59 protein-coding genes, 1 pseudogene and 1 riboswitch (2 of these 61 cut by a window edge) are annotated in these 54,755 nt (G+C 72.3%); of the genes and pseudogenes, 34 read left to right on the top strand and 26 right to left on the bottom strand.

What is annotated here, in order from left to right:
- Positions 1-994, top strand: partial view of a bifunctional phosphoribosylaminoimidazolecarboxamide formyltransferase/IMP cyclohydrolase gene (gene purH / locus RI578_RS15495; RefSeq protein WP_310871655.1) — the 3' portion only. 578 nt of this gene lie to the left of the window's left edge; 994 of the gene's 1,572 nt are visible here — the last part of the coding sequence; its start codon lies off the left edge, out of view; it ends in the stop codon at positions 992-994.
- A gap of 68 nt (positions 995-1,062) precedes the next feature.
- On the opposite strand, the gene RI578_RS15490 is transcribed toward purH, so the two are convergent.
- The 10 genes from RI578_RS15490 to RI578_RS15445 all read right to left on the bottom strand — a co-directional run bounded on the left by RI578_RS15490 (position 1,063) and on the right by RI578_RS15445 (position 10,071).
- A complete protein-coding gene (locus RI578_RS15490) occupies positions 1,063-1,983 on the bottom strand; it encodes a hypothetical protein (RefSeq protein WP_310871654.1) in 921 nt (306 codons plus the stop codon).
- A gap of 1 nt (position 1,984) precedes the next feature.
- Entirely contained in the window at positions 1,985-2,359 is a 375-nt protein-coding gene (locus tag RI578_RS15485) for a peptidase inhibitor family I36 protein (protein WP_310871653.1), read from the bottom strand.
- A gap of 118 nt (positions 2,360-2,477) precedes the next feature.
- Positions 2,478-2,933 carry a hypothetical protein gene (locus tag RI578_RS15480; protein WP_310871652.1) on the bottom strand — a complete coding sequence of 152 codons (456 nt, stop codon included), beginning with the start codon at positions 2,931-2,933 and terminating at the stop codon, positions 2,478-2,480.
- Between the two features lie 37 nt (positions 2,934-2,970).
- Positions 2,971-3,888 carry a hypothetical protein gene (locus tag RI578_RS15475; protein WP_310871651.1) on the bottom strand — a complete coding sequence of 306 codons (918 nt, stop codon included), beginning with the start codon at positions 3,886-3,888 and terminating at the stop codon, positions 2,971-2,973.
- Between the two features lie 171 nt (positions 3,889-4,059).
- Positions 4,060-5,448 carry a protein kinase domain-containing protein gene (locus RI578_RS15470; protein WP_310871650.1) on the bottom strand — a complete coding sequence of 463 codons (1,389 nt, stop codon included), beginning with the start codon at positions 5,446-5,448 and terminating at the stop codon, positions 4,060-4,062.
- On the bottom strand, positions 5,445-6,188 hold the full coding sequence (locus RI578_RS15465) for an FHA domain-containing protein (protein ID WP_310871649.1): 744 nt from the start codon (positions 6,186-6,188) through the stop codon (positions 5,445-5,447). Before RI578_RS15465 ends, RI578_RS15470 begins: the two co-directional genes overlap by 4 nt.
- A 252-nt stretch (positions 6,189-6,440) precedes the next feature.
- Entirely contained in the window at positions 6,441-6,911 is a 471-nt protein-coding gene (locus RI578_RS15460) for a hypothetical protein (RefSeq protein WP_310871648.1), read from the bottom strand.
- Positions 6,912-7,008: 97 nt separating this feature from the next.
- The gene (locus RI578_RS15455; RefSeq protein WP_310871647.1) at positions 7,009-8,574 is read right to left on the bottom strand and encodes a protein kinase domain-containing protein; all 1,566 of its coding nucleotides are present in this window, start codon (positions 8,572-8,574) and stop codon (positions 7,009-7,011) included.
- On the bottom strand, positions 8,571-9,317 hold the full coding sequence (locus tag RI578_RS15450) for an FHA domain-containing protein (protein WP_310871646.1): 747 nt from the start codon (positions 9,315-9,317) through the stop codon (positions 8,571-8,573). The genes RI578_RS15455 and RI578_RS15450 overlap by 4 nt, the downstream gene beginning before the upstream one ends.
- 133 nt (positions 9,318-9,450) lie before the next feature.
- A complete protein-coding gene (locus tag RI578_RS15445; protein WP_310871645.1) occupies positions 9,451-10,071 on the bottom strand; it encodes a hypothetical protein in 621 nt (206 codons plus the stop codon).
- Between the two features lie 331 nt (positions 10,072-10,402).
- On the opposite strand from RI578_RS15445, the gene RI578_RS15440 reads away from it, so the two are divergent.
- From RI578_RS15440 to RI578_RS15425, 4 genes are all read left to right on the top strand, one after another.
- Entirely contained in the window at positions 10,403-11,257 is an 855-nt protein-coding gene (locus RI578_RS15440; protein WP_310871644.1) for a bifunctional methylenetetrahydrofolate dehydrogenase/methenyltetrahydrofolate cyclohydrolase, read from the top strand.
- Positions 11,258-11,384: 127 nt separating this feature from the next.
- Positions 11,385-11,822 carry a DUF3017 domain-containing protein gene (locus RI578_RS15435; RefSeq protein ID WP_310875776.1) on the top strand — a complete coding sequence of 146 codons (438 nt, stop codon included), beginning with the start codon at positions 11,385-11,387 and terminating at the stop codon, positions 11,820-11,822.
- A gap of 382 nt (positions 11,823-12,204) precedes the next feature.
- The gene (locus tag RI578_RS15430; protein WP_310871643.1) at positions 12,205-13,509 is read left to right on the top strand and encodes a DUF2690 domain-containing protein; all 1,305 of its coding nucleotides are present in this window, start codon (positions 12,205-12,207) and stop codon (positions 13,507-13,509) included.
- 341 nt (positions 13,510-13,850) lie between these two features.
- Positions 13,851-14,840, top strand: coding sequence for a malate dehydrogenase (locus tag RI578_RS15425; RefSeq protein WP_310871642.1), 990 nt, complete (start codon positions 13,851-13,853; stop codon positions 14,838-14,840).
- A gap of 57 nt (positions 14,841-14,897) precedes the next feature.
- Here the strand turns inward: RI578_RS15425 and RI578_RS15420 are convergent, their stop codons facing one another.
- Positions 14,898-15,836 (bottom strand): bifunctional helix-turn-helix transcriptional regulator/GNAT family N-acetyltransferase, encoded by a 939-nt coding sequence (locus RI578_RS15420; protein ID WP_310871641.1) that lies wholly within the window; start codon positions 15,834-15,836, stop codon positions 14,898-14,900.
- Between the two features lie 200 nt (positions 15,837-16,036).
- Between RI578_RS15420 and RI578_RS15415 the strand changes: the two genes are divergently transcribed.
- The 5 genes from RI578_RS15415 to RI578_RS15395 all read left to right on the top strand — a co-directional run bounded on the left by RI578_RS15415 (position 16,037) and on the right by RI578_RS15395 (position 23,382).
- A complete protein-coding gene (locus RI578_RS15415; protein ID WP_310871640.1) occupies positions 16,037-17,566 on the top strand; it encodes an aldehyde dehydrogenase family protein in 1,530 nt (509 codons plus the stop codon).
- A 93-nt stretch (positions 17,567-17,659) separates the two neighbouring features.
- Entirely contained in the window at positions 17,660-19,192 is a 1,533-nt protein-coding gene (locus RI578_RS15410) for a GMC oxidoreductase (protein WP_310871639.1), read from the top strand.
- On the top strand, positions 19,189-20,481 hold the full coding sequence (locus tag RI578_RS15405) for a glycine betaine/L-proline ABC transporter ATP-binding protein (RefSeq protein WP_310871638.1): 1,293 nt from the start codon (positions 19,189-19,191) through the stop codon (positions 20,479-20,481). Before RI578_RS15410 ends, RI578_RS15405 begins: the two co-directional genes overlap by 4 nt.
- Positions 20,481-22,424 (top strand): ABC transporter permease subunit, encoded by a 1,944-nt coding sequence (locus RI578_RS15400; protein WP_310871637.1) that lies wholly within the window; start codon positions 20,481-20,483, stop codon positions 22,422-22,424. The genes RI578_RS15405 and RI578_RS15400 overlap by 1 nt, the downstream gene beginning before the upstream one ends.
- Before the next feature lies 1 nt (position 22,425).
- The gene (locus RI578_RS15395; protein ID WP_310871636.1) at positions 22,426-23,382 is read left to right on the top strand and encodes an ABC transporter substrate-binding protein; all 957 of its coding nucleotides are present in this window, start codon (positions 22,426-22,428) and stop codon (positions 23,380-23,382) included.
- Between the two features lie 3 nt (positions 23,383-23,385).
- On the opposite strand, the pseudogene RI578_RS15390 reads toward RI578_RS15395, so the two are convergent.
- The 3 genes and pseudogenes from RI578_RS15390 to RI578_RS15380 all read right to left on the bottom strand — a co-directional run bounded on the left by RI578_RS15390 (position 23,386) and on the right by RI578_RS15380 (position 25,053).
- Positions 23,386-24,104 (bottom strand): annotated as a pseudogene (locus RI578_RS15390) (isocitrate lyase/phosphoenolpyruvate mutase family protein).
- The gene (locus RI578_RS15385; protein ID WP_310871635.1) at positions 24,101-24,547 is read right to left on the bottom strand and encodes a carboxymuconolactone decarboxylase family protein; all 447 of its coding nucleotides are present in this window, start codon (positions 24,545-24,547) and stop codon (positions 24,101-24,103) included. The pseudogene RI578_RS15390 and the gene RI578_RS15385 overlap by 4 nt, the downstream one beginning before the upstream one ends.
- Entirely contained in the window at positions 24,544-25,053 is a 510-nt protein-coding gene (locus tag RI578_RS15380; RefSeq protein ID WP_310871634.1) for a carboxymuconolactone decarboxylase family protein, read from the bottom strand. Before RI578_RS15380 ends, RI578_RS15385 begins: the two co-directional genes overlap by 4 nt.
- A gap of 47 nt (positions 25,054-25,100) precedes the next feature.
- Between RI578_RS15380 and RI578_RS15375 the strand changes: the two genes are divergently transcribed.
- From RI578_RS15375 to RI578_RS15350, 6 genes are all read left to right on the top strand, one after another.
- Positions 25,101-26,489 (top strand): PLP-dependent aminotransferase family protein, encoded by a 1,389-nt coding sequence (locus RI578_RS15375; RefSeq protein WP_310871633.1) that lies wholly within the window; start codon positions 25,101-25,103, stop codon positions 26,487-26,489.
- Positions 26,490-26,569: 80 nt separating this feature from the next.
- Positions 26,570-26,932 carry a hypothetical protein gene (locus RI578_RS15370; protein ID WP_310871632.1) on the top strand — a complete coding sequence of 121 codons (363 nt, stop codon included), beginning with the start codon at positions 26,570-26,572 and terminating at the stop codon, positions 26,930-26,932.
- Between the two features lie 8 nt (positions 26,933-26,940).
- Entirely contained in the window at positions 26,941-28,128 is a 1,188-nt protein-coding gene (locus tag RI578_RS15365) for a glutathionylspermidine synthase family protein (RefSeq protein ID WP_310871631.1), read from the top strand.
- 59 nt (positions 28,129-28,187) lie between these two features.
- Positions 28,188-28,274, top strand: a riboswitch (ZMP/ZTP riboswitch).
- A gap of 29 nt (positions 28,275-28,303) precedes the next feature.
- Positions 28,304-29,749 (top strand): glycine hydroxymethyltransferase, encoded by a 1,446-nt coding sequence (locus tag RI578_RS15360; RefSeq protein ID WP_310871630.1) that lies wholly within the window; start codon positions 28,304-28,306, stop codon positions 29,747-29,749.
- A gap of 53 nt (positions 29,750-29,802) precedes the next feature.
- Entirely contained in the window at positions 29,803-30,816 is a 1,014-nt protein-coding gene (gene trpS, locus RI578_RS15355; RefSeq protein WP_383559046.1) for a tryptophan--tRNA ligase, read from the top strand.
- Positions 30,817-30,990: 174 nt separating this feature from the next.
- Positions 30,991-31,569 carry a 2'-5' RNA ligase family protein gene (locus tag RI578_RS15350; RefSeq protein ID WP_310871629.1) on the top strand — a complete coding sequence of 193 codons (579 nt, stop codon included), beginning with the start codon at positions 30,991-30,993 and terminating at the stop codon, positions 31,567-31,569.
- A 15-nt stretch (positions 31,570-31,584) separates the two neighbouring features.
- On the opposite strand, the gene RI578_RS15345 is transcribed toward RI578_RS15350, so the two are convergent.
- Together RI578_RS15345 and RI578_RS15340 are read right to left on the bottom strand one after the other, a co-directional pair.
- On the bottom strand, positions 31,585-32,340 hold the full coding sequence (locus RI578_RS15345) for a decaprenylphospho-beta-D-erythro-pentofuranosid-2-ulose 2-reductase (protein ID WP_310871628.1): 756 nt from the start codon (positions 32,338-32,340) through the stop codon (positions 31,585-31,587).
- 8 nt (positions 32,341-32,348) lie between these two features.
- The gene (locus RI578_RS15340; protein ID WP_310871627.1) at positions 32,349-33,698 is read right to left on the bottom strand and encodes an FAD-binding oxidoreductase; all 1,350 of its coding nucleotides are present in this window, start codon (positions 33,696-33,698) and stop codon (positions 32,349-32,351) included.
- 133 nt (positions 33,699-33,831) lie between these two features.
- On the opposite strand from RI578_RS15340, the gene RI578_RS15335 reads away from it, so the two are divergent.
- Genes RI578_RS15335 through RI578_RS15320 form a run of 4 tightly spaced genes read left to right on the top strand, consistent with a single transcriptional unit; the run spans position 33,832 to position 36,677 of the window.
- The gene (locus RI578_RS15335; protein ID WP_310871626.1) at positions 33,832-34,341 is read left to right on the top strand and encodes a phosphatase PAP2 family protein; all 510 of its coding nucleotides are present in this window, start codon (positions 33,832-33,834) and stop codon (positions 34,339-34,341) included.
- The gene (locus RI578_RS15330; protein WP_310871625.1) at positions 34,334-35,284 is read left to right on the top strand and encodes a decaprenyl-phosphate phosphoribosyltransferase; all 951 of its coding nucleotides are present in this window, start codon (positions 34,334-34,336) and stop codon (positions 35,282-35,284) included. The genes RI578_RS15335 and RI578_RS15330 overlap by 8 nt, the downstream gene beginning before the upstream one ends.
- The gene (locus RI578_RS15325) at positions 35,278-35,748 is read left to right on the top strand and encodes a GtrA family protein (protein WP_310871624.1); all 471 of its coding nucleotides are present in this window, start codon (positions 35,278-35,280) and stop codon (positions 35,746-35,748) included. The genes RI578_RS15330 and RI578_RS15325 overlap by 7 nt, the downstream gene beginning before the upstream one ends.
- Complete coding sequence (locus RI578_RS15320; RefSeq protein ID WP_310871623.1) at positions 35,736-36,677, top strand: YihY/virulence factor BrkB family protein; 942 nt, start codon at positions 35,736-35,738, stop codon at positions 36,675-36,677. Before RI578_RS15325 ends, RI578_RS15320 begins: the two co-directional genes overlap by 13 nt.
- Here RI578_RS15320 and RI578_RS15315 read toward each other — a convergent pair.
- Entirely contained in the window at positions 36,625-37,917 is a 1,293-nt protein-coding gene (locus RI578_RS15315) for a D-alanyl-D-alanine carboxypeptidase family protein (RefSeq protein ID WP_399060241.1), read from the bottom strand. The genes RI578_RS15320 and RI578_RS15315 overlap by 53 nt on opposite strands.
- Before the next feature lie 91 nt (positions 37,918-38,008).
- On the opposite strand from RI578_RS15315, the gene RI578_RS15310 reads away from it, so the two are divergent.
- Both RI578_RS15310 and RI578_RS15305 read left to right on the top strand, forming a co-directional pair.
- On the top strand, positions 38,009-38,248 hold the full coding sequence (locus tag RI578_RS15310) for an SCO4848 family membrane protein (RefSeq protein WP_053135976.1): 240 nt from the start codon (positions 38,009-38,011) through the stop codon (positions 38,246-38,248).
- A gap of 18 nt (positions 38,249-38,266) precedes the next feature.
- A complete protein-coding gene (locus RI578_RS15305; RefSeq protein ID WP_310871621.1) occupies positions 38,267-39,637 on the top strand; it encodes a metallophosphoesterase in 1,371 nt (456 codons plus the stop codon).
- Between the two features lie 3 nt (positions 39,638-39,640).
- Here the strand turns inward: RI578_RS15305 and RI578_RS15300 are convergent, their stop codons facing one another.
- From RI578_RS15300 to RI578_RS15285, 4 genes are all read right to left on the bottom strand, one after another.
- Positions 39,641-40,432, bottom strand: a complete 792-nt coding sequence (locus RI578_RS15300; RefSeq protein ID WP_310871620.1) for a TetR family transcriptional regulator — start codon at positions 40,430-40,432, stop codon at positions 39,641-39,643.
- Between the two features lie 11 nt (positions 40,433-40,443).
- Positions 40,444-40,929, bottom strand: coding sequence for a DCC1-like thiol-disulfide oxidoreductase family protein (locus tag RI578_RS15295; protein WP_310871619.1), 486 nt, complete (start codon positions 40,927-40,929; stop codon positions 40,444-40,446).
- Between the two features lie 4 nt (positions 40,930-40,933).
- Complete coding sequence (locus RI578_RS15290; RefSeq protein WP_310871618.1) at positions 40,934-41,341, bottom strand: hypothetical protein; 408 nt, start codon at positions 41,339-41,341, stop codon at positions 40,934-40,936.
- A 101-nt stretch (positions 41,342-41,442) separates the two neighbouring features.
- A complete protein-coding gene (locus RI578_RS15285) occupies positions 41,443-41,853 on the bottom strand; it encodes a VOC family protein (protein ID WP_310871617.1) in 411 nt (136 codons plus the stop codon).
- 169 nt (positions 41,854-42,022) lie between these two features.
- On the opposite strand from RI578_RS15285, the gene RI578_RS15280 reads away from it, so the two are divergent.
- The 3 genes from RI578_RS15280 (at position 42,023) to RI578_RS15270 (ending at position 43,372) form a co-directional block, all read left to right on the top strand.
- A complete protein-coding gene (locus tag RI578_RS15280; protein ID WP_310871616.1) occupies positions 42,023-42,463 on the top strand; it encodes a TM2 domain-containing protein in 441 nt (146 codons plus the stop codon).
- Positions 42,456-42,875 carry a DUF2752 domain-containing protein gene (locus tag RI578_RS15275; RefSeq protein ID WP_310871615.1) on the top strand — a complete coding sequence of 140 codons (420 nt, stop codon included), beginning with the start codon at positions 42,456-42,458 and terminating at the stop codon, positions 42,873-42,875. The genes RI578_RS15280 and RI578_RS15275 overlap by 8 nt, the downstream gene beginning before the upstream one ends.
- 230 nt (positions 42,876-43,105) lie before the next feature.
- Positions 43,106-43,372: a TM2 domain-containing protein gene (locus RI578_RS15270; protein WP_121748808.1), complete on the top strand. Its 267-nt coding sequence runs from the start codon at positions 43,106-43,108 to the stop codon at positions 43,370-43,372.
- 88 nt (positions 43,373-43,460) lie between these two features.
- Here RI578_RS15270 and RI578_RS15265 read toward each other — a convergent pair whose 3' ends face one another.
- The 5 genes from RI578_RS15265 to RI578_RS15245 all read right to left on the bottom strand — a co-directional run bounded on the left by RI578_RS15265 (position 43,461) and on the right by RI578_RS15245 (position 47,629).
- Positions 43,461-44,234 (bottom strand): succinate dehydrogenase iron-sulfur subunit, encoded by a 774-nt coding sequence (locus RI578_RS15265; protein WP_121748809.1) that lies wholly within the window; start codon positions 44,232-44,234, stop codon positions 43,461-43,463.
- Positions 44,234-45,988 carry a succinate dehydrogenase flavoprotein subunit gene (sdhA, locus tag RI578_RS15260; protein ID WP_310871614.1) on the bottom strand — a complete coding sequence of 585 codons (1,755 nt, stop codon included), beginning with the start codon at positions 45,986-45,988 and terminating at the stop codon, positions 44,234-44,236. The genes RI578_RS15265 and sdhA overlap by 1 nt, the downstream gene beginning before the upstream one ends.
- Before the next feature lie 19 nt (positions 45,989-46,007).
- Positions 46,008-46,496, bottom strand: a complete 489-nt coding sequence (locus tag RI578_RS15255; RefSeq protein ID WP_121748811.1) for a succinate dehydrogenase hydrophobic membrane anchor subunit — start codon at positions 46,494-46,496, stop codon at positions 46,008-46,010.
- A gap of 5 nt (positions 46,497-46,501) precedes the next feature.
- The gene (sdhC, locus tag RI578_RS15250) at positions 46,502-46,882 is read right to left on the bottom strand and encodes a succinate dehydrogenase, cytochrome b556 subunit (RefSeq protein ID WP_121748812.1); all 381 of its coding nucleotides are present in this window, start codon (positions 46,880-46,882) and stop codon (positions 46,502-46,504) included.
- A 222-nt stretch (positions 46,883-47,104) separates the two neighbouring features.
- Positions 47,105-47,629, bottom strand: a complete 525-nt coding sequence (locus RI578_RS15245) for a 2-oxo-4-hydroxy-4-carboxy-5-ureidoimidazoline decarboxylase (protein ID WP_310875774.1) — start codon at positions 47,627-47,629, stop codon at positions 47,105-47,107.
- A 218-nt stretch (positions 47,630-47,847) separates the two neighbouring features.
- Between RI578_RS15245 and RI578_RS15240 the strand changes: the two genes are divergently transcribed.
- The 9 genes from RI578_RS15240 to RI578_RS15200 all read left to right on the top strand — a co-directional run.
- On the top strand, positions 47,848-49,464 hold the full coding sequence (locus tag RI578_RS15240; RefSeq protein ID WP_310871613.1) for a glycoside hydrolase family 20 protein: 1,617 nt from the start codon (positions 47,848-47,850) through the stop codon (positions 49,462-49,464).
- A gap of 112 nt (positions 49,465-49,576) precedes the next feature.
- Positions 49,577-50,164: a hypothetical protein gene (locus tag RI578_RS15235; RefSeq protein WP_310871612.1), complete on the top strand. Its 588-nt coding sequence runs from the start codon at positions 49,577-49,579 to the stop codon at positions 50,162-50,164.
- Positions 50,165-50,251: 87 nt separating this feature from the next.
- Entirely contained in the window at positions 50,252-50,830 is a 579-nt protein-coding gene (locus RI578_RS15230) for a hypothetical protein (protein WP_310871611.1), read from the top strand.
- A gap of 178 nt (positions 50,831-51,008) precedes the next feature.
- Positions 51,009-51,395, top strand: coding sequence for a hypothetical protein (locus RI578_RS15225; RefSeq protein ID WP_310875773.1), 387 nt, complete (start codon positions 51,009-51,011; stop codon positions 51,393-51,395).
- A gap of 189 nt (positions 51,396-51,584) precedes the next feature.
- Positions 51,585-51,986, top strand: a complete 402-nt coding sequence (locus RI578_RS15220) for a hypothetical protein (RefSeq protein ID WP_310875772.1) — start codon at positions 51,585-51,587, stop codon at positions 51,984-51,986.
- 135 nt (positions 51,987-52,121) lie between these two features.
- Entirely contained in the window at positions 52,122-52,739 is a 618-nt protein-coding gene (locus RI578_RS15215) for an RNA polymerase sigma factor (RefSeq protein WP_310871610.1), read from the top strand.
- Complete coding sequence (locus tag RI578_RS15210; RefSeq protein WP_310871609.1) at positions 52,736-53,602, top strand: hypothetical protein; 867 nt, start codon at positions 52,736-52,738, stop codon at positions 53,600-53,602. Before RI578_RS15215 ends, RI578_RS15210 begins: the two co-directional genes overlap by 4 nt.
- A 362-nt stretch (positions 53,603-53,964) precedes the next feature.
- The gene (locus tag RI578_RS15205) at positions 53,965-54,627 is read left to right on the top strand and encodes an RNA polymerase sigma factor (RefSeq protein WP_310875771.1); all 663 of its coding nucleotides are present in this window, start codon (positions 53,965-53,967) and stop codon (positions 54,625-54,627) included.
- Positions 54,627-54,755, top strand: partial view of a hypothetical protein gene (locus RI578_RS15200; protein WP_310871608.1) — the 5' portion only. Its footprint extends 1,071 nt past the window's final position; 129 of the gene's 1,200 nt are visible here — the first part of the coding sequence; it begins with the start codon at positions 54,627-54,629; the stop codon falls past the right edge of the window. Before RI578_RS15205 ends, RI578_RS15200 begins: the two co-directional genes overlap by 1 nt.

Here is a 54,755-nt window from a genome sequence, read left to right as displayed (position 1 = left end):
CGTCGCCTCCTGGTTCGCCTCGGAGTACGCCCCGGTCGACGACTCGCGGTTCCCCGACTTCCTGGGCGCCACGTACGACCGCGCGCACACCCTGCGCTACGGCGAGAACCCGCACCAGCCCGCCGCCCTCTACACCTCCCCCGAGGGTGGCGGCCTCGCCGAGGCCGAGCAACTGCACGGCAAGGAGATGTCGTACAACAACTACACGGACACGGACGCCGCCCGCCGTGCCGCGTACGACCACGCCGAGCCCTGCGTCGCGATCATCAAGCACGCCAACCCGTGCGGCATCGCGGTCGGCGCGGACGTCGCCGAGGCGCACCGCAAGGCGCACGCCTGCGACCCGCTGTCCGCGTTCGGCGGCGTGATCGCGGTCAACCGCCCGGTCTCCAAGGAGATGGCCGAGCAGGTCGCCGAGATCTTCACCGAGGTCATCGTCGCGCCCGACTACGAGGACGGCGCCCTCGAGGCCCTCGCCAAGAAGAAGAACATCCGCGTGCTGCGCGCCCCCGAGGCCCCGGCGGCCCCCGTCGAGGTCAAGCCCATCGACGGCGGCGCCCTCCTCCAGGTCACCGACCGCCTCCAGGCCGACGGCGACGACCCCGCCACCTGGACCCTGGCCACCGGCGAGGCCCTCTCCCCGTCCGACCTGGCCGACCTCGCCTTCGCCTGGAAGGCGTGCCGGGCCGTCAAGTCCAACGCGATCCTCCTCGCCAAGGACGGCGCCTCCGTCGGCGTGGGCATGGGCCAGGTCAACCGCGTCGACTCCGCGAAGCTGGCGGTGGAGCGGGCCGGCGCCGAGCGCGCGCAGGGCGCGTACGCCGCCTCCGACGCCTTCTTCCCCTTCCCGGACGGCCTGGAGATCCTCACCGCGGCCGGCGTGAAGGCCGTGGTCCAGCCCGGCGGTTCGGTCCGCGACGAGCTGGTCGTCGAGGCGGCGAAGAAGGCCGGCGTGACGATGTACTTCACGGGGACGCGGCACTTCTTCCACTGACGCGGCACGCGAGGGCGTCCCAGTGTGCCGGCACCGGCACCGGGACGCCCTCCGTCATGCTTCCCCCGTCACGCGGTCGAAGCCGTCCCCGCTCCCGCCCGCCGCAACGCGCCGTCCCGTGCCGCACGGAACTCCTCCAGCAGGGAGGTGCGTGCGGGCGGCAGCGCCTTCTCCACCTGCTTCTGGGCCCGGGAGATCTTTTCGGCGAGACCGGCCTCCACCTGGCACGCGGCGTCCCGCACGGCGATCCTCAGCTCCTCCCGGCCCGTGGCTCGCAGGGCAGCCGGGTCGGAGCCGGCGGAGTCGAGCCGCTTCTTCAACGCCTTGAGCGGGTCCTCGCGGCTCTCGTACCGGAAGCCCTCGTCCCGCATGCAGGCGGCCCACTTCCGTTCCGCCGACCGCACAAGGGGGTGGTCGTGCGTGTCCGTCACGACCGAGTTGTGAAGGCTCTGCAACGAGTACTGGGTCCGGTCCCACGAAACGCCGTACAGTGCCCGGCGCGCCACGGAGACGCAGGAATCGGTGGCCACCGACACGGTCGGTCCGTCAGGCAGTTCGATCTCCTCGCGTGGCCCGTTCGCCGCACCCTTGAGCGCACCCTCCCACGCGCGGCGGTCATGCTCGGCCAGCGCCGACACCCGTTGGGCGTTCGGGTCGGCCGGGGGCTTCTTCAGCCGCTCCACGGTCAGGCCGTAGCCGTCCTGGGCCGCGCGACCCCGCGTCAGGAGGCCGTAAGGGCTTTGGGCGGCCCTCCGCTGGACATCACCGACGGGTATCGCGTCGTAGCCGAAGCCGCGGCTCGCCATGCACTTCCGCACTTCCTGCTCCTCGGCGCGGTGCAGTGCGGCGGATTCGGCCGCAGTGAAGTGGAGCGCGCCGCCCAGCGGGCGGGGATCGGGCCGCTTCTCCGCCTCGGCCTCGCCGCCGGGGGACGCGGAGCACCCGGCGGCGAGGAGGGCTGCGGCGGTCAGCCACAGCAACCGGCGCATGTCAGCACCAGTTGTTGGACGCGAGGTCGTCGGCGAAGATGCCGCTGCGGTACGCGTCGAGGTTGCCGATGACGTACCCGCGCAGCAGGACGAAAGAGCTGCCCGAGTAGTTCGTACCGTTGTAGATGCGCACGTTGCACGAGTTGCCGTTGTTGTAGACCGACTCCGCGTTGTTGAACTTGTTGTACTGGAGCAGGTTCGTGTTGTCCCCGAACACCTCACCCGGGTCGCCCGAGCCGTTGTCCCCGAGGTAGGCGCACAGGGCTCCGGAGCTGCAGTCGGTCCAGGCCGCGCTCGCGGGTGTGGCGGTGGCGGCGATGCCCAGCCCCGCGAGTGCCGCCGCACCGAGCACGGCCGCGATCTTCTTCCTGATCATGCGATGTCCTCCCCTTGTTTCTGACTGGTTGCGCAGGCATCACTCTGGTCGTGGAGGCCGGTCCGCGGAACCTCGAACCTTGCAGGGTCGGCCTCTGCGGCGGTCGCCGAGCCGAGGCTCAGGTCAGGATGTGGCCGCAGCTGTCCACCCACCGGTGGGACGAGATCCGGTTGTCCACGGGGTCGCGGTCTTTGTTGTTGAACGTGTTGTCGCTGAGATCATCCGCGTACAGCTCGCCGGGCTTCAGACAGGCCTGACCGCCGCCGTAGTTGGTCAGCCGGTAGAACGCCACGATGTCGTAGCTGCCGACGTAGCCGCTGTTCATGACCGACGAGGCCCGGTTCTCGTCGGAGCCCTGGAAGGGGCCGCTGCTGTTGCCCCAGTCCGAGTCGTGGGACTGAGTGCCGCCGAGGTAGATGCCGGAGCAGTCGTTCAGCTGCCAGGCCCGGACCATTCCGTCCCGGCCGGGCCACTTGGCGTCGCAGTTCGGTCCCGCGTGGGCCGTGGTCGCGGTGGCGGAGACGCCGAGCACCGCCAGTCCCAGAGCGGCGAATGCCGCTGCCGTCCTACGCATGTGCGTCCTCCTTGTTGGTTCTCGCACGCACCGGCCGTCAGGGTTGACGGCCGGCGATCTTCTCGGCCCGGGCGAGCGCGTCCCGCTGGATCCGCCGTACGGTGTCCAGCGCGTCGCCGTAGTCGCCGCGCAGCCGGTCCATGTGATGGGCTTCGCGTTCCTCGGCGACCGTGCGCAGTGAGGTCTCGCGGGCGCAGGTGGCATCCGCTGCGGCGACCTCCCGCTCGGCCCCGAACGCTTCGGCCTCCGACAGCCGTTGGGACTGCCGCCGTACCGCCTCCCGGGCCTCGCCGGGGTCCGGATGGCCGTGCCCGGCACGTCGCATGCACTGGGACCACCGCTCCACCGCCGCGGTGAACCGCGAGTCCTTCAGCACGGCCTCCACGGCGTGGGCCTGGAGACCGGAGGCGGTCTTGTCGGCGGCGAACCAGGTCGCCAGGTCGCCGTACAGACGCTTCTCCGACTCGGCGACGCAGCCGCCCACCCGCTTGCGGTACGTCCCGCCCTCCGGCACCTCCGCCGAGAGTTCCCGCGCCGCGGAGCCGCCGCTGAGGGCGGTGTCGTAGCTCGCGCGGCGTTCCTCGGAGAGTGATTCGCGGTAGACGATGTTCGGGTTGCCCAGGCGCGCCCTGTCGGCCTTCGCCCGGATGCGGCTGCCGTATCCGTGCTCACGGGCCCAGGCGACATCGTCCTGCACGTACCCCACCGGGTGGTGTTCCTCGACGGTCAGCGGCCGGTACGCGTGGTAGGTGAAACCCTGTTCCGTCATGCAGCGCGCGATCAACCGCTGTTGGGCGTCCGACAGCCGCAGTTCCTCGGTGTAGGTCAGCTCCCGGGGCTCGGCCCGTTGTGCCGCCGTCGTGGCCGCTCTCGTGTCGGTGTCCCGCGTGCACCCGGTCACGAAGGCCGCGGCAACGGCGGTGACCGCGCAGACGACGCTGTAGACACGCCTCATCCCGTGCTGCCTCCCCCTGGTCCCGTGCGGCGCCGTCCGTCTCGGGCCGGCGCTTCACACGATGGCGGCCGCAGCCCGCCGGAGGTACCTGGAAGGTTCGAGGGAGGACCTGCAACAGTTCAGGTTGCCGCGGCGGCGGACCGCGGCTACGGCGAGTACGACCTCCGCGGGTCAGCAGCGTGCGATCCATTTGTGGGACAGCGGGGCGTACGTACCCGCCAGGTTCCCCTGGTTGCGCTGGGAGGTGCAGCCCGTGCGGTTCCGGGAGTTCTTCCGGGTGACGTCCTCGCCGACCGGGGTGAAGTCGCGGCCCCGGAAGTACGCCACGGCGCCGAGTCCTGTCGAGTCGTCACTGCTGTTGTTGAAGATGGACCGCACCGGCCGGTCCCGGGTCCACAGGCAGGTGTCCGCCCCCGACAGCCAGTCCCCGTCGTCCCTGTCCCAACTGCACATCTCGCCGGCGCCGTTGGGTTCGCTGAAGAAGCAGACGGAGGCGACCGGGCAGCGGTGGTACCCGTACGTCGGCTCGTCGTCCTCCCGGGCCGCGTACATCGTCGAAGCCGTGACCGCCGCCAGCGCCACCGCGACCAGGGTGCTCACCCGGGCGGTGCGCCGCAGACGGTACGGCCGCAGCCTCGGCAGGCGGGCGGCGGGGGACGTTCCCGCGACCCGCTCCACTCGGCGCAGGAGCGAGGCCGTGCCGGCGGTGCGGCCGGTGCGCTCCTCGTGCGTACGGGCGAGGCAGTCGGAGATGATCTCGCGCCAGGCGTCCGGGAGGCCGGGGGACAGGCGCAGTTCCTCGCGGCCGCGGGCGTAGCGCGTCGCCGCGTCGGAGCGGGCCTCCGAGGTGCCGCCGGGCAGCGGGAACTCGCCGGTCAGGACCACGTGGGCGAGGACGCCGAAGGCCCAGACGTCGGCGGAGGGGCGGATCCGCGTTCCGCGCTCGTCGACCTCGGGCCACAGGAGTTCGGGCGGGGTGTAGTCCGGGGTGGCGAAGGCGGGGGCGTAGGCGTGGGTGCCTTCCATCTCCGCGGCCAGGTTGAAGTCGGCGAGCCGGGCCGAACCGTCCGCCATCAGCAGAACATTGGCCGGTTTCAGGTCCCCGTGCACCCAGCCCGCGTGGTGCAGCTGGTGCAGGCCCTCGCAGATCTGGGCCAGCAGGGCGGGTCCGGCCTCCGGGGACGGCGTCCGGGCCAGTACGGCGTCCAGGGAGCCCTCGGCCCGCTCCAGCACCAGGACGGTGGCGCCGTCCAGCTCGGGATGGTCCGGGTCGTCGACCGCCAGGGTGTCGTACATCCGGATCAGCCGGGGGGAGCGGAGCCGCCGCAGTAACTGCACCTCTCGTTCGGCGAGGTCGCGCAGGTGGTGCAGCTGGCGCGGGGTACGGGTGCCGGTGGCCAGGAACTTGAGCGCCGCCCGGCGCGGCAGCTCGCCATCGTCGGCGGCGCGGGTCGCGTCGTAGACCGTGGCGAACGCGCCGGACGCGAGCGGCTCGCGCACCTCCCACGGCCCGATCCGGTATCCCTTCGGCACCGGGACCGCGTACGGCCGCCCGGTCACCGTGCCGCTCCGCTCGGAGCCGGGGCGAGTACGACCAGGTCGTCCTCGCGGACCAGGTCGAAGCGGAGGGCGAGCGACGCCAGGGACTCCTTCTTGCCGTGCGTGCGTCTGCCCGGCTCGGCCGTGTCCGGGCCGGGTCTCAGCCGCAGCTTGACGGCGAGGTAGTCGATGTTCCAGTAGACGGCGGAGCGGCTGACCTTGGGCCAGCTCGGGCGCAGCCGTTCCACTATCTCCTCGACAGCGGGCAGCGGGGCGCGGGGCTCCCCGCGCAGGCGCCGCTCGCACAGGGCGGCCAGGACCGCGAAGTACCGTTTGGTGCGGTCCAGGGCGAACGCCGGGACGGTGCCGGCCCCCTCGAGACCCCGGCGCTCGACGCTGCGGAAGGCGTGCCGCGGCGCCCAGACGTCGAAGGTGAGCAGGTCACCCGCGGCGGGCAGGGTCACACGCGCCAGCTCGAACGGTACGGGCGCCTCCACGCGGCCCGGAGCGACCTTGATGTGCTCGCCGGCGCCCTCCGGGTTCTCCACCACATAGGTCTGGTCCTCGCTGAGGTTGCTCAGCAGCCAGAACGTCCGGTGCGCCGCGATCTCCCCGGCGACCCGGGGCACTCCCGCGTGTGCGATGGCGAGTCCCCCGCCGCTCGGCTCGGTCCTGCCGAACTCGATGCTCTCGCCCGCGCTGATCCTCAGTTGGTCGGCCACACTGCCGCACGACGGCGGCACGACGATGACGCTGTACATGGAGTCGTCCCCCTCCCCCGATTGCTCGGGGTCAACATTCCCCAGTCCAACAACTGGCAGCGTACGGGAGGCGAGTGAGGGCAACCTAAGCATTCGGACGCGTCGGTGGGTCGGTGGATCGGCGGGCTCCGGACGCAGAAGACGCGGAAGAGGCGGAAGACGCGGAAGCGGCCCCCGGGCCCCCTCCGTGGAGGGGACCCGGGGGCCTTTCGGTCCGGCACGCTCCCGCGCGCGGATCAGCGGATCAGCGGATCAGCAGGGGCGCAGCGACCAGATCGGGTCCCAGGTGGCCGTGCCCGCCTGGTAGGCCGTCGAGGTCCAGCGGACGCTGCCGTCCTTGTTGAAGAACTTGGCGACCGTGCCGCGCGTCTGGTTGTTGGTGAACGGGCCGTCACCGGTCCAGTTGGTGACGTTCCACGTCTGGCACTTGTAGAAGTCGAACTTGGTGCCCTTGACGACCATGCACAGGTGGCCGTAGTCGCAGGCCAGGTCCTGGGCGCCCTTGGTCCTGGGCGCCTCGGTGACGGTCAGCCCCTCGTACTGGACCGCGTCGGCGGACACACGCAGCGGCGTCGGCTTGTCGGCCAGCACCTCGTCGGCGGCCTGCTGGAGCGCGGTCACCCGGGTGCCGGCCGGGTCGGCGGCGGCCGTGGCCGCGACCGTGGAGCCGGCGACCAGGGCCGATGCCGCGACGAGCAGCGCGGCGGGCTTGATGATGTTCACTGTTGTTCCCCCATGAACGTCGGTGTCGTACCGCCGGAGCGGTGTGCTCACACCGTGCCCGGGGCGGTCGCCGCGCGGTACCTCGTAACTCTCAGGGTCACTTCCTCCCCGGCGGCGTGTACTCCTTGAGGTGGTGAGCGACGCGGGCGGCGTAGTCGCGGTACTTCGGGGGAACCCCGCCCGCGTCGTTCACCTTGTCGTACGACGTCCGGTAGGCCACGGCGATCAGCACCCGGCGGTCGCCCGGGAGGCCGGCGTCGAGGCGCGGGGTGATCCAGCACAGGTAGCGGCCCATCGCCGGGATGGACTCGGCCGGCGGGAAGGGGGGTTCGGGGACCTCCTCGCCGGGGGTTCCGTCCTCGTTCATCCACCAGCGCAGGACGCTCGGGGTCCAGCGGGCGATTCCGTACTCGTTCTTCGCGGGGTCCGCGAGGGCCGGGTCGAAGTCGCTCTCCACCTTCAGCATGGCGGCGATCAGGGGCGGGCTGACCTCCTCGCGGTCGCAGTCGTGCGCCGTCTCGACGATCAGCAGGCGGTAGGCGGCCGGCACGTCCCGGTCGGTGCGCAGTTCACCGGCACCGTAGGAGGCGGCGGAGACGGTCGCGGTGCCGCCGGGACCCCGGCCGCCGGGTGCGGAGCCGGGGCCGTCGTCGCCGGCGCGGGTGCTGATGCCGTAGCCGAGCGCGGCGACGGCCACGGTGGCGGCCGCCGCGGCGAGGGCCGTGCGCCGGGGGCCCGCGCGGCGCGGCAGGACGGACCGGCCGCCCGTACCTCCCGCGGCCGCCGCCACCCGCCGCAACAGGGCGTCCGTGCCGATGCGTTCGGCGTGCGTACGGGTCAGGCACGCGCGCACGATCTCCCGCCACGCCTCGGGCAGCGCGGGCGACAGACGCAGCTCCTCGGTGCCGCGCGCGTAGGCGGCCCCGGCGTCGCGGCGGGCCGCCGGGGTGCCGCCGGGCAGCGGGAAGGAGCCGGTGAGGACGAGGTGGGCGAGGACGCCGAAGGCCCAGACGTCGGCGGAGGGGCGGATCCGCCGGCCGCGTTCGCCGATCTCGGACCAGAGCAGTTCGGGCGGGGTGTAGTCGGGGGTGGAGAAGGCGGGGGTGTAGGCGTGGGTGCCTTCCAGTTCGGCGGCCATGTTGAAGTCGGCGAGCCGGGCCGAACCGTCCCTCATCAGCAGCACGTTGGCCGGTTTCAGGTCTCCGTGCACCCACCCGGCGTGATGCAGCTGGGCCAGGCCCTCGCACACCTGGGCGACCAGCGCGGGCCCGGCGGCCGGGCGCGGCGACGCGGACAGCAGGGCGGACAGGGACCCCTCCGCCTTCTCCAGTACGAGCACGGTGGCGCCGTCGAGCGCGGGGCGGGCCGGGTCGTCGACGACGAGGGTCTCGTACATCCGCACCAGCCGGGGCCGCCGCAGCCGGCGGTGCAACTCGACCTCGCGCTCGACGAGTTCGCGCAGGTGGGACAGCTGGCGCGGGGTGCCCGTACCGGTCGGCAGGAACTTCAGGGCGGCCGTGCGCGGAAGGCCGCCGGCGTCGCCCCCACCGGCCCTGCGGGCCTCGTACACGCTGCCGAAGGCGCCCGTCGCGATCGGCGCCCGCACCTCCCAGACGCCGACCCGGTAACCCTTCGGCACCGGGACGGCGTACGGCTCGGTCACCGGGGCACCCGGCGCGGCGGTGCCGCGAGGACCACGAGGTCGTCCTCCCGTACGAGGTCGAAGCGGAGCGCCATGGACACCAGGGACTCCTTCTTGCCGTTGAGCCGCGCGCCCGCCTCCGCCGTCTCCGGGCCCGGCTTCAGCCGCAGCTTCACCGCCAGGTAGTCGATGTTCCACTGGACGGACGTGCGCGACGCGGCCGGCCAGCCCGGCCGCAGCCGCTCGACGACCTGCTCGACGGTCGGCAGCGGCGCGTGCGGCGCCCCGCGCAGCCGCGGTTCGCACAGGGCGGCCAGGACCGCGAAGTACCGTTTGGTGCGGTCGACGGAGAAGGCCGGGGCGGTCGGCTCGCCGTCGGTGCCGTCCTCGGCGCGCAGATAGTCGTGGCGCGGTGCCCACACCTCGACCGGCAGCAGGTCGCCCGCGGCGGGCAGCACGATCCGCGAGAACTCGAACGGCACCGGGGCGTCCAGCCGGCCCGGCGCCACCTTGATGTGCTCGCCGGCGCCCTCCGGGTTCTCCACCACGTAGGTCTGGTGGGCGGACAGGTTGCTCAGGGCCCAGAAGGTGCCGTGGGCGGTGATCTCACCGGCTCTGCGGGACACTCCGTCGTGCCCGATGAGCAGTCCGCCCTCGGGCACGGACCGCCCGAAGACGAGCCGTTCGCCGGGTGCGAGCCGGAACTGGGTGCGGGTGTGTTCGTCCTCCGTGGTCGGCGGAGGTACCACGATGATGCTGTACAAGGTGCGTCTCCCCGTGCCTGACGGCTACCCACGTCAGACTATTGCGACGCACCGGGGCCGTGTCTCCCCTCGTACGGGTGAGACACGGCCCCATGGCTTGATTGGCGCGAAGTGTGCCGTGGCGGGCGCCGGTTCAGTACTGCGGGCGGTTGAACCAGTAACTGCCGTTCTTGTTGGCGCAGAAGACGATGATCAGGATGCCGAGGACCAGGCTGATCAGGGCGAAGATGTTGGCGCCCAGCAGGTTGATCACGCTGACCAGCGTCACGATCGAGCCGTAGACGATCGCGGAGACCCGCGGACCGCCCCGGCCGGTGGCGAACTTGACACCTGTGAATATCGCCCAGAACGCGAACGCCAGGAAGATCACGCCGACGCCGATCATGAGGCCCGCGCCGATGCTCGTGACGGTGTCCGCGTCCTGCGCCGAGATGGTGGGGTCGGAGTTGACCTCGTCCTCGATGTAGTCGGCGAACCAGGAGCTGGCCGCGATCATCAGCACGCCGCCGATGACCTGGCAGGCGCCCAGCACGAACAGCATCACGCGCGCGGCCTTCACCGTGCCGGGCATGACCGCGGGGGCGGGGGCGTAGCCGCCGCCGTAGGGCTGGACCGGCGGGGCGGCGGGGTAGCCGTAGCCGGGCTGGCCCTGGGGCTGCTGCTGGGGGTAGCCGTAGTTCGGCTGCTGGCCGTGCTGCTGGCCCTGCTGGCCCTGCGGCGGACCGTAGGGGTTGTTCGGGTCGCCGAAACTCATGCGGGACTTCCTCCGTAGCTGTCACGTGCGGGGACGACGCGTGGCTCGATGCGGAGGAGGTACTTCGTGGCGGTTCGTCCCCCCGGTACGGCCCCGCGGCACTGTGCTTGTGCCCAATCGTTCTTGACCTATCTCTTACTTGTCCAGCCCGGCCGCAAGGTGTTGTGCAAGTGCAACAGCGTCGATCGCGATCAGCCGGGGTGGGACGCGCCCCGGGGCGCCCGGCCGGCGCTCCGGTCGAGGCCCCGGTCGGCGCCCGGTGAGCGCTTCGCCGGTGCCCGGATGTCGGCCGGATTGGAACCGGGGGCCGGTCATCCGCGAGGATGGGGGCATGACCGCCCAGATTCTCGATGGCAAGGCCACCGCAGCCGCGATCAAGTCCGAACTGACCGCCCGCGTGGCGGCGCTGAAGGAGAGGGGCGTCACACCCGGCCTCGGCACCGTCCTGGTCGGCGACGACCCCGGCAGCCAGAAGTACGTCGCCGGCAAGCACCGCGACTGCGCCCAGGTCGGCATCGCCTCCATCCAGCGCGAACTGCCCGCCACGGCGACGCAGGAGGAGATCGAGGCGGTCGTCCGCGAGCTGAACGAGGACCCCACCTGCACCGGCTACATCGTCCAGCTGCCCCTGCCGAAGGGCATCGACGAGAACCGCATCCTGGAGCTGATGGACCCGGACAAGGACGCGGACGGCCTGCACCCGATGAACCTCGGGCGTCTCGTCCTGAACGAGCCGGCCCCCCTGCCCTGCACCCCGAACGGCATCCTCACCCTCCTGCGCCGCCACGGCGTGGAGATCAAGGGCGCCGAGGTCGTGGTCGTCGGCCGCGGCGTCACGATCGGCCGCCCGATGCCGCTGCTGCTCACCCGGCGCAGCGAGAACGCCACCGTGACCCAGTGCCACACCGGCACCCGGGACCTGTCCGCCCACCTCAAGCGCGCGGACATCGTCGTCGCCGCGGCCGGCTCCCCGCACCTGGTCCGCCCCGAGGACGTCAAGCCGGGCGCGGCCGTCCTCGACGTGGGCGTCTCGCGCAACGCCGAGGGCAAGATCATGGGCGACGTCCACCCCGGCGTGGCCGAGGTCGCCGCCTGGATCTCCCCGAACCCCGGCGGCGTCGGCCCCATGACCCGGGCCCAGCTGCTCGTCAACGTGGTGGAGGCGGCGGAGCGCAGTGCCGGCTGACGACACCGACGCCGAGCGCCCGGAGCACGCGGACGACTCGGAGCACCGGAAGCACGTCGAGCACCGGGAGCACGCGGGGCACCGGGAGCACGCGGGGCACCGGAAGCACGCGGAGCACCCGGAGGACATCACCGTCCGGGACCCCGTCAGCGCGCCCGACGCCGAGGGCAGGCCGCGGCGGATCACCCGCCGGTTCCCGCTCTTCACCCGCGACACCGCGCGCCCCGAGGGCGGCGGCCGCGCCGCGGCCGGCGACGCCCCGGCGCCCGCCCGGCAGTGGCCGATCCTCCTCGTGGTCGGACTGGTGGGCCTCGGCCTGCTGCTGACCGCGCTGGACGTGTTCCGCTACGGGACCCTGCTGATCGGCACCGCCCTACTGGTCGGCGCGGCGCTGCGCTGGGTGCTGCCCGACGTCGGCATGCTCGCCGTGCGCTCCCGCTTCACGGACATCACCACCTACGGCATCCTCGGCCTCTCCATCGTCCTGCTGGCGATGATGGCCCAGCCGAAACCGTGGCTGGAGATCCCGTTCCTGAAGGACACCCTGCACTTCACGGTGAGTTAGCGAACGGCCCGTCCTCACCCCCGTGGAAGGACGGGCCGCCCGCCGGGACCAACCCTCCTGCACGGCGAACGCCCTGTTCAACGCCTGTCGGGGCGCTGTGGCACGGAAGTGACCGTTCCGCTACTCCGCTACGCGAGCCGCGAAAAACGGGGTTCGGTTCCGGGCAGGGGAACGCCGGTGGGACACTGGACCACGGGTCGGTGAGCGTGCGACGGTGCATGTTCGCGACCCCTGTGCTCCTGTGCGCCCCCACCCCGGGAACTGAGATCCTGACCGGGCGCATCCCTGTGGGTAGCCAGAACGGGGACTCCACGCGGGACGCCGCGCGCGAGGACCAAACGGGGAACGAACAGCACGTCACCGGGGGGAAGAGGGGGAAGCAATGCCTCGTTGGAAGGCCTTGCCGGATGAACTCGATCCGCAGATCAGAGAGTTCACGAGTCAGTTGCGCCGACTCGTGGACCGCAGTGAGCTGAGCATCGCGTCGGTGGCCGACGCCACGGGCTACAGCAAGACGTCCTGGGAGCGCTATCTGAACGGCCGGCTGCTGGCGCCGAAGGGCGCCATCGTGGCCCTCGCCGAGGTGACGCGGACCAATCCCGTCCACCTGACCACCATGTGGGAGCTGGCCGAGCGGGCCTGGAGCCGCTCGGAGATGCGCCATGACATGACCATGGAGGCCATCCGGATCTCCCAGGCGCGCGCCGCGCTCGGCGAGCTGGGCACGCCCGCGGCCAAGTCGGGCAACGGCGGCCGGAACGGCAAGGGGAGCCGGACCGGCCGACACGGCGGCGGCGCCACGGCCACGCCCGGGATCGCCGGACCGGCCGGTGTGGCACCCACGCTGCCGCCGACGGTTCCCGCGCAGCCGACGGCCGCCGACAGCCCCGACTCGGCCGTCGGTACGGTCCGGGGCGGCGGTGCGCCGGGCGCGCCCTCCGTCCCGTCGTCCGGCGGCGCGACCGACGGCAACTCGTGGGGCATCGCCGGGTACCGGGGACCGGCGCCGACCGGTGACCGTACGGCGTGGTCCGGGACCCGGGCCGACTCGGGGGAAGCCGCGCGGGGTCCGGCGGCGCCGGCCGCCGCCGCACCGAACGGCCACGGCCCCTCGGCCTCCCCGACGCCCTCCGGCTCGTACGGCGAGCCCCCGCACGGCGGCTCCCGTTCGCGGACCCGGCCCTCCGGGGGCGGCAGCAAGCGGATGACGACGTTCGTCGCGGGCGTCGTCGGCGTGCTCGTCGTGATCGCGGGCGCCTTCTTCCTTCTGAACGACGGTGGTGAGAAGAAGAACGAGGGCGCGAAACCGTCCCCGTCGCCCACCGTCAGCTCCGACCCCGAGCTGCCGCCCGGCGTGAAGTGCAGCGGCGACGCCTGCACCGGCAAGGACCCGGAGATCATGGGCTGCGGCGGCGACCTGGTGACCACCGCCGCGACCGCCACCGTCGGCACGGCCGCCGTCGAGGTCCGCTACAGCAAGATCTGCGGCGCGGCGTGGGCCCGGGTCACCCAGGCCGCCCAGGGCGACGAGGTGCAGGTGAGCGCGGACGGCGCGAGCCCGCAGACGGGCTCGATCACCGGGGCCGCCGACACCGTCGCGTACACCCCGATGGTGGCGGTCAAGTCCGCGGCCGACGCCAAGGCGTGCGTGACGCTGGCGGCGGGCCAGAAGGGCTGCACGGAGTAGCCGCGGGGAGAAAAATCCTCCGCGGCAGGCATGGCCCGCGGAGTCAGGGGCACGCGAGAAGTACCCCCACGGGAGTCCGGCAACGGTATCCCCGAACGGCGGTCGCCTTCGTCCCCCCTCTCCCGGACAGGCGGCCGCCTTTTCATGCCCTCGGTTCCGCACGCCGTTCGCGCGCGCGGGTGATCCGGCGGTGATCCTGTGGGACGGGCCACACCGACCCGGACGTCCCGGGCACGGGAGGCGCGATAGCCTGACGGCTGGATCGATCTCTTGATACCAAGAGATCGATCAAACGCCCGGGGCAGGGACGCCCCACCGCCAGCTGTCATACGGAGAACGCCATGACCCGCACTCCCGTGAACGTCACCGTCACCGGCGCGGCCGGCCAGATCGGTTACGCCCTGCTCTTCCGCATCGCCTCCGGCCAGCTGCTCGGCGCGGACGTGCCGGTCAAGCTGCGCCTCCTGGAGATCACCCCGGCGCTCAACGCCGCCGCGGGCACCGCGATGGAGCTGGACGACTGCGCGTTCCCGCTCCTCCAGGGCATCGAGATCACCGACGACCCGAACGTCGCCTTCGACGGCGCCAACGTCGCCCTCCTCGTCGGCGCCCGCCCTCGCACCAAGGGCATGGAGCGCGGTGACCTCCTGGAGGCCAACGGCGGCATCTTCAAGCCGCAGGGCAAGGCCATCAACGACCACGCCGCGGACGACATCAAGGTCCTCGTTGTCGGCAACCCGGCCAACACCAACGCCCTGATCGCCCAGGCCGCCGCCCCGGACGTACCGGCCGAGCGCTTCACCGCCATGACCCGCCTGGACCACAACCGCGCGCTGACCCAGCTCGCGAAGAAGACGGGCTCGTCGGTCACCGACATCAAGCGCCTGACCATCTGGGGCAACCACTCCGCCACGCAGTACCCGGACATCTTCAACGCCACCATCGCCGGCAAGAACGCCGCCGAGGTCGTGGGCGACGAGAAGTGGCTGGCCGAGGACTTCATCCCGACCGTCGCCAAGCGCGGCGCCGCCATCATCGAGGCCCGCGGCGCCTCGTCGGCCGCGTCCGCCGCCAACGCCGCCATCGACCACGTCCACACCTGGGTCAACGGCACCGCCGAGGGCGACTGGGCCTCCATGGGCATCCCGTCGGACGGCTCCTACGGCGTCCCGGAGGGCATCATCTCCTCCTTCCCGGTCACCACCAAGGACGGCAAGTACGAGATCGTCCAGGGCCTGGACATCAACGAGTTCTCCCGCGCCCGCATCGACGCCTCCGTCAAGGAGCTGTCGGAGGAGCGCGAGGCGGTCCGCGCTCTCGGCCTCATCTGAGCCCACCCCGCCCGCACGGGCCCCGTTCCGGTTCCGGGACGGGGCCCGCGCCCGTTGTCAGGCTCGCGGCAGCCGCTTCTCGAACCAGTGCCCGGCGTAGACATGGTCGGAGTACGCCGGGATCTCGGTGTAGCCGGACGCCTCGTACATCGCCCGCGCCTCGGTGAGCACGGCGTGCGTGTCGAGCCGTACGACGGTCAGGCCGCGCGCGGCGGCCTCGCCCTCCAGCCCGTCGAGCAGGCGCCGGGCCAGCCCGAGCCGCCGGGCGCCGGGGTGCACCCACACGTGCTTGATCTCGCCGACCCCGGGTGCCGTCCGCCGCAGCGCCCCGCAGCCGACCGGCCGCCCCTCCTCGTACGCGACGAGGAACGCCCCGGCGTCCCCCGACACCTCCTCGGGCCCCACGAGGTCGGAGGGGTCGAAGCCCTCGGGGAAGCGCGCGTCCAGGTCGGCGGCGTAGGCGGCCAGGCAGGCGCGGGCGTCCGGGACGCGGGCGTCGACCGGTGTCACGGTGACGGCGGCCAGCCGCAGCAGGCGCTGGGCGGTGGCCATGGCGTCGGTCAGCCGTCGGCGCTGGTCCGGGGCGAGCCCCTGGAGCAGCCCGGAGACGAGCACGTCGGCCCGGCGGTTCTGCTCCGCGACCTCGGCCCGTCCGGCGGGGGTCGGCTCGACCGTACGCAGCCGGCTGTCGCCGGGGTGCACGCCCAGCCGGACCATGCCCTGCGCCTCCAGGGCCCTCACCATCCGGCTCAGGTACCCGGCGTCCAGGCCGAGGCGGACGCGCAGGTCCCGCAGGGACACCCCGGAGCCGCTCTCGGCGATCTCGAAGAGCAGCCGGGCCTCGCCGAGCGGGCGGTCCTGGCCGAGATAGCGGTCGTCGAGGACGCCGATGCGACGCGTGAAATAACGGTTGAAGTGCCGCAACGCCGTGACGTCCTCCGTCACCGCGCCCCCGGTCACCGCGCTCTCTGCCGCGCCCTCTGTCACTGGCTCCATACCTTTGACCCTAGTCAAAGGAAACCGACGCGTCCATGTGCGCGCTTCATGCCCATCCGTCCCTTTCCTTAGTGATGCGCCGCACTTTCGGTCACCGGTTCGGCATGCATGCGGGGCCGGTGGGCAGGGGCTCACGGTCCCCGGGAGTGACACGAGTGTGACACAGGGGGGTTGAACAGGAACGGAAGGCAATACCGATCATGGCGAACAGCACGGAAACTCCGGCGGAGCGGGCGCACCGGACCATTCACGCGGGAGGCGAGTGGCTGGCGGCGTCCTCCGGCGCCACCCGCGAGATCCTCGACCCCGCGGACGCCCGGCCGTTCGCCGTCATCGCGGAGGGCGACGAGAAGGACACCGACCTCGCGGTGGCCGCCGCCCGGCACGCCTTCGACACGGGCGAGTGGCCGCACACCCCGGTCGCCGAACGCGCCGCCCTGCTGCGCCGCGTCGCCGACCTCCTCGTACGCGACCGCGAGCCGCTCGGCCTGCTGGAGAGCCGCGACGCGGGCAAGACCGTCGAGGAGGGCCGGGTCGACATCGACTGCGTCGCCGACGCCTTCCGCTACTTCGCCGACCTGGTCGCCGGTGAGGCCCCCGGCCGGGTCGTCGACGCGGGCTCGCCCGACATCCACAGCGTCGTCGTGCACGAGCCGGTCGGCGTCTGCGCGATGATCACGCCCTGGAACTACCCGCTCCTCCAGGCCAGCTGGAAGATCGCCCCCGCGCTCGCCGCGGGCAACACCTTCGTGATCAAGCCCAGCGAGATCACCCCGATGACCACCGTCGCCCTGATCGACCTGCTGACCGAGGCCGGCCTCCCCACCGGCGTCGCCAACATCGTCACCGGTCCCGGCCACAGCGTCGGCGCCCGCCTCGCCGAGCACCCCGACGTCGACCTGGTCTCCTTCACCGGCGGCCTGATCAGCGGCACCAAGGTCGCCCAGGCCGCCGCCGTCACCGTCAAGAAGGTCGCCCTCGAACTCGGCGGCAAGAACCCCAACGTCGTCTTCGCCGACGCCTGCGAGACCGAGGAGGGCTTCGACACCGCCGTCGACCAGGCCCTCAACGCCGCCTTCATCCACAGCGGCCAGGTCTGCTCCGCCGGCGGCCGGCTCATCATCGAGGAGTCGGTCCGCGAACGCTTCGTCGCCGAACTCGCCCGCCGCGCCGCGAAGATCCGCCTCGGCCGCGGCACCGAGGACGGCGTCGAGTGCGGCCCGCTCGTCTCCGAGCAGCAGCGCGCCAAGACCGAGGACTACGTCGCCTCCGCGCTGGCCGAGGGTGCCGAGCTGCGCTGCGGCGGCAAGCGCCCCGAGCCGTCCCCCCAGCGGCCGGATACCGGCTACTTCTACGAGCCGACCGTCCTCGACCACTGCCACCGGGAGATGAAGGTCGTACGGGAGGAGGTCTTCGGACCGGTGCTCACCGTCGAGACCTTCCGCACCGAGGACGAGGCCGTAGCCCTCGCCAACGACACCGAGTACGGTCTGGCCGGTGCCGTCTGGACCGCCGACGCGGGACGGGCCCGCCGGGTCGCGGGCCGGCTCCGGCACGGCACCGTCTGGATCAACGACTTCCACCCCTACCTCCCGCAGGCCGAGTGGGGCGGCTTCGGCAAGAGCGGCGTCGGCCGCGAACTGGGCCCCGCGGGCCTCGCCGAGTACCGCGAGAGCAAGCACGTCTACCAGAACCTCGCCCCGAAGCCCGTCCGCTGGTTCGCCGGCTGACGCCGCTTCGCTCCGCCCACGCCCCACTCCACCCCGCCCGCACCTCACCCGGGCCGCCCGGCTCCCCGTCCGCTCACCCTCTGGAGTACCCCCATGCCCGAGACCTCCCACGTCTACGACTACGTCGTCATAGGCGGCGGCACCGCGGGATCGGTGATCGCCTCCCGCCTCACCGAGAACCCGGACGTCACCGTCGCCGTCATCGAGGGCGGCCCCAGCGACGTCGGCCGCGACGACGTGCTGACCCTGCGCCGCTGGATGGGCCTGCTCGGCGGCGAGCTGGACTACGACTACCCGACCACCGAGCAGCCACGCGGCAATTCGCACATCCGGCACAGTCGCGCCCGGGTGCTCGGCGGCTGCTCCTCGCACAACACGCTCATCGCCTTCAAGCCGCTGCCCTCCGACTGGGACGAGTGGGAGGCGGCCGGCGCCAAGGGCTGGGGCGCGGTGCCGATGGAGGCGTACTACGCGCGGCTGAAGAACAACATCGTCCCGGTCGACGAGAAGGACCGGAACGCCATCGCCCGCGACTTCGTCGACTCCGCGCAGAAGGCCCTGGAGGTCCCCCGCGTCGAGGGCTTCAACAAGAAGCCGTTCACCGAGGGAGTCGGCTTCTTCGACCTCGCCTACCACCCCGAGAACAACAAGCGTTCCTCGGCTTCGGTGGCGTACCTGCACCCGGTGATGGACGAACGCCCCAACCTCACCGTCATGCTGGAGACCTGGGCGTACAAGCTCCAGCTCGACGGCGCCCGCGCCGAGGGCGTCCACGTCCGCACCAAGGACGGCGAGGAGATCCTCGTCCAGGCACGCAACGAGGTGGTGCTCTGCGCCGGCGCCGTCGACTCGCCGCGCCTGCTGCTGCACTCGGGCATCGGCCCGAAGGACCAGCTGGAGGCCCTCGGCATACCCGTGGCGCTCGACCTGCCCGGCGTCGGCGAGAACCTGCTCGACCACCCCGAGTCGGTGATCGTGTGGGAGACCAACGGCCCCATCCCGGACAACTCCGCGATGGACTCCGACGCCGGTCTGTTCGTGCGCCGCGACCCCGAACACGCGGGCCCCGACCTGATGTTCCACTTCTACCAGATCCCGTTCACGGACAACCCGGAGCGCCTCGGCTACGAGCGCCCGGAGTTCGGCGTCTCCATGACCCCGAACATCCCCAAGCCGAAGTCCCGCGGCCGTCTCTACCTGACCAGCGCCGACCCGTCCGTGAAGCCCGCCCTGGACTTCCGCTACTTCACCGACGAGGACGACTACGACGGCCGCACCCTCGTCGACGGCATCAGGATCGCCCGTGAGGTCGCCAAGGCCGAGCCGCTGGCCGGCTGGCTCAAGCGCGAGGTCTGCCCCGGCCCGGACGTCACCGGCGACGAGGAGCTGAGCGAGTACGCCCGCAAGGTCGCCCACACCGTCTACCACCCGGCGGGCACCTGCCGCATGGGCGCCGCCACCGACGAGCAGGCCGTCGTCGACCCCGAGCTGCGCGTCCGCGGCCTGGAGGGCATCCGCATCGCCGACGCCTCCGTCTTCCCGACCATGCCCGCCGTGAACCCGATGATCGGCGTCCTCATGGTCGGCGAGCGCGCCGTCGAGCTGATCGGTGGTGACGCCCGATGAGTACCACCACCAGCGCCAGTACGCCGCCGGGTACGCCCGAGGCCACCGATTCCGCCGCCCCGGTCTTCTCCGTGGACGGCCTGTGGAAGGTCTTCGGCCCCAAGGCCGACCGGATCCCCGCCGACCCCGAACTGAGTGCCCTGAGCCCGGCCGAGCTGCGCTCGCGCACCGGCTGCACGGCCGCCGTGGCGGACGTCTCCTTCGACGTGCGCAAGGGCGAGGTCTTCGTCGTCATGGGCCTGTCCGGCTCCGGCAAGTCCACCCTCGTACGCTGCCTGACCCGGCTGATCGAGCCGACGGCCGGCTCCATCGCCATCGACGGCGAGGACGTCCGCGCGATGGACAAGTCCCGGCTGCGCGAGCTGCGCCGCCACCGCGCCGCGATGGTCTTCCAGCACTTCGGCCTGCTCCCGCACCGCACGGTCCTCGACAACGTGGCCTACGGCCTGGAGGTCCAGGGCATGGGCCGCGCCGAGCGCCGCGAGCGCGCCGCCGCCATCGTCGCCAAGGTCGGCCTGGAGGGCCTGGAGCACCGCCGCCCCGGCCAGCTCTCCGGCGGCCAGCGCCAGCGCGTCGGCCTGGCCCGCGCCCTCGCCGTCGACCCCGAGGTGCTGCTCTTCGACGAGCCGTTCAGCGCGCTCGACCCGCTGATCCGGCGGGACATGCAGGAGGAGGTCGTCCGGCTGCACCGCGAGGAGGGCCGCACGATGGTCTTCATCACCCACGACCTCCAGGAAGCCCTCAAGCTGGGCGACCGCATCGCCCTGATGCGCGACGGCCGCGTCGTGCAGCTCGGCACCCCCGAGGAGATCGTCGGCTCGCCCGCCGACGACTACGTCCGCGAGTTCGTCCGCGACGTCCCGCGCGAGCAGGTCCTCACCGTCCGTACGGCCATGCGCCCCGCCTCCTCGGCCGACGAGGCCGGCACCGGCCCCGCGCTCCGCCCCGACGCCACGGTGTCGGAGGCCATCGAGGCCGTCGCCCGCGCCGGCTCCCCGGCCCGCGTCATGGACGACGGCCGCTGCCTGGGGGTGGTCGACGCGGACGCACTGCTGTCGGTGGTAGCGGGCACAACGGCCACGACTGACGCAGCCGCAGCCGACGCAACCCCCGCCGCAGCCGCGGGCACCGCCGCCGCAGCCGCGGGCACCGCCGCCGCAGCCGCGGACAATCCCGCCGCAGCTGCGGGCAGTCGTGCCGCTGGGGCGGCACGGGTGGGCGCAGCGGCACCGGCCACGCGCCGCAAGACGACCACCCCGCCCCCCGCCACCAGCGAGGAGCAGGTCTGATGGCAACGCTCACGGCAACAGCCCGAAAGCCCGCCCCGCCAGGCATCCTCACCCACCCCGCCACCCGCAAGCTCCTCACCCTCGCGACAGCCGCCGCGATCCTCGTCCCCCTCGCCATAACCCAGTGGGGCGGCGCCACCTGGCCCACCGCCCTCACCGTCGACGTCTCCGAACCCCTCGGCAAGGCCAGCGACTGGATCATCGACAACCGCGACAGCCACCCGCTGTTCCTCTACTTCTTCGGCCACGTCAGCAACGTCGTCGTCATCGCCGTACGCGCCGTGTACCTCGCCCTCCTCGCCGTCGGCTGGGCCGGGGTCACCGCGATCGGCGCCCTGATCGCCTGGCGCGTGGCCGGCGTGAAGCTGGCGATCGGCACGGCCGCCGCGTTCCTGGCCTGCGGCCTGCTCGGCATGTGGGTGCCGACCATGCAGACCCTCGCGCTCATGGTCGTCGCCGTGCTCGCGTCGGTCGTCGTAGGCGCCCTGCTGGGCCTGGCCGCCGGCCTGTCCGACCGGATGGACCGCGTCCTGCGTCCGGTGCTCGACACCATGCAGGTGCTGCCCGCCTTCGCCTACCTCCTCCCCGTCGTCCTGGTCTTCGGCATCGGCGTCCCCGCCGCCGTCCTGGCCACCGTCGTCTACGCCGCCCCGCCCATGGCCCGGCTCACCGCCCTCGGCCTGCGCGGCGCCGACAAGGAGGTCCTGGAGGCCGTCGAGTCCCTCGGCACCACCGCCCGCCAGCGGCTGCTGACCGCCCGCATCCCGCTGGCCCGCAAGGAACTCCTCCTCGGCGTCAACCAGACGATCATGATGGCGCTGTCCATGGCCGTCATCGCCTCCGTCATCGGCGCCGGCGGCCTCGGCGACCGCGTCTACCAGGCGCTCGCCTCGGTCGACGTGGGCGCGGCCCTCGCGGCCGGCATCCCGATCGTGCTGCTCGCCGTCGTCCTGGACCGGGTGACCGGCGCGGCGGGGGAGCGGCTCGGCGAATCCGGAAAGTCTCCGCTGACCTGGCTGTACGCCCTGGCCGCCGCCGCGGCCGTCGCGGTCGCCGGACGGCTCGCCGGGTTCCTCGACTGGCCCGAGGCGTGGGAGGTGGACATCGCCGAGCCCGTCAACCGGGCCGTCGACTGGATGACCGCCCACCTCTACTCCGGCGTCCCCGTCATCGGCGGCACCGCCGACTGGGCCGCCCACTTCACCAGCTGGGTCCTCAACCCGCTCCGGGACGGCCTCCAGTGGCTGCCCTGGTGGTCCGTACTGCTGATCGTCGCCGCCCTCGCCTGGCTGATCGGCACCTGGCGCACCGCGCTCACCGCCGTCCTCGCCATGGCCGCGATCGGCGTGCTCGGCGTGTGGAACCCGTCCCTGGACACGCTCTCGCAGGTCCTCGCCGCCGTCGCCGTGACCCTGGTCATCGGCTTCGCCACGGGCATCGCCGCCGCCCGCAGCGACCGCTTCGAGCGCGCGCTCCGGCCCGTCCTGGACGTCTTCCAGACGATGCCGCAGTTCGTGTACCTGATCCCGGTCGTCGCCCTCTTCGGCGTGGGCCGCGCGCCCGCCGTGGCCGCCGCGGTCGTCTACGCCCTCCCGGCCGTCGTCCGCATCACCGCCCAGGGGCTGCGCCAGGTCGACCCGGCCGCGCTGGAGTCGGCCCGCTCGCTCGGTGCCACCAGCGGGCAGCAACTGCGCCAGGTCCAGCTCCCGCTGGCCCGCCGGTCCCTGCTGCTCGCCGTCAACCAGGGCGTCGTCCTCGTCCTCGCCGTCGTCATCATCGGCGGCCTGGTCGGCGGTGGCGCGCTCGGCTACCAGGTCGTCTTCGGCCTGGCCCAGGGCGACCTGGCGACCGGCCTGGTGGCCGGCGCGGCGATCGTCTGCCTCGGTCTGATGCTCGACCGGGTCACCCAGCCGACCGAGCGCCGTACGAAGAAGGGAGCCTGACATGCGGATGCGTACCACCACCGCCATCGCCTCGGTCGCCGCGCTGACGCTGCTGACCGGCTGCGGCGCCGCCGACATGACCAAGCAGGCGTCCCCGTACGCCAACGCCCAGGGCGCCAAGACGGTGACCCTCTCCGTGCAGTCCTGGGTCGGCGCCCAGGCCAACGTGGCCGTCGCCCAGTACCTGCTGGAGCACGAGCTGGGCTACCGCGTCGACACCGTCCAGGTCGACGAGGTCCCCGCCTGGGACGCGCTCAGCCAGGGCCGGGTCGACGCCATCCTGGAGGACTGGGGCCACCCCGAGCAGGAGCAGCGCTACGTCGAGGACAAGAAGACCATCGCCCCCGGCGGCGACCTCGGCGTCACCGGGCACATCGGCTGGTTCGTCCCGACGTACTTCGCGAAGAAGCACCCGGACGTGACCAACTGGAAGAACCTCGACAAGTACGCCGAGCTGATGCGCACCGCGGAGAGCGGCGACAAGGGCCAGCTGATGGACGGTTCCCCGTCCTACGTCACCAACGACAAGGCCCTGGTCGAGAATCTCGACCTGGACTACAAGGTCGTCTTCGCCGGCTCCGAGGCCGCCCAGATCACCCAGATCAAGCAGTTCGCCAAGGAGAAGAAGCCCTTCCTGACCTACTGGTACACCCCCCAGTGGCTCTTCGAGAAGGTCCCGATGACCGAGGTGAAGCTGCCGCCCTACAAGGAGGGCTGCGACGCCGACCCGGCGAAGGTCGACTGCGCCTACCCGGTCACCCCGCTGCAGAAGTACCTCAACGCCGACTTCGCGGAGGACGGCGGCAAGGCGGCGGAGTTCCTGAAGAACTTCAAGTGGACGACCGAGGACCAGAACCAGGTCTCCCTGATGATCGCCGAGCAGAAGATGCGGCCCGAGGAGGCGGCGAAGAAGTGGGTGGACAGCCACGAGTCCGTCTGGAAGAAGTGGCTGCCCTGACCCTCACCTCAGCAGTTCCGCCGCGATCTCCCGCACCGCGCCCTCCGCGCGCCGCTGGAGTCCCGGCCCGAACGTGATCCGGGTGGCCCCGAGTCCGCCGAGTTCGGCGGGCGAGGGGCCTCCCCGGGCACCGCGCCGACGTTGACCGGCCCCTGGATCCCGGCCCGCAGCAGCGGCAGTACGCCGGTCGGGGCGAAGATCGGGTACACGCAGTCGGCGCCCGCGCCGACGTACAGCGCGGCCCGCTCGATCGCCGCGCCCGGATCGTCGACACCGCGGACGAACGTGTCGATGCGGGCGTTGACGAACAGCCGGTCCCCGGCCGCCGCCCGCACCTCGGCGAGCCACTCCGCGTGCTCCCGCGGGTCCTTGAGCACCCCGTTCGCGGAGTCCTCCAGGTTGCAGCCCACGGCGCCCGCCTCCAGCAGCCGCTCCACCAGCTCCTTCGGCGCCAGCCCGTACCCGCCCTCGACGTCCGCGGAGACGGGCACGTCCACGGCCCGCGCGATCCGCGCCACCGCCGCGAACATCTCGTCGGCCGGGGTCGCCCCGTCCTCGTACCCGAGGGAGGCCGCGACCCCCGCGCTGGGCGTGGCGAGCGCCGGGAACCCGGCCTCCGCGAACACCCGGGCGCTCGCCGCGTCCCAGGGTCCGGGCAGGACGAGGGGGTCGCCGGGGACCCGGCCGTGGTGCAGGGCGCGGAAGCGGTCGGTCTTGGTCACCACTGTGTGCTCCCCGGGGGAATCCGCCGGCCGACCATCAGCCGGTTCCAGCTGTTGATGGCGGTGATCAGCGCGAGCAGGTGGGCCAGCCCGTCGGCGTCGAGGTGCCGGGCGGCCTCCTCGTACACCTCGTCCGGCACGAACCCCTCCGTCAGGACCGTGACCGCCTCGGTGAGCCCCAGCGCGGCCCGCTCCCGAGCGTCGAAGACCCCCTCGGCCTCCTCCCACGCGGCGAGCAGATCGAGCTGCCGTTCACCGACACCCTCCTTGCGCGCGATGCCCAGATGCATGTCCAGGCAGAACGCGCAGTGGTTGAGCTGCGAGGCGCGGATCTGCACCAGCTCCGCGAGGGCCGGATCGCCCAGGCCCCGCTTGGCGGCGGCGCTCAGGGCCTGGAGCGCGGACCGGACGCCGTCGTCCAGGTGGGTCGTACGGGCCGTCATCCGTGCTGCCCCGGCGTGTAGTGACCCGGCGTCATCCGGCACGTCACGCCGAAGCGGTTCCAGGCGTTGATCACCGTGATCGCGGCGATCAGCTGCGCCAGCTCCGGCTCCTCGAAGTGCGCGGCGGCCTTCTCGTAGACCGCGTCGGGCACGAAGCCGTCGGTCAGGACCGTCACCGCCTCGGTCAGCTCGATCGCCGCCAGCTCCTTCTCCGTGTAGAAGTGCCGCGACTCCTCCCACGCGCTGAGCTGGATGATCCGTTCCACGCTCTCGCCGGCCGCGAGTGCGTCCTTGGTGTGCATGTCGATGCAGAGGGCGCAGTGGTTGATCTGGGAGGCGCGGATCTTCACCAGCTCGTACAGCGTCGGGTCCAGCCCCCGCTTGGCGGCCGTGTCGAGCCGGATCATCGCCTTGTAGACCTCGGGAGCGTGCTTGGCCCACTCCAGGCGGGGCGCCTCCTCGGGGGCGAAGCCGGGGGCGGCGGTGGTGTTCGCGTTCGTCGTCATGGTCTTGAGCCTAGAAGCGAGGCAGCCCAGGAGTATGGTCCATTTCCATGGGGAAACCGTGGGCCACTTTCGGCGTCGACCTGCACCTGGACCGCTCCGGCCCCGGCCTGCGCCGCGGTCTCACCGACGCCCTGCGCGAAGCCGTCCGCGGCGGCCGGCTGGCGCCCGGCACCCGGCTGCCCTCCTCGCGCTCGCTCGCCGCCGACCTGGGCGTGGCCCGCAACACGGTGGCCGAGGTCTACGCCGACCTGGTCGCCGAGGGCTGGCTCGCCGCCCGCCAGGGCTCCGGAACCCGGGTCGCCGACCGGACGCCCGCCACCCCCGACCAGCGACGGGCACCGCACCGGCGGGCACCGGGCCGGCCCGCCTACGACCTCGTCCCCGGCACGCCCGAACTCGCGTCGTTCCCCCGCGCCCAGTGGCTGAAGGCGGCCCGCCGCGCCCTGACCGCCGCCCCCGACCAAGCGCTCGGCTACGGCGACCCGCGCGGCCGGATCGAACTGCGCACCGCCCTCGCCGACTACCTCTCCCGCGCCCGCGGCGTGCGCGCCGACCCCGACCGGATCGTCGTCTGCGCCGGCTTCCTCGGCGGCCTCGGTGTCCTCGCCGACCTGCTGCGCCGCAGGGGAGCGCGCTCCGTGGCGGTCGAGTCCTACGGCCTGCCCCACCACCGACGGCTGCTCCGGCGCGCGGGCTGCGACACGCCCCCGCTGCCCTTCGACGACCGCGGCACCCGCCCCCTCGACGACCCGGCCGCCGCCCGGGCCGTCCTGCTGACCCCCTCCCACCAGTTCCCGCTGGGCCTGCCGCTGCACCCCGAGCGCCGCACGGCACTGATCGACTGGGCCCGCCGCACCGGCGGGCTGGTCCTGGAGGACGACTACGACGGCGAGTTCCGCTACGACCGACAGCCCGTCGGCGCCCTCCAGGGACTGGATCCCGACCGCGTCGTCTATCTGGGCACCGCCAGCAAGTCCCTCGCCCCCGGCCTGCGGCTGGGCTGGCTGGTGCTGCCGCCGTCGCTGGTCGAGGAGGCCGTGGACGGCATGGCGGGCCGCACCCCGGGCGTCCTGGACCAGCTGACCCTCGCGGAGTTCCTCGGCTCCGGCGACTACGACCGGCATGTCCGGGCCGCCCGCCTGCGCTACCGGCGCCGCCGTGACGCGCTGGTCGCCGCCCTCGCCGAGCGCGCCCCCGACGTGCGCGTCACCGGCATCGCCGCCGGACTGCACGCCGTACTCCAACTGCCGCCCGGCACCGAGCAGCAGACCGTCAGGGCCGCCGCCTGGAACGGCCTCGCCGTCCACGGCCTGTCCATGTTCCGCCACCCGGAAGCGGCCGTCGCCCCGCTGGACGCCCTCGTCGTCGGCTACGGCACCCCGCCCGACCACGCCTGGGCGGGGGCCCTGGACGCGCTGTGCCGGGCGCTGCCGTAAAGTCCACCCGCGGCGAGGGCCGTACACTCGACCGGCCCAACTGTCGTACATGCGCACGGACAACGGGGAGACAGGAAGAAATGGCAGAGACCCGGCGACGGCTGCGGTCGAGCACCGTGGTGCTCGGCGGCATGGGAGTGCTCGCGGCGGCCCTGAGCGCCTGCGGATCGGACCCCGACCGCCGCTGCGTGGACCGCGACAGCTACGACTACATCAACGGCTACAAGGTCGTCGCCGACAAGAACTGCAAGTCGGGCTCGTCCGGCGGTTCGTACGGCAAGGGCGGCAAGAAGAAGCCCGGCTCGTCGAAGGTGTCCGACGCCGACTGGTACTACGACGCCGACGTCAGCAACGGCTGGGCCGACTACGGCACCTTCAGCCGCGACGAGGCCGTCGACCGCGGCGGCTTCGGCTGCTCCGGCTCCGGCAGCGGCGGCGGCTGAGGCCGACCGTGGAACGCCGCACCACCGAGCCCCGCCCCGGCTGGCAGCAGACAGTGGAGGAGCAGGGGTGCATCTACCCCCTCACCCGCTACCCCGACGGCTCCCTGCGCCCCTACTGGGACGAGAGCGGCTACTACGTCTTCTCCCTCCCGGAGGTCGAGGCGCTGGAGGAGGTCGTCGAGGAACTCCACCGCATGTGCCTGGCGGCGGCCGAGCACATCGTCACCGCCGGCCGCTTCGCCGACCTCGGCATCAACGACCCGCGGGTGGTCGGGGCGGTCACCGAGGCCTGGCACCGCCGTGCCGAACTCCCCTCCGTCTACGCCCGCTTCGACCTGCGCTACGACGGCACCGGGCCCGCCAAACTCCTGGAGTACAACGCGGACACCCCGACCTCCCTCGTCGAGGCCGCGTCCCCGCAGTGGTTCTGGATGGAGGAGAGCTTCCCCGGCGCCGACCAGTGGAACAGCCTCCACGAGCGCCTCATCGAGGCCTGGAAGAAGCAGGCCGCCCTCCTCCCGCCCGGCAGCCCGCTGTACTTCGCGAACTCCGAGGCCGACGAGCTGGGCGAGGACCTGATGACGGTCGCCTACCTCAAGGAGACCGCCGAGCAGGCCGGCCTGGAGACCGAGTGGATCTCCATGGAGGAGATCGGCTGGGACCGCCTGTCCGGCCGCTTCGTCGACAGCAGGCTCCGCTTCATCCGCAGCATCTTCAAGCTCTACCCCTGGGAGTGGCTCACCACCGACCGCTTCGCCGACCACGTCCTGGACACCCTCGACAACGGCGGCGGCACCGGCACCACCCTGTGGATCGAGCCCGCCTGGAAGATGCTGCTCAGCAACAAGGCGCTGCTGGCGATCCTCTGGGAGCTGTACCCCGGCCACCCCAACCTCCTTCCCGCCTACCTCGACGGCCCTCGCGAGCTGGCCGACACCACCGGCTACGTCGCCAAGCCCCTCCTGGGCCGCGAGGGCGCCGGCGTCACGATCCACCGCCCCGGCACGGAAGCGCCGCCCCCGCGCACCGACCTCTGCTGCTACCAGGAGCTGGCCCCCCTGCCGGACTTCGACGGCAACCGGGTCGTCCTCGGCGCGTGGGTGGTGGAGAACGAGTCGGCGGGCCTGGGCATCAGGGAGTCGTCGGGCCTGGTGACGGACGAGTACGCCCGCTTCCTGCCCCACGTCATCCTCTGAGGACCGTCGCTCGCATGGTGGACGCCGGGACCCGGCCCTCCGTGCCGCCCGGTAGTCTGCGTGTGGGCCGTGACTGGCGCGCTGGGATGGACAACCATCGGGGAGCGGTCCGAAAAGGACGAGTGCCGTGCGCCTGGGCCGACCCGAACGCCGACCGCACCGTCCGGAGGTCCCCATGCCCGCAGATCTCACCCCCGAGTCCACCGCCTACCGCGCCGCGCTCGACGTGATCCGCTCCGTCGAGCCCCGTGTCGCCGACGCGATCGGCCAGGAGGTCGCCGACCAGCGCGAGATGCTCAAGCTGATCGCCTCGGAGAACTACGCCTCCCCGGCCACGCTCCTGACCATGGGCAACTGGTTCAGCGACAAGTACGCCGAGGGCACCATCGGCCGCCGCTTCTACGCCGGCTGCCGCAACGTCGACACCGTCGAGTCCCTCGCCGCCGAGCACGCGCGCGAGCTGTTCGGCGCCCGCCACGCCTACGTCCAGCCGCACTCCGGCATCGACGCCAACCTGGTCGCCTTCTGGGCCGTCCTCGGTGCCCGCGTCGAGGTGCCCTTCCTGGAGAAGACCGGCGTCCGCCAGGTCAACGACCTGACCGACGCCGACTGGGCCGAGCTGCGCCGCGCCTTCGGCAACCAGCGGATGCTCGGCATGTCCCTGGACGCCGGCGGCCACCTCACCCACGGCTTCCGCCCGAACATCTCCGGCAAGATGTTCGACCAGCGCTCCTACGGCACCGACCCGGCGACCGGCCTGATCGACTACGAGGCCCTGCGCGCCTCCGCCCGCGAGTTCAAGCCGCTGATCATCGTCGCGGGCTACTCGGCCTACCCCCGCCTGGTGAACTTCCGGATCATGCGCGAGATCGCCGACGAGGTCGGCGCGACCCTCATGGTCGACATGGCGCACTTCGCGGGCCTCGTCGCGGGCAAGGTGCTCACCGGCGACTTCGACCCGGTCCCGCACGCCCAGATCGTCACCACCACCACCCACAAGTCCCTGCGCGGCCCGCGCGGCGGCATGGTCCTGTGCGACGACTCCCTCAAGGACCAGGTCGACCGCGGCTGCCCGATGGTCCTCGGCGGCCCGCTCCCGCACGTCATGGCCGCCAAGGCCGTCGCCCTCGCCGAGGCCCGGCAGCCCGCGTTCCAGGACTACGCCCAGCGCATCGTCGACAACGCCCGCGCGCTCGCCGAGGGCCTGATGAGGCGCGGCGCCACCCTGGTGACCGGCGGCACGGACAATCACCTGAACCTGATCGACGTGGCGTCCTCCTACGGCCTCACCGGCCGCCAGGCCGAGGCCGCCCTCCTCGACTCCGGCATCGTCACCAACCGCAACGCCATCCCGGCCGACCCGAACGGCGCCTGGTACACCTCCGGCATCCGCATCGGCACCCCGGCGCTCACCACGCGCGGCCTGGGCACGGCGGAGATGGACGAGGTGGCCGGCCTGATCGACCGCGTCCTGACCACCACCGAGCCGGGCACCACCAAGTCGGGCACCCCCTCCAAGGCCGCCCACGTCCTGGACGAGAAGGTGGCCCAGGAGATCGCCCAGCGCGCCACGGACCTGGTGACGGGCTTCCCCCTGTACCCGGAAATCGACCTGGGCTGACGGCTACCGACCGGGGGAACGAGCCGCCGGTGGGACCTGAGAGAATGGTGCGCATGGCGAATGACCGACCTCGTGTGCTCTCCGGAATCCAGCCCACCGCAGGCTCGTTCCACCTCGGCAACTACCTCGGCGCCGTCCGCCAGTGGGTGGCCCTCCAGGAGTCCCACGACGCGTTCTACATGGTCGTCGACCTGCACGCGATCACGGTCCCGCAGGACCCGAAGGAGCTGCGCGCCAACACCCGGCTCGCCGCCGCCCAGCTGCTGGCCGCCGGACTCGACCCGGACCGCTGCACGCTCTTCGTCCAGAGCCACGTCCCCGAGCACGCCCAGCTCGCCTGGATCATGAACTGCCTCACCGGCTTCGGCGAGGCGAGCCGCATGACCCAGTTCAAGGACAAGTCCGCGAAGCAGGGCGCCGACCGCGCCTCCGTCGGCCTGTTCACGTACCCGGTCCTCCAGGTCGCGGACATCCTGCTCTACCAGGCGAACGAGGTGCCGGTCGGCGAGGACCAGCGCCAGCACATCGAGCTGACCCGCGACCTGGCCGAGCGTTTCAACGGCCGCTTCGGCGAGGCCTTCACCGTCCCCTCCGCGTACATCCTCAAGGAGACGGCGAAGATCTACGACCTTCAGGACCCGACCGCCAAGATGAGCAAGTCGGCGGCCACCCCCAAGGGCCTGATCAACCTGCTCGACGAGCCGAAGGCCACGGCGAAGAAGGTGAAGAGCGCCGTCACGGACACCGACACCGTGATCCGCTTCGACCGCGAGCACAAGCCCGGCGTCAGCAACCTGCTCACGATCTACTCCACCCTCACCGGTGCGGCGATCCCGGAACTCGAGCAGAAGTACGAGGGCAAGGGCTACGGCGCGCTGAAGACGGACCTCGCCGAGGTCGTGGTGGAGTTCGTCACGCCCTTCCGGGAGCGCACCCAGCAGTACCTGGACGACCCGGAGACCCTCGACGCGATCCTGGCCAAGGGCGCGGAGAAGGCACGGGCCGTCGCCGCGGAGACCCTCGCCCGGGCGTACGACATGCTGGGCCTGCTCCCCGCCAAGCACTGACCGGGGCACCGCCCCGACCACCGCATCAGCACCGCACGCGCCCCGGCACGCCGCCGTAGCGCTGCACATCACTCCGGTTGCGCCTGCCCCGGGCACGGTCGTGGCCGTACAGTCGATAGCCGGGTGTCCGACACAGCGACATACGACGAGTGACACGTAACGACAGGAGACGACGTGGGGACCGTAACGATCGGCGTGTCGATCGCGGTCCCGGAGCCTCACGGCAGCAAGCTCCAGCAGCTGCGCGCGGGCTTCGGCGACGCCGCTGCTCACGGCATCCCCACGCACGTCACCCTGCTGCCGCCGACCGAGGTCGACGGCGCCGCGCTGCCCGCGATCGAGGCGCACCTGGCGGAGGTGGCGGCGCGCGGCCGGCCCTTCCCGATGCGGCTGTCCGGCACCGGGACCTTCCGCCCGCTGTCGCCCGTGGTCTTCGTCCAGGTGGTCGAGGGCGCCGCGGCCTGCTCCTGGCTGCAGAAGCGGGTCCGCGACACCTCCGGGCCGGTGCCGCGCGAACTGCAGTTCCCGTACCACCCGCACGTCACCGTGGCGCACGGCATCGAGGAAGCGGCGATGGACCGCGCCTACGAGGAGCTGTCCGACTACGAGGCCCAGTGGCCCTGCACCGGCTTCGCGCTCTACGAGCAGGGCGCCGACGGGGTGTGGCGCAAGCTGCGCGAGTTCCCCTTCGGCAGCACCACGGTGCCCCCGCAGGCCGGACGCGTGGAGAGCGGCTCCCTGCCCGCCCGGTAGGCCCGCTCCGCGGCTCTACACCGGCAGCCGCCGGAACACTCCCCGCGGCAGATGCCGCAGCGCCGACATCACCACCCGCAGGGCGCCCGGCACCCACACCGTCTCCGAGCGCCGCCGCAGCCCCAGCTCGATGGCCGTGGCGACCGCCTCGGGCGTCGTGGCGAGCGGCGCCTCCTCCATCCCCGCGGTCATCCGCGACCGCACGAACCCGGGGCGTACGACCATGACGTGCACGCCCGTGCCGTGCAGCGCGTCGCCGAGGCCCTGCGCGAAGGCGTCCAGGCCGGCCTTGCTGGAGCCGTAGATGAAGTTGGCGCGGCGGGCCCGCTCGCCGGCCACCGAGGAGAGCACCACCAGGGAGCCGTGGCCCTGCGCCTGGAGCGCGCGGGCGCTCACCAGCCCGGCCGAGACCGCGCCGGTGTAGTTGGTCTGCGCGACCCTGACGGCGTTCAGCGGCTCGCGCTCGTCGTGCGCCTGGTCGCCCAGGACGCCGAAGACGAGCAGCACCAGGTCGATGTCGCCCTCGGCGAAGACCTTGCCGAGCGCCGCCTCGTGGGACTCGGGGTCGAGCGCGTCGAAGGCGACGGTGCGCACCTCGGCGCCGAGGCCGCGCAGCTGCTCGGCCGCCGCGTCCAGGGCGGGGGAGGGGCGGCCGGCCAGCCAGACGGTACGGGTGCGGCGGGCGACCAGACGGCGCGCGGTGGCGAGCGCGATCTCGGACGTACCGCCGAGGACGAGAAGGGACTGGGGGAGGCCGAAGGCGTCCTTCACGACAGCTCCTAGAGGGTGAGTCGGCGGGAGAGATCGGAGGTGAAGACCCCGCGCGGGTCCAGCTCCGCGCGCAGCGCGCGGAAGTCGTCCAGGCGCGGGTACATCGCGGCGAGCAGCTCCGGCCGCAGCCGGGAGTCCTTGGCGAGGTAGACCCGGCCGCCGGCCTTCGCGACCTCCTCGTCGAGGCCGTCGAGGAAGGTGCCGAGCCCCGGGAGACCCGCCGGGATGTCCAGGGCGAGGGTCCAGCCGGGCACCGGGAAGGAGAGCCAGCCCGGGTCGGCCTCCCCGAAGCGCTTGAGGACGGCCAGGAACGACGGGCAGCGCTGGGCGGAGATGCGTCCCACGACCCGGCGCAGGGCGTCCTCCTGGCCGTGGCCGACGACGAACTGGTACTGCACGAAGCCGGCGCGGCCGTAGATCCGGTTCCAGTGCGGGACGCCGTCCAGGGGGTGGAAGAAGGCGGAGATCCGCTGGAGTTCGCCCCTGCGCAGGCGGGGGGCCCTGCGGTACCACAGCTCGTTGAAGAGCCCGACCGTGGTCCGGCTGAGCAGGCCCTCCGGGACCAGGTCGGGGGCGGCCGGGAGACGGGAGGTGCGGAAGGCCAGCGGCTCGCGCCGGGCCCGGTCGGGCAGCGCGTCCAGGGGCGCGTGGTCGCCCCGGGTGAGCACCGCACGGCCGGTCGCCGCGCCGCGGGCCAGCAGGTCGATCCAGGCGACCGAGTACCGGTAGCGGTGGTCGGTGGCCGTCAGGCGGGCCATGAGGTCGTCGAGGTCCACGGCGCGCTCGGTGTCGACCGACATCAGTGACGTCTCGACCGGCTGGAGCCGCACGGTCGCGGTGAGGATCACCCCGGTCAGGCCCATGCCGCCGGCGGTCGCGTCGAACAGGGGCGTGCCCCGGTCCACGGTCCGGACCCGGCCGTCGGCGGTGAGCAGCTCGAAGGAGAGCACGTGCCGCGCGAAGGAGCCGGACACGTGGTGGTTCTTGCCGTGGATGTCCGCGCCGATCGCCCCGCCGACCGTCACATAGCGGGTGCCGGGGGTCACCGGAACGAACCAGCCGAGCGGCAGCAGCACCTCCATCAGCCGGTGCAGGGAGACCCCCGCGTCGCAGAGCACGGTGCCGCCGTCGACGTCGATGGCGTGGACACGGTCCAGGGCCGTCATGTCGAGCACGTCGCCGCCGGCGTTCTGCGCCGCGTCGCCGTACGCCCGCCCCAGACCCCGCGGGATGCCGCCGCGGACGCCGCAGTCGCGGACGGCGTCGGCGGCCTCCTGGAACGTGCGCGGGCGGATCACGCGGGCGACGGTGGGCGCCGTGCGGCCCCAGCCGGTGACGGGAACGGTGTCGGCAGACATGCCGGTGACCGTATCGCCCTCATGTGCACGATTAGTCCCAGAACATCTCAGTGGTCCCCGAAACGGGTGATTAATGGTATGTCGCTCGATATTGCCGGACTTCCCGCGCAGTCGGCGTGAACAGTGAGTCCACATGGACGACCTCGACGACATGGACCACCGGATCGTCACGGCGCTCAGAGCCCGCGGCACGGACCCGCGCGTGGCCGGCGCCGCGCGTGCCCTGTCCTGGGCCGGGGAGCACGGAGCGCTGTGGCTCGCGGCGGGCCTCGCCGGAGCCGCCGTGGACGGCACCCGGCGCTCGGCCTGGCTGCGCGGCACCGCGCTCACGGCGGGCGCCCACCTCGCCAGCATGGGCGTGAAGCGGATCGTGCGCCGTCCCCGTCCCGCGCACGTCGTACCCCTGGTGCGCACCGCCGGCCGGCACTCCTTCCCCAGCTCCCACGCCACCTCGGCGGCGGCGGCCGCCGTGGCCTTCGGCGCGCTCGGCGTCCACGCCGCCTGGCCGCTCGCCGCCGCGGTGTGCGTCTCCCGGCTGGTCGTCGGCGTCCACTACCCCTCCGACATCGCGGCGGGCGCCGCCCTGGGCGCGCTCACGGCCCGGCTCGGCACCGACTGGATGCGCGGAGGCACCCGTGACTGACACGGCCGTCCTGCGGCAACGCGCCCCCGAACAGCAGCAGGAACCCGCGCCGCCCCGCCGGGCGGGCATCCCGGCGGGACTGCTGCGGACCGCGCGCCCCCGCCAGTGGATCAAGAACGTGCTGGTCGTCGCGGCTCCGGCCGCCGCCGGCCAACTGCTCTCCTGGCACACCCTGTCCCGGCTCGCCCTGGTCTTCGTCCTGTTCACCGCCTGCGCCGCCGCCGTCTACCTCGTCAACGACGCCCGCGACGCCGAGGCCGACCGCGCCCACCCGGTCAAGCGGCACCGCCCGGTCGCCGCCGGACAGGTCCCGGTGCCCGTCGCCTACGCCGTCGGGGGCGTCCTGGGCGTCCTCGCGCCCGTCGTCGCGGCCTGGCTCTGCCCGCCGGCCGTCGCGGCCCTGCTGACCGCCTACCTCGCCATGCAACTGGCGTACTGCATCAGCCTCAAGCACGTCCTGGTCGTCGACCTCGCCGTCGTCACCACCGGCTTCCTGATGCGGGCGATGGTCGGCGGACTCGCGCTCGGCATCCCCCTGTCCCGCTGGTTCCTCATCACGACCGGCTTCGGCGCGCTGTTCATGGTCTCCGCCAAGCGCTACTCCGAAGCCGTCCAGATGGCCGAGAAGGCGGGTGCCACGCGCGCGTTGCTCACCGAGTACACCACCGGCTACCTCCGCTTCGTCTGGCAGCTCGCGGCCGGCGTCGCCGTCCTCGGCTACTGCCTGTGGGCGATGGAGGAGGGCGGCGTCCCGCACACCAGCGTGCTGCCCTGGCGCCAGCTGTCCATGGTCGCCTTCATCCTCGCCGTCCTGCGTTACGCCGTCTTCGCCGACCGCGGCACCGCCGGCGAACCCGAGGACGTCGTCCTGCGCGACCGGGCGCTCGCGCTGATCGGCGTGGTGTGGGTGGCGATGTACGGCCTGGCCGTGGCCAATTGGTAGCCGGCCGGCGCGAGCTGCTGGGCTTCGCCTCCACCGGTCTCCTCGCCTACGCCGTCGACCTCGGCCTCTTCACCTGGCTGCGCGGCCCGGCCGGTCTCGACCCGCTCACCGCGAAGGCCCTGTCCTTCGTCGCCGGCTGCTCCGTGGCGTACGCGGGCAACGCCTTCGGTACCTACCGGCACATCCGCCCGCAGGGCCTGCGCCCGTACGCCGTGTTCTTCGCGGTGAACGCCGCCGGTGCCGCCGTACAGCTGCTGTGCCTGGCCGTCAGCCACTACGCCCTGGGCCTCACCTCGCAGCGGGCCGACACGATCTCCGGCGCGGGAATCGGCATGGTCCTGGCCACCATCCTGCGTTTCTGGGGCACAAGAACACTGGTCTTCCGTACCGGGGCAGGAACCGGTGGCACGACGGGATCATGGACCCGGGCGAGTGGGGGCAGAGTCGGATCATGGACTGGCTGAAGAAGCTCCCCGTGGTCGGGCCGTGGCTGGCACGGCTGATGACCACGCACGCGTGGCGCTCGTACGAGCGGCTGGACCGGGTGAAGTGGACGCGGCTGGCCGCCGCCATGACCTTCACCAGCTTCGTCGCGCTCTTCCCGCTGCTCAGCCTGGCCGCCGCCATCGCCGCCGCGACGCTCAGCAAGGACCAGCAGGACCAGCTCCAGGACAAGATCGCCGAGCAGATCCCCGGCATCTCCGACCAGCTGAACATCCAGAGTCTGATCGACAACGCCGGCACCGTCGGCCTCATCGCCGGCGCCCTGCTGCTGTTCACCGGCATCGGCTGGGTCGACGCCACCCGGGGCTGCCTGCGCGCCGTCTGGGAGCTGCCCGACGAGGAGGAGAACCCCTTCCTGCACCGGGCCAAGGACGCTGGCGTCCTCGTCGGTCTCGGCGGCGCGCTCCTGGTCACCGTCGGCATCTCCACCGTCGCCTCGGCGCTGGTCGGCTGGATCATCCGCCAGCTGGGCATCGCCGAGGGCGGCTTCGGCGGGGTGCTGCTCTACGTCGCCGCGTTCGCCGTCGCCGTACTCGCCGACTTCCTCCTGCTGCTGTACGTGCTGACCCTGCTCCCCGGCGTCCAGCCCGCGCGCCGCCGCCTGGTGGTGGCGGCGCTGATCGGCGCGATCGGCTTCGAGCTGCTGAAGCTGCTGCTCAGCGGCTACATGCAGGGCGTCGCCGCGAAGAGCATGTACGGCGCCTTCGGCGTCCCCGTCGCCCTGCTGCTGTGGATCAACTTCACCTCGAAGCTGGTGCTGTTCAGCGCCTCCTGGACGGCGACGGGCAGCAAGGCGCAGGAAGTGGAGCAGACGGAGAAGACGGACGAGGCGGAGGTCACGGGCGCGTCCGGCGACGGACCAGGTCCGGCAGCGGCCACTTCCGGTTGATCAGGAACGCGCCGCCCGCGAGCAGGACCAGCAGTCCGGCGGTGATACCGGCCGCGACACCGATGCCGCCGGCGCCGTTCGCTGCCGGGGCGCCCGCCACCGGCTGTGTGCCCGCCGCGCCCTTCCCGGTGCCGCCGGCCTCCCCGGAGGCGCTCGAACCCGGCTGCGGGCTCTCCTGGACGGCGCTCTTCGGCGGCACCAGCTCGCCCACCGGCTCCACCTTGCCGGCCGCCTTGAAGCCCCAGTCGAACAGGCGGGAGGTCTCCTTGTAGACCTCGTTGTGCTCGTCCTTCGCCGGGTTCATGACCGTGACGAGCAGCACCTTGCCGCCCTGTTCGGCGACGCCCGTGAAGGTGTATCCGGCGTTGGTGGTGTAGCCGTTCTTCACGCCCGCGATGCCCGGGTAGACGCCGACGTCCGAGTCGCCGGCGAGCAGCCGATTGGTGTTCTGGATCTCGAAGGGCTTGCGGGACGTCTTGCCCTTCTTGTCCTTCTTCGTCTCGCCCGGGAACTTCGCGCTGACCGTCGAGGCGTACTCGCGGAAGTCCTTCTTCTGCAGTCCCGAGCGGGCGAACAGCGTCAGGTCGTACGCCGAGGAGACCTGCTTCGGCGCGTCGTAGCCGTCGGGGCTGACGACGGTCGTGTCGAGGGCCTGGAGTTCCTCGGCGTGCTCGTTCATGTCCTCGACGGTCTTGTCGACACCGCCGTTCATCGCCGACAGCACGTGCACGGCGTCGTTGCCGGAGCGCAGGAAGACACCGAGCCACAGGTCGTGGACGGTGTACGTCTCGTCCTCCTTGATGCCGACCATGCTGGAGCCGGCGCCGATGCCCGCGAGGTCGGAGGGGACGACCTTGTGCTTGGTCGTCTTCGGCCACTTCGGCAGCAGTGTGTCGGCGAACAGCATCTTCAGCGTGCTCGCCGGCGCCAGCCGCCAGTGCGCGTTGTGCGCGGCCAGCACGTCGCCGGACTCGGCGTCGGCCACGATCCACGAGCGTGCGGTGAGGTCCTTCGGCAGCACGGGTGCCCCGCCCGCCAGATCCACCTGCGTCCCGGGCTTCCCGAGCCGCGCGCCGCCCACGGTCGACATCGACGCGGGCGGAGTGGCCGACGGGCTCGCCGAGGAACTCGCCGACGGGCTCGGGGCGGCGAGCGCGGCGGGCGTGAGGAGGGCGAGAGCGGTCAGGGCGGCGGAGGTGACCGTCAGGGATCGCCTGACGGCCTTCTTGGGTGCGGGCACGAGCGAGAACGTACCTCCCGGGAGCGACGGCTTCACACCCCCCTCCCGACCCCGCGCACGGATCCGGACACCGTGCGGCGATACTGAAACCATGAAGCTCAGCCGCCCCGTCTCCTGGTTCCTGCTCGCTTTCGGGGTGTGGAGCTGGATCATCTGGATCACTTTCGTCAAAAACCTGGTCAAGGACGGCAGCGGGCTCGCTTTCGAGGACGGCGACCCCACGGCGTACTTCTGGGTGCACCTGCTGCTCGCCGTCGTGTCCTTCGTATTGGGGACGGTCGTCGGGGTCATCGGGTTGCGTGGACTGCGCGCACTGCGCCGAACGTCATAACTGAGGGGATACGACGGCATGGTGGTCGTCTTCGCGCTCGTCGCGCTGGCAGTGGTGAGCGTCCTCGTGACGTCGAACTGGTACGTGTGGCGGCGCCTGTTCCGTGACACGACCCGGGGCCCCGGTCCCGTGCGCCGTATCGGCGCCGTGGTGATCGCCGGGGGCTGGGCGCTGGCCGTCGGCGCGCTGGTCTCCGAGCGCGCGGGCGCCCCCTTCTGGCTCCAGCAGGTGCTGGCCTGGCCGGGCTTCCTGTGGCTGGCGCTGTCGGTCTACCTGCTGCTGGCGGTGCTGGCCGGCGAGGTCGTACGGCCGCTGCTGCTGCGGTTCCTGGAGCGGCGGGCGGCCGCGCGGCAGGCGGCAGCGGAGCCCGAACCGGAGCCGCTGCGATCCCCGGCCGCGGACACGAAGCGCATACCGGCCGGAACGGCACCGCCCAAGACGGCGGAAACGGCCGAGGCACCCGAGGCACCCAACGCACCCGAGCCCCCCAAGGCACCCGAGACCCCCGAGAAGCCGCCGTCCGGCGCCACGGCGGGCGGTCCGCCCGAGCGCCCTCTCGCCCTCCCCTCCCGCCGTCTCTTCGTCTCCCGCGTCCTCGGCGGTGCCGCCGCCGCGGCGGCCGTAGGGACGGTCGGCTACGGCACGTACGGCGTGCTGAACGGCCCGAGCGTGAAGCGGGTCACCGTGCCGCTCGCCAAGCTCCCCCGCGCGGCGCACGGTTTCCGCATCGCCGTGGTCAGCGACGTCCACCTCGGCCCGGTGCTCGGCCGGGGCTTCGCGCAGAAGGTCGTCGACACGATCAACTCCACGCAGCCCGACCTCATCGCCGTCGTCGGCGACCTGGTGGACGGCAGCGTGAAGGACCTCGGCCCGGCGGCCGCCCCGCTGGCCGGTCTCAAGGCCCGGCACGGCGCGTACTTCGTCACCGGCAACCACGAGTACTTCTCCGGCGCCGAGCAGTGGGTCGACGAGGTACGGCGGCTCGGCCTGCTCCCGCTGGAGAACGCCCGCACCGAGCTGCCCCACTTCGACCTCGCCGGCGTCAACGACGTGGCGGGCGAGGACGAGGGTCAGGGCCCCGACTACGCCAAGGCCCTCGGCGACCGGGACCGCGCCCGCGCGTGCGTGCTCCTCGCCCACCAGCCGGTGCAGATCCACGACGCCGTCGACCACGGCGTCGACCTCCAGCTCTCCGGCCACACCCACGGCGGCCAGCTCTGGCCAGGCAACCTCCTCGCAGGCCTCGCCAACCCCACCGTCGCGGGCCTGGAACGCTACGGCGACACCCAGCTCTACGTCAGCCGCGGCGCGGGCGCCTGGGGCCCGCCCACGCGCGTGGGGGCGGAGTCGGACGTCACGGTGATCGAACTGGCCTCACTGCGGGCCTAGGCCCTATCTGGGGGCGTCCTCGGGGGCGTCCCCAGAGTCGTCCCCAGAGGTGTCCCTGGAGGGCGCCGCCTTCTTCGCCGGGTCCGGGAGCGCCTTGGTCATCCCGGGCAGGAAGTCCCTGAACAGCTCGTGCACCTCGCGCACCAGCGGGCGCAGCACCCGGAAGCGGGCCAGGACGACACCCCGCGCGGTGAGCCGGGCGCCGCGTTCGGCGAGGCGGTAGCTCCGCTCGCGGCCCTCCGTGCGGTCGAAGATCCAGTACAGGACGAGGCCCATCTGGGAGAGCCACATCAACTCGGGCAGGATGTCCCGCAGCTCCGCGGGCACCTTGGTCTTCGTGCCGGCCAGCACCGAGCGGTGGACGCTGATGGCCTCCACGCGCGCGTGCTCCGACTCCGGGGAGAAGGGGCTGAGGGGGCTGTCCGGGTCGGCCGCGTTCTTGAAGAACTGCACCGCGAACTCGTGGTACGGGGTCGCGATGTCCAGCCAGACCTTCAGCACCCCCGCCAGCCGTGCCTCCAGGTCGGTCTCCCGGGCCAGCACCTCCCGGACCGCCGCCTGGTGCTCGGCGGCGATCCGGTCGTAGAAGCCCTGGATCAGGTGCTCCTTGCCGGCGAAGTAGTAGTACGCGTTGCCGACGGAGACCCCGGCCTCCTGGGCGATGGCCCGCATGGTCGTCCGGTCGTAACCGCGTTCCTGGAAGAGCCGCATGGCCGTCTCCAGGATCAGCGCGCGGGTCTGCTCGGACTTGCTGAGGGGGGCTCCGTCGTCGGGGCCGTCGTTCTTCGCAGGCACAGGACGAGAGCCTAACGAGTGGCGCAGGTGGCGTCGTCGCAGCCGGGTACGACATAGATCCACCCGCGGCCCGGTTCGTAGGCCCACCCGTCGGCCCGGCGGTACCCGTTGCCGCCCCACTGCCGCTGCCCGCCCCGCCACTTGGCGGCGGCCAGGACGGCTCCCCGGGCCAGCCACGCCCCGGTGGGCGTGCTGAGCCGGTGGGCGAGCGCGCGGTGCTCGCGCAGCGCCCACAGGACGACGATCCAGGCGGCGGCGCCCCGGAAGACCTGCCCGGCGTCCCCGACGACGGTGACCTCGTCAAGGGTGACGGAGTGGTCGAGGCCGGGAAACCGCCGGCGCGCCTCGTCCGACCCGGCCGTGACCAACTCCAGCGGCACCAGCCGCGGCTGCCGCAGCAGCCAGTCCCGTACGTGGGTGCACAGGGAGCACTCGGCGTCGTAGAGGACGGTGAGCCGGCGCACGGGGGCGCCGGCCGTCGTGGGAGCGGACGCCATCGGCCTAGGCCCCGGCCGTCGGTGCCACCCAGCCCTGCGGCGGGACCGGCGGAACCTGCTCGCGCTCCATCATCCCGCGCCGCCGGATCCTGTTGAGCACGTACACGTTGCCCAGGTGCATCACGCCGAGCACCAGCAGCACCACGCCCAGCTTGGTCGACAGGGCCTCGAAGATCTCGCGGGTGTCGGCGATGGTCTCGTCGCCACTCAGATAGAGGGCGACGAAGCCGAGGTTGACGAGGTAGAAGCCGACCACCAGGAGGTGGTTGACGGCGTCCGCGAGCTTCTCGTTGCCGTGCAGCACGTCGGCGAGGAAGACCCTGCCGTTGCGGCTGAGCGTGCGGGCCACCCAGATGGTCAGGCCGATGCTGACCAGCAGGTAGATGACGTAGGCGATGACGGTGCGGTCCATGCCCCACCCCTTCTTGAACGCGTTCAAAACGCTGACGGGGATGACTCTAGACCTGCTTTTGAACGTGTTCAACTCGCGGGGGAGTGGTCCGCGTCACCCGGCTACGGCCGGCGGCCCAGCTCCGGACGCTTGGAGTAGTCCGTGAGCCCGATGACGTTGCCCCACGGGTCGGCGAACTCGACGGTCCAGCCGGTGGCGACGGAGAAGGGTTCGTCCAGCGGTGCCACTCCCGCGTCGCGCAGCGCCCGGGCCGCCGTGCGGGCGTCCGCCACCTCCAGCCACACCCGCGCGGACGGCCACAGCGGAGGCCGCTGCCCGAACCCCTCCTCCGCCCGCAGGAGGATGCCCGGCGTCTCGCCCCCGGCCTTCAGCAGTGCGATGCCGGCCTCGTCGAGCCGGAAGGCGACCGGGAAGCCGGCCCGCTCGTAGAAGTCGACGGCCGCACCGAGGTCCCCGACGGGCAGCAGCACGTTGTCGAACCCGAGCAGTTCGTACGACTCATGATCTGACATGACGTCAGATTAGGTGCGTGCCGCGTGGAGTGGACGGAACCGGCGGGCGGGGCGGTGGCGGGGTCACTCGCCCGGGCGGACGGCCGTTCCCGGGGCCCGACTTCTCTTTGGCCGCCGAGTCCTACAGTATGACCGGCAGTTTCCCGTACCTTCCAGGAGTGACACCACCGTGAGCGAGCAGCCGCAGCAGCCGTCCCAGCCGCCCGGTTACGGCTACCCGAACCAGGGTCCCGGCGCGGCCGGCCAGGCCGGCCCCTACGGCTACCCGCAGGGTGGCTACCAGCAGCCCGGCTACCAGCAGGCGCCCGGTGGCTATCAGGCGCCCGGGTACCAGCAGGCGCCCGGGTACTACGCCGGCGACCCCGGCGCGCCCTATGGCTACGACCCCTATGGGCGCCCGTACTCCGACAAGTCGAAGATCGTCGCCGGTGTGCTCCAGCTCTTCCTCGGCGGGTTCGGCATCGGTCGCTTCTACACCGGTTCCGTCGGCATCGGCCTGGCCCAGTTGTTCACCTGCGGCGGGCTCGGCTTCTGGGCGCTGATCGACGGCATCATGTACCTCGTCAGCAACGACCGCACGGACGACCAGGGGCGGATCCTGCGTGGCTGACGCGGCGCGTTCGGTGCCGTCCAACGGGCGGCGCCCGCCTTGGCATCCCGCGGCGGCACCCCTCGCGGTGCTCGTCGCGGGCGCCGCGGGCGCCGGCTACCTGTGGTTCACCGACCCGCACGAGCCCGGCCACCTCCTGCCCCAGTGCCCGTTCCGGTACGTCACCGGTCTGCTGTGCCCGGCCTGCGGTGGCACGCGCATGGCGTACGACCTGATGCACGGTCACTTCACCGCCGCCTGGCTGGACAACCGCGCCTTGCTGCTCGCCGCGCCGTTCGCCTTGGCGCTGTGGGGTCGCTGGACGGCGGAGGGGTTGCGCGGCCGCTTCTACAAGCCCCGGATCGCGCCCTGGGCCCAGGCCCTGATCCTGCTGACGGCGGTGGCCTGGACGGTGGTCCGCAACCTCGTCTGAGGCGCCTTGGTGCCGGAGTCGTGATCGAATGATCACGGAATGGGAACGTTCGATCGAATCCACTCCCACATGCCCCACCCGTCTCTCTATGCTCCCTACGCACAGGGGGGACGGCCACGCCGTTGCGTCGTGGGCCGCCGTGCACGGTCAGTGTGCGATCAGCGGCGTTCCTTCCTGGGCCCCCGGGCAATCCGTCCCGGCCCGTTTCACATCTCCCCAGGAGCACCACCGTGACCGTCCCCCCGAACCCCGCCGCTCCCTACGGCTTCGACCCGCAGGGCCGCCCGTACTCCGACAAGTCGAAGATCGTCGCCGGCATCCTCCAGCTCTTCCTGGGCACCCTGGGCATCGGCCGCTTCTACGTCGGTTCCGTCGGCGTCGGCGTCGCCCAGCTGCTCACCTGCGGTGGCCTGGGCTTCTGGGCGCTGATCGACGGCATCATCTTCCTGGTCAGCAACGACCGCACCGACAAGGAGGGCCGGGTGCTGCGCGGCTGACGCCGCCTCACGGCCTCGCGGTAACGACCGAGGGCCCCGATCGCGTCGATGCGATCGGGGCCCTCGGTCGTGCGCGTCGGCGCGCGGGTCAGAAGCGGCGCGTGATCAGCGCCCGCTTCACCTCCGCGATCGCCTTGGTGACCTCGATACCGCGCGGGCAGGCGTCCGTGCAGTTGAAGGTCGTGCGGCAGCGCCAGACGCCGTCGCGGTCGTTGAGGATCTCCAGCCGCTGCTCGCCGGCCTCGTCACGCGAGTCGAAGATGAAGCGGTGCGCGTTGACGATGGCCGCCGGGCCGAAGTACTGCCCGTCGTTCCAGAACACCGGGCACGAGGACGTGCAGGCGGCGCACAGGATGCACTTCGTCGTGTCGTCGAAGCGCTCGCGGTCCTCGGCCGTCTGGAGGCGCTCACGCGTCGGCTCGTTGGTGTCCTTCGTGATCAGGAAGGGCATCACGTCCCGGTACGCCTGGAAGAACGGCTCCATGTCGACGACCAGGTCCTTGAGGACCGTCAGGCCCTTGATGGCCTCGACCGTGATCGGCTTCTCGGGGTTGATGTCCTTGATCAGCGTCTTGCAGGCAAGGCGGTTCTTGCCGTTGATCCGCATGGCGTCGGAACCGCAGATGCCGTGCGCGCAGGAGCGGCGGAAGGTGAGGCTTCCGTCGAGGTCCCACTTGATCTTGTGCAGCGCGTCGAGGACACGCTCCTTCGGGTCGATCTCCAGCTGGAAGTCTTCCCAGGTCGCCTCGGCCGAGACCTCCGGGTTGAACCGCCGGACGCGGAAGGTGACCGTGATGTACGGGGAGTCGGCGAAGCCGGGCTCGGGAGCCTTGTCGCTCTTCTCCATGACAGGGGTAGCCATCAGTACTTACGCTCCATCGGCTGGTAGCGGGTCTGGACGACCGGCTTGTAGTCGAGCCGGATGGACTCGGCGCCGTCGTCGCCCACCTCGCGGTACGCCATGGTGTGGCGCATGAAGTTGACGTCGTCGCGGTTGGGGAAGTCCTCGCGGTAGTGACCGCCGCGCGACTCCTTGCGGGCGAGCGCGGACACCGCCATGACCTCGGCCAGGTCGAGCAGGTTGCCCAGCTCGACGGCCTCCAGCAGGTCGGTGTTGAAGCGCCGGCCCTTGTCCTGGATCGACACGTTCTTGTAGCGGGCGCGCAGCTCGGCGAGCTTCTCGACGGCCGTCTTGATCGTCTGCTCGGTGCGGAACACCATGACGTTGGCGTCCATGGTCTCCTGCAGCTCGCGGCGGAGCGTCGCCACCCGCTCGGTGCCGGTGGAGGAGCGCAGCCGCTCGATCTGCTCGACGACCAGGGACTCCGGGTTCTCCGGCAGCTCGACGAAGTTCGCCTTCTGCGCGTACTCCGCCGCCGCGATGCCGGCCCGCTTGCCGAAGACGTTGATGTCCAGCAGCGAGTTGGTGCCCAGGCGGTTGGCGCCGTGCACGGACACGCAGGCGACCTCGCCGGCCGCGTACAGGCCCGGGACGACGGTGGTGTTGTCCAGCAGGACCTCACCCTCGACGTTGGTCGGGATGCCGCCCATCGCGTAGTGGGCGGTGGGCTGGATCGGGATCGGGTCCGTGTAGGGCTCGATGCCGAGGTAGGTCCGCGCGAACTCCGTGATGTCGGGCAGCTTGGCGTCCAGCTGCTCCGGCGGGAGGTGGGTGAGGTCCAGGTAGACGTGGTCGCCCTCGGGACCGCAGCCGCGGCCCTCGCGGATCTCCGTGTAGATGGAGCGGGAGACGACGTCGCGGGAGGCGAGGTCCTTCATGACCGGCGCGTACTTCTCCATGAAGCGCTCGCCGTCCTTGTTGCGGAGGATGCCGCCCTCACCGCGGGCGCCCTCCGTCAGCAGGATGCCCATGCGCCAGATGCCGGTCGGGTGGAACTGGAAGAACTCCATGTCCTCCAGCGGCAGCCCGCGCCGGTACACGGCCGCCTGGCCGTCACCGGTCAGCGTGTGCGCGTTGGACGTCACCTTGAAGAACTTGCCGGTGCCGCCGGACGCGTAGATCACGGACTTCGCCTGGAAGACGTGGATCTCGCCGGTGGCCAGCTCGTAGGCGACCACACCGGCCGACTTCTTGACGCCGTCGACCTCGGTGATCAGCTGGTCCAGGACGTAGAACTCGTTGAAGAACTCCACGCCCTCCTTGACGCAGTTCTGGTACAGCGTCTGGAGGATCATGTGACCGGTGCGGTCGGCCGCGTAGCAGGACCGGCGGACCGGCGCCTCGCCGTGGTTGCGGCTGTGACCGCCGAAGCGGCGCTGGTCGATGGTGCCGTTCGGCGTCCGGTTGAACGGCAGGCCCATCTTCTCCAGGTCGAGGACCGAGTCGATGGCCTCCTTCGCCAGGATCTCGGCGGCGTCCTGGTCGACCAGGTAGTCACCGCCCTTGACCGTGTCGAAGGTGTGCCACTCCCAGTTGTCCTCCTCCACGTTGGCCAGCGCGGCGGCCATGCCGCCCTGCGCCGCGCCGGTGTGGGAGCGGGTGGGGTAGAGCTTCGTCAGGACGGCGGTGCGGCTGCGCTTCGTCGACTCGATGGCCGCGCGCATGCCGGCGCCACCGGCGCCGACGATGACGGTGTCGTACTTGTGTACCTTCATGATTTTCGCAGCCCCGTGCCTAGCGGATGTTCGGGTCGAAGGTGAAGATCACCAGCGTGCCCAGCAGGATGGTGAACACCGTGGCGGTGTAGAGCAGGCCCTTGAGCCACAGGCGGGTGTTCGGGCGCTCCGCGTAGTCGTTGATGACCGTGCGCAGGCCGTTCGCGCCGTGCAGCATCGCCAGCCACAGCATCAGCAGGTCCCAGACCTGCCAGAACGGCGAGGCCCAGCGGCCGGCCACGAAGGCGAAGCCGATCTTGGAGACGCCGCCGTCCAGCACCAGCTGGATGAGCAGGTGGCCGATGACCAGGACGACCAGCACGACGCCGGACAGGCGCATGAAGAGCCAGGCGGCCATCTCGAAGTTGCCGCGCGTGGACTTCGGGGACTTCTTGGTCCGCTTGCGGGGCGGCTCGATCAGCGGCGCCGGGTTGTCCACGGTGTAGGCGGAGGCGCCCGCGCCCTCGACGGGGCCGATGCCGGAGGCGGTGGTTTCAGTGGTGGACATCTGCGTCAGCTCCCGAACACTTCACGAGCGGCGTGGCCGAGGACGGGGTAGATCGCCCCGATCATCAGCACGACCCACAGGCCGACGACGGTCCAGAGCATCTGCTTCTGGTAGCGGGCGCCCTTGATCCAGAAGTCGACCGCGATGACGCGCAGGCCGTTGAGCGCGTGGAACAGGATGGCGGCGACGAGGCCGTACTCCAGCAGCGCGACGATCGGGGACTTGTACGTGGCCACGACGGTGTCGTAGGCCTCGGGGGACACACGGACGAGAGCGGTGTCCAGCACGTGGACGAACAGGAAGAAGAAGATGAGGACGCCGGTGACTCGGTGAGCCACCCAGGACCACATTCCTTCCCGGCCGCGGTACAGCGTTCCAGCCGGCACGGAAGTTTCCTCCGGGAGCGGGGATTGGGGCCGCGCCGGCTTTCCTTGTCGGTCGGGCCCGGCCGGGTACGGTCCACCGGCCCCCAGCATCGTAGCGACGGTTGCCTGCGGCGCTTACGGGGGGCCTGCCTGTGTGATCAAAGTTGCACTCAAAGGAGCAGTGGGGTGGGTGCGGGGCGGCTACTGGGGTGGGGGTTTGTCTTGTATGCCGGGTGCGGGTCGTCAGTGGTTGCTCGCGCAGTTCCCCGCGCCCCTTATGGCACCCGTCAGCCGTGCCCTTGCAAGGCGCCGGAGTTCCTCTGCCGCCACCAGGCGCTCCTCGTCCGGATCGTTTGTCAATCGTGACCGGATGCCTGCCAGTACGTGGTCCAGGGCCTCGTCCGCGGCCATGCCGTCCAGGCAGATGACGAACGCGTGTCCGAAACGGCGCTCGTAGGCCGCGGTCGCCGCGCTCAGTGCCGTGTGGGCCGCTGCGTATGTGTCCTCGGGGAGGGGTGGCAGCACCTCTGTCGCCAGGGCCTCCGTCAGGTCGTCCGGGGAGAGGTCGTATGCCGCCTCGTCCGCGGCGGCCAGCAGGGACGGCAGGTCCGGGTAGGGGCGGTGGGAGGCGAGGCGGTGGGCCCAGTGGTGGCTGTTCAGGCAGGTCAGGAGCGTGCGGGTGACCTCGTCCGCGGACGCGGCGTTGAAGCGCGCCAGAGCGGAGGCCGTTACCGGTGTGACACGGGTGGTTTGCACCGGTACCGGTATGGCCACTCGGGCGGGGAGGTCTGGGAGACGGTGCGCAGGCAGCGTGGGTCCTCGTGGGCGTCACGTGTGTGTCGGCAGGGGATTGTGCGAAAGGTGTGGCGTCACGTTATCGAGTGACGGCATCGCGTGTCCGTCCAGTGCCCGAATTTCACCCGAACGGGAGAGTTTCAGAACATGTGGTGGACGCATGGCGGAGCTCACGGCCGTAGGTTGGCGCTGTGAGCCAGCACGGACGCCGGACGCCGGCGAACCAGGTGAGGCAGCGGGCCGTGATCGCCGGTGCGGTGGTCGCCGCGCTCGGCGTGGGAGCCGGCCTGTGGGCCACCGACGGTGAGGGTGACGGCGGGCCCGCGGGCTCGGCCGCGCGGTCCTCCCCGGAGGCGGCCGCGCCCAGCCCCAGCCGCTCCTACGCGCTGTCGAAGGAGCCGCGCACCATACCCGCCGTACGCGAACACACCGCGGCCCGCGGCCCCGGCTGGCAGCCGGAGAAGGCGCACCGCGTCGTCGTCGCCGACGCCGGACTCGCCGACGAGGGGCGCCTGATAGCCGGCGAGCTGGGGCTGACGTACGCGGGGGAGAAGGACGACGAGCGCGCCGGGGACGTCCTCCTCGACGTCAAGGAGGACAAGGGCGCGGGCTCCGAGTCGTACACCATGACCGTGCGCGACGGCCGCGTCACCGTCACCGGGCCGGCCGAGGCCGGCGTCTACTACGGCACCCGCACCCTGAAGCAGGCGGTGGACGGCGGCGGCACCGCGCCGGAGGGCGTCGTGAAGGACGAGCCGGCCAAACCGCGGCGCGGCTTCAGCCTCGACATCGCGCGCAAGCACTACGACGCCGACTGGATCAAGGACCGGATACGCGAGCTGGGCGACCTGAAGTTCAACGAGCTGGGCCTGCACTTCTCCGACGACCAGGCCTTCCGCATCGAGTCCGACTCGCACCCCGAGATCGTCTCCGACGACCACCTGACCAAGGCCGAGGTCAAGGAGATCATCGACCTCGCCGCGTCCCGGCACATCACCGTCGTCCCCGAGATCGACTCGCCCGGACACCTGGGCGCCGTGCTCGCCGCCCACCCCGACCTCCAGCTGCGCAACGCCCAGGGCACGCCCACGCGCGGCGCGATCGACATCTCCAAGCCGGAGGCCGCCGAGATCGTCGACGACCTGCTGAACGAGTACGCCGACCTCTTCCCCGGGTCGCGGTTCCACCTGGGCGCCGACGAGTACCAGGCGCTCGTGGTCTCCAATCCCGAGGCGTCCTACCCGGACCTGGCCGCCGCCGCCCGCGAGGCCTACGGCTCCGGCGCCACCGTCGCCGACCTCACCACCGGCTGGCTCAACGACCGCGCCAAGACGGTCATGGCGCACGACCGCACGCCGCGCGCCTGGAACGACGGCTTCTTCAAGGACACGTCCGTCGAGCCCCTGAAGGACATCAAGGTCGCCTACTGGACCGGCAAGGAGATCGGCGCCCGCCAGCCGACCGAGTACCTCAGTGAGGGCCGCGACGTCCTCAACTACAACGACGAGTTCCTCTACTACGTGCTCGGCGAGCCGCAGACCTTCGTCTACCCGACCGGCGAGCGCATCTACGAGCAGTGGACCCCGCGCGTCCTGCGCGGCACCACGGCGGTCGACGCGAAGTACGACGACCAGATACTCGGCGGCAGCTTCGCGGTCTGGGGCGACATCCCCAGCGCCCAGACGCAGGCGCAGGTCGCCGAGGGCATCCGGCTCCCGCTGGCGGCGACGGTCCAGAAGCTGTGGGACCCGGACAAGCCCGAGCTGTCCTGGGCCGACTTCAGGTCGCTGGCGAACCGGCTCGACTGATCCCGCACGCCCCCCCCGGGCCCCGCGCGGATTGTCCGATACGGCTGCGAACTCCCGTACGGCTGTGGTGGTCTTTGGGCGAGCCGAACCGACACGCCGGGGGGACCGGGACATGGGCTACTGGGGGTATTTCGTCGTGGGCCGCGCCGACCGGCCGCTCGCGGAGCTGGACGCGCTGCCGGGCGCCGCGGACATGACCCTGCGCCTGTCCGCGCCGGACGGCTGGCAGGTGTGGGAGTTCCCGGGCGGCGACGGGGACGTCGGGAACATGAACGACCTGGCCGGGCAGACCGGCGCGCCCGCGCTGTTCGGGTACGTCATGGACAGCGACTGCGTGGTCGTGGAGGCGGCGGCGCCCGAGAGCGGGGCGTGGACGACGTGCCTGGCGCGGTCCGCGATGGCCGGGTACCTCGGCGCGGAGAAGGAGGGGCTCACCCTGGAGGACTACTTCCTGGAGCCCCGCGACGCCGCCGAGCGTGCCGTGGCCTGGGCCGCGGAGGCCGGGCGCACCGCGAGCGCCGGGGAGTTGGCGGAGGTGCTGTCGGCCGACCCCGGCGCCGGTCGCGGGTCCGGACCCGGCGCCGATCCTGATGCCGGCTCCGGTCCCGACGCCGACGCCGACGCCGTCGCCGAGGCCGGACCGGTGGCCGAAAACCTCTTCTTCCGGTTCCTCGACCGGCTCGGTGTGGTGCCGCTGTGACACTCCCGGGCCGTCGCACGCAGTAAGGGGAAGTGCGGGCTCCGTGGTGGTGAGCGGGCCGAGGCGGTAGGAACAGGGAGGCACCGGATGAGCCTGGTGGAACTGATCGCGCGGGCCGACGCACGCGGACTCGCCGGGAGCGGACTGGCTTGTTTGGACCGCTGCGTCCCCCTGCTGGACGGCGACGACGAGGTCCTCAGACCTCTGTGGGCGACCCTCGCCGACGGCGCCGGCGACGGGTCCGGCTGGGCGCGGGGGCTGGCGCAGGTGCGCGACAAGCTCGCCGGTCCCGACGCCGAGGGCGAGGACGAGGCCGTGCTCCTGGCCCGCCGGATGCTGGCCGCGGCCCCGGACGAGTGCTCCGGCGCCGCGATACGGGTGTGGGCCGACGCCTGCTCGGTCGCCTCGCTCCGCGTCCACCGGCTCCTCGACCCCGCGACGGACGCCGCCACCGAGGCAGCCGACGTCCGCGGGGAGGACCGCACTCAGGACCGCACAGAGGGGCTGTCGCCCCTCGTCGTCGCCGAACTGCGCCGCCAGGTCACCGTCCTCGAAGTGCTCGCCGGCCACGGCCCGGCCGGGCTGCGCCGGGCCCTGGAGGTGTCCACGGAGGGGCGCCGGGTGCTGCGCGCGGTGGTGTCCCGCCGGGCACGCGGACGGAGCTGACCACAGGGCGTGCCGCCGGGCCCACCTGTGACCGTCGTGCGGGGAACGCGCGGCGGCGGTGCGGCGGACGTGGTGGAGGTGGGGTGGTCCTGCGCCGGTTGCGGAACGGCCGGGGTACGCGTGTGACGAAACTCCGTCCGGCGGCGCTCTAGCGGTTGTGACGACTGTGACCAGCGGATTGACGACCCAGCAGGAAAACCGGCCGTCGGCCGCCGCGAAACCGGTGCGGTGGGCGGCGGACGCGGTGGCCACGATGCGCGAGGGCGCCCGGCTGCGCCTGGACTATTCGGCGCAGAGTCTGTGGCGCGTCGATCGCGTGATCGACGGCATCCGGCGCGAGGGAGCACCGTACGCCGCGGTGGAGAACGCGCTGCGCGGACTCGGCGCCTACGCCGGGGAGGTGATCGTGCGTCAGTCCGGTGGCGAATGGTGGGCGACCGGCGGCGACCACTGGGTCCGCACGCCCGACGGCCGGCTGTGGGACCCGATCGACGAGGCCCGCCGCTGCTTCGCCGGCGACGGATCGCTCCGGCTGCTGTGCCGGGACGCGGCGACGGCCGGGTGACGGGCCGGCCGGGAACCGTACAGAAACGATTCTCCGGCCGCGGCCTGTGACACCCGGGGCGCCCGGTCCGCTGGATCAGCGGGGGAGCCGGGCCGTGGGTGCCGGCCTCCCGTCGCCGAGCGAAGGGGTGAGGTGGTCCGGGTGGAGCAGCGGGGCGGGGTGGGCGGCGGCATACCGCGGGCCCGCGAGATGCGGGCCTGCGCGACGGCGTTCGTCGGCCGGGTCGCGGTCGGCGGCCGGCTGCCGCTGGACTACTCCCCGGCCAGCCTGCGCATCGTCGACTTCCTGGTCGACGGGCTGCGCAAGGGAGGCACCGACCACGACCGGGCGCGCGGCACGCTGCTCGGCCTGGGTGCCTACGTCGGTGAGGTGCTCGTGCGCCGGGCGGGCGCGGTGTGGCTGGACTTCGACCCGGACCAGCGGGCGTACTTCGGGCAGCCGGTCGGCGTACGGATGCCGGACGGGCGCGTCTGGAACCCGCTGGGCAGGGTGCACAACCGCCTGGCGGGCGGCGGCCCCGAGGAGTCGCTGCACACCTTCTACCTGACGCTGCACGGGCGGGCCCGGCGCGTGCGGCCCGCCGTGCGGTGAGGGGCGTCCGGTCCGCCGTGCGGTGAGGGGCCTCCGGGGCGAGCCCTGTGACACTTCCGTGCGCGCCGACGCTGATGACCGTGGGGGCGGGCTCAGCCGAGCGCGCGGAGAACTCGGTACGGACGAGGACGGTTCTTGGGCCAGCGAGGGGAAGCCCGCCGCGTACAGGCGTACGACGGGGAACTGGGCGCGGCCGTCGCGCGGGCCCAGGAAGGTGACGAGGCCGCCTTCGCGGTCGCCTACCGGCTGGTGCAGCCCGGTCTGCTGGGCTACCTGCGCGGACTCGTCGGGGACGACGCCGAGGACGTCGCGGCGGACGCGTGGCTGGAGATAGCCCGCGACCTGCGACGCTTCAAGGGCGACGGGGCCGGCTTCCGGGGCTGGACGGCCACGATCGCCCGGCACCGGGCACTGGACCACCTGCGCCGCCAGAAGGTACGGCCCAGACCGACGGCGCTGGAACAGGACGTACTGGACCTGCCCGGCCCGCACTCCACGCACGACCAGGCCCTGGAGACGCTGTCCACCGAGGCGGCCCTGGCCCTGGTCTCGGGACTGCCGCGCGACCAGGCCGAGGCCGTGCTGCTGCGGGTCGTCGTCGGCCTCGACGGACCGTCCGCCGCGCGTGTCCTCGGCAAGCGGCCGGGCGCGGTGCGCACGGCGACGTACCGGGGGCTGAAGCGGCTGGCGCGGGAGCTGGGCGTCGACGGTGTGACGGAAGACGCGCCCAGGACGCTGGGGGATTCGACATGACGGGCACCGACGGCGGCGGCCCGGCGGACCGAGCGGGAACGGAGGCGGACATGGGCGCACGGCACGGCGAAGGCGCCGACGACGGCGACCGCACCGGCCCCCGGGCCGCCCGCCGCGACACCCCCGGGACGGAGGGGCTGCTCGCCGCAGCGTTGCGGGGGGAGCCCGTCGACGCGGAGGGCGAGCGGCGGGCCGTGGCCGCGTTCCGGGCCGCCCTGGACGCGGAGCCGGGCCGGGCCGCGCGCACCCGCCGGCGGGACGACTGGCGCCCCCTCGAGCGGCGGCGCGCGGGGCGCACGCTGAAGACCGCGCTCTCGGTGCTGCTGGCGAGCCTCACCCTGGGCGGCGTCGCCTACGCGGCGATCGGCGGGGGCGGTTCCGCCACGGACACCGCCCGGCCGGAACGCACTCGCCCGTCCCTCGCCAAGGACGGCACCACGGTCCGCCCGGTCCCCGCCCCGAGCCCCGGCACCACGTCCCCCGGCGCCTCGGCACGGCCGGACCGTCCGGACGCCGCCCGGGACACCGAGGCCCACTGCCGCGCCTACGAGCGACTCGAAGGCAGCGGCAAGGCGCTGGACGCCACGGCCTGGCGGCGGCTGGTCGCGGCGGCGGGCGGCGAGAAGCACGTCGCCGCCCACTGCGCCGAGCAGCACCCCCGACAGGCCCGGCCGAGCGCCGCGACCGACGGGAACAACGCGACCGACGGGAACAAGCCGAGCGGAGCCGCCGACCCGGCCCGGCCGGAACCGGCGAACGGCAACCCGAACGGCGGCGGCAGCGGCAGCGACAACGGCAGCGGAGAGGGCGGGAGCGCGGACCGGGCGGAGCCCGCGGACCGGGCTCCCGGCAAGGCCAAGTAGCCTCGCACCAGGGGAGATCGCGGCGGCCAAGGCAACGGCCGGGGCCGCCACCCCCCACAGGAGAGGCCCCGGCCGTCGCGCGGCACGGGCCGCGCGGCGGCCCGTACTCCCTACAGCGCCGGGACTGCGTTTTCTGTCACACCTCACCGCGTCACGGCTTAGTTGCAGCTTGTACGGCAATGGGATGGGGACATGGACGAGCGGCGGTTTCAAGACGTAACGTGCCATTCGCGCCGACCAGCGGGGGCCTCGCTCCCGCGACGGCGTCGCGGTAGGCCACCGCGACCATCAGTTGAGACACCACGACGGTGAGGACCACGTCCGCGAGAGCGGCGCCGGTTTTGGCGCAGAAAGGCTTCTCGGTGCTGGGGGACGACGCGGAGCTGACCGCCGCGGTGCGTGCTGCACAGGGCGGGGACGAGACCGCGTTCCGGACCGTGTACCGCGCCGTGCATCCGCGGCTGCTGGGATACGTGCGGACACTGGTCGGTGATCCGGACGCCGAGGACGTGGCGTCCGAGGCCTGGCTGCAGATCGCCCGTGACCTGGAGCGGTTCGACGGCGACGCCGACCGGTTCCGCGGCTGGGCCGCCCGCATCGCCCGCAACCGTGCCCTGGACCACATCCGCATGCGCGGTCGCCGCCCCGCGATCGGCGGCGACGAGACGGAGCTGACCGGCAAGCCCGCCGAGTCGGACACCGCGGGCGAGGCCATGGAGGCCCTGGCCACCGACAGCACCCTCTCCCTCATCGCCCGCCTGCCCCAGGACCAGGCCGAGGCCGTCGTCCTGCGGGTGGTGGTGGGCCTGGACGCCAAGAGCGCCGCCGAGACGCTGGGCAAACGGCCCGGCGCCGTCCGCACGGCGGCGCACCGCGGTCTGAAGCGCCTGGCCGAACTGCTCGGCGGCGATCCGGAATCGGGCGGCGGGCTCGACGCCCTGCCGCCCCAGCGAGAACCGCGCGGCCGTGCGGTGACGTCCGCGAGTGTGACGCATACGCGTGCGCGGACGCAGAAGGACATGTGATGGCCGACGAGCAGGACAGGTGGCTGGACCGCGAAACGGCGGAGATCTTGCTGCGCGGAGAGTCACTGGAGGCTGTCGACCCCGCCGCCCGCGACCGTGCCGAACGACTCGCCGGGGCCCTGGGCGCC

It is taken from the genome of Streptomyces sp. BB1-1-1 (assembly GCF_031597775.1).
In the GTDB taxonomy this organism is placed as follows: domain Bacteria; phylum Actinomycetota; class Actinomycetes; order Streptomycetales; family Streptomycetaceae; genus Streptomyces; species Streptomyces thinghirensis.
Note: the sequence above shows the minus strand (reverse complement) of the source record. Positions and strands in the feature narration are given on the sequence as shown.

Excerpts from the sequence above, each read along its gene's own strand:
- RI578_RS15490 (WP_310871654.1), bottom strand. The coding sequence starts at position 1,983 with ATGCGCCGGTTGCTGTGGCTGACCGCCGCAGCCCTCCTCGCCGCCGGG.
- RI578_RS15485 (WP_310871653.1), bottom strand. The coding sequence starts at position 2,359 with ATGATCAGGAAGAAGATCGCGGCCGTGCTCGGTGCGGCGGCACTCGCG.
- RI578_RS15480 (WP_310871652.1), bottom strand. The coding sequence starts at position 2,933 with ATGCGTAGGACGGCAGCGGCATTCGCCGCTCTGGGACTGGCGGTGCTC.
- RI578_RS15475 (WP_310871651.1), bottom strand. The coding sequence starts at position 3,888 with ATGAGGCGTGTCTACAGCGTCGTCTGCGCGGTCACCGCCGTTGCCGCG.
- RI578_RS15465 (WP_310871649.1), bottom strand. The coding sequence starts at position 6,188 with ATGTACAGCGTCATCGTCGTGCCGCCGTCGTGCGGCAGTGTGGCCGAC.
- RI578_RS15445 (WP_310871645.1), bottom strand. The coding sequence starts at position 10,071 with ATGAGTTTCGGCGACCCGAACAACCCCTACGGTCCGCCGCAGGGCCAG.
- RI578_RS15440 (WP_310871644.1), top strand. The coding sequence starts at position 10,403 with ATGACCGCCCAGATTCTCGATGGCAAGGCCACCGCAGCCGCGATCAAG.
- RI578_RS15430 (WP_310871643.1), top strand. The coding sequence starts at position 12,205 with ATGCCTCGTTGGAAGGCCTTGCCGGATGAACTCGATCCGCAGATCAGA.
- RI578_RS15425 (WP_310871642.1), top strand. The coding sequence starts at position 13,851 with ATGACCCGCACTCCCGTGAACGTCACCGTCACCGGCGCGGCCGGCCAG.
- RI578_RS15420 (WP_310871641.1), bottom strand. The coding sequence starts at position 15,836 with ATGGAGCCAGTGACAGAGGGCGCGGCAGAGAGCGCGGTGACCGGGGGC.
- RI578_RS15415 (WP_310871640.1), top strand. The coding sequence starts at position 16,037 with ATGGCGAACAGCACGGAAACTCCGGCGGAGCGGGCGCACCGGACCATT.
- RI578_RS15410 (WP_310871639.1), top strand. The coding sequence starts at position 17,660 with ATGCCCGAGACCTCCCACGTCTACGACTACGTCGTCATAGGCGGCGGC.
- RI578_RS15405 (WP_310871638.1), top strand. The coding sequence starts at position 19,189 with ATGAGTACCACCACCAGCGCCAGTACGCCGCCGGGTACGCCCGAGGCC.
- RI578_RS15400 (WP_310871637.1), top strand. The coding sequence starts at position 20,481 with ATGGCAACGCTCACGGCAACAGCCCGAAAGCCCGCCCCGCCAGGCATC.
- RI578_RS15395 (WP_310871636.1), top strand. The coding sequence starts at position 22,426 with ATGCGGATGCGTACCACCACCGCCATCGCCTCGGTCGCCGCGCTGACG.
- RI578_RS15385 (WP_310871635.1), bottom strand. The coding sequence starts at position 24,547 with ATGACGGCCCGTACGACCCACCTGGACGACGGCGTCCGGTCCGCGCTC.
- RI578_RS15380 (WP_310871634.1), bottom strand. The coding sequence starts at position 25,053 with ATGACGACGAACGCGAACACCACCGCCGCCCCCGGCTTCGCCCCCGAG.
- RI578_RS15375 (WP_310871633.1), top strand. The coding sequence starts at position 25,101 with ATGGGGAAACCGTGGGCCACTTTCGGCGTCGACCTGCACCTGGACCGC.
- RI578_RS15370 (WP_310871632.1), top strand. The coding sequence starts at position 26,570 with ATGGCAGAGACCCGGCGACGGCTGCGGTCGAGCACCGTGGTGCTCGGC.
- RI578_RS15360 (WP_310871630.1), top strand. The coding sequence starts at position 28,304 with ATGCCCGCAGATCTCACCCCCGAGTCCACCGCCTACCGCGCCGCGCTC.
- trpS (WP_383559046.1), top strand. The coding sequence starts at position 29,803 with ATGGCGAATGACCGACCTCGTGTGCTCTCCGGAATCCAGCCCACCGCA.
- RI578_RS15340 (WP_310871627.1), bottom strand. The coding sequence starts at position 33,698 with ATGTCTGCCGACACCGTTCCCGTCACCGGCTGGGGCCGCACGGCGCCC.
- RI578_RS15335 (WP_310871626.1), top strand. The coding sequence starts at position 33,832 with ATGGACGACCTCGACGACATGGACCACCGGATCGTCACGGCGCTCAGA.
- RI578_RS15320 (WP_310871623.1), top strand. The coding sequence starts at position 35,736 with ATGGACTGGCTGAAGAAGCTCCCCGTGGTCGGGCCGTGGCTGGCACGG.
- RI578_RS15310 (WP_053135976.1), top strand. The coding sequence starts at position 38,009 with ATGAAGCTCAGCCGCCCCGTCTCCTGGTTCCTGCTCGCTTTCGGGGTG.
- RI578_RS15305 (WP_310871621.1), top strand. The coding sequence starts at position 38,267 with ATGGTGGTCGTCTTCGCGCTCGTCGCGCTGGCAGTGGTGAGCGTCCTC.
- RI578_RS15295 (WP_310871619.1), bottom strand. The coding sequence starts at position 40,929 with ATGGCGTCCGCTCCCACGACGGCCGGCGCCCCCGTGCGCCGGCTCACC.
- RI578_RS15290 (WP_310871618.1), bottom strand. The coding sequence starts at position 41,341 with ATGGACCGCACCGTCATCGCCTACGTCATCTACCTGCTGGTCAGCATC.
- RI578_RS15285 (WP_310871617.1), bottom strand. The coding sequence starts at position 41,853 with ATGTCAGATCATGAGTCGTACGAACTGCTCGGGTTCGACAACGTGCTG.
- RI578_RS15265 (WP_121748809.1), bottom strand. The coding sequence starts at position 44,234 with ATGGCTACCCCTGTCATGGAGAAGAGCGACAAGGCTCCCGAGCCCGGC.
- sdhA (WP_310871614.1), bottom strand. The coding sequence starts at position 45,988 with ATGAAGGTACACAAGTACGACACCGTCATCGTCGGCGCCGGTGGCGCC.
- RI578_RS15255 (WP_121748811.1), bottom strand. The coding sequence starts at position 46,496 with ATGTCCACCACTGAAACCACCGCCTCCGGCATCGGCCCCGTCGAGGGC.
- RI578_RS15235 (WP_310871612.1), top strand. The coding sequence starts at position 49,577 with ATGGGCTACTGGGGGTATTTCGTCGTGGGCCGCGCCGACCGGCCGCTC.
- RI578_RS15230 (WP_310871611.1), top strand. The coding sequence starts at position 50,252 with ATGAGCCTGGTGGAACTGATCGCGCGGGCCGACGCACGCGGACTCGCC.
- RI578_RS15220 (WP_310875772.1), top strand. The coding sequence starts at position 51,585 with ATGCGGGCCTGCGCGACGGCGTTCGTCGGCCGGGTCGCGGTCGGCGGC.
- RI578_RS15210 (WP_310871609.1), top strand. The coding sequence starts at position 52,736 with ATGACGGGCACCGACGGCGGCGGCCCGGCGGACCGAGCGGGAACGGAG.